General features: G+C 36.8%; 34 protein-coding genes and 3 tRNA genes. 19 read left to right on the top strand and 18 right to left on the bottom strand.

Going from position 1 to position 51,068, the window contains the following annotated elements; genetic code table 11:
* Positions 1–428, top strand: a 428-nt coding sequence (locus tag ELS83_RS18390) for a tetratricopeptide repeat protein (protein WP_216616681.1), incomplete at its 5' end; no start/stop codon positions are given.
* Positions 429–580: 152 nt separating this feature from the next.
* Here the strand turns inward: ELS83_RS18390 and ELS83_RS18385 are convergent.
* Both ELS83_RS18385 and ELS83_RS18380 read right to left on the bottom strand, forming a co-directional pair.
* A complete protein-coding gene (locus ELS83_RS18385) occupies positions 581–1,840 on the bottom strand; it encodes a phage integrase SAM-like domain-containing protein (RefSeq protein ID WP_171597004.1) in 1,260 nt (419 codons plus the stop codon).
* Between the two features lie 262 nt (positions 1,841–2,102).
* A tRNA-Leu gene (locus ELS83_RS18380) sits at positions 2,103–2,186 on the bottom strand.
* 142 nt (positions 2,187–2,328) lie between these two features.
* On the opposite strand from ELS83_RS18380, the gene ELS83_RS18375 reads away from it, so the two are divergent.
* On the top strand, positions 2,329–2,877 hold the full coding sequence (locus ELS83_RS18375) for a hypothetical protein (protein ID WP_171597003.1): 549 nt from the start codon (positions 2,329–2,331) through the stop codon (positions 2,875–2,877).
* A gap of 142 nt (positions 2,878–3,019) precedes the next feature.
* Here the strand turns inward: ELS83_RS18375 and ELS83_RS18370 are convergent.
* The 3 genes from ELS83_RS18370 to ELS83_RS18360 all read right to left on the bottom strand — a co-directional run bounded on the left by ELS83_RS18370 (position 3,020) and on the right by ELS83_RS18360 (position 5,614).
* Positions 3,020–3,092: transfer RNA gene (locus ELS83_RS18370), tRNA-Gly, on the bottom strand.
* Between the two features lie 41 nt (positions 3,093–3,133).
* Positions 3,134–3,206, bottom strand: a tRNA-Gly gene (locus ELS83_RS18365).
* 194 nt (positions 3,207–3,400) lie between these two features.
* Positions 3,401–5,614 (bottom strand): S9 family peptidase, encoded by a 2,214-nt coding sequence (locus ELS83_RS18360; protein WP_171597002.1) that lies wholly within the window; start codon positions 5,612–5,614, stop codon positions 3,401–3,403.
* 381 nt (positions 5,615–5,995) lie between these two features.
* Between ELS83_RS18360 and thrS the strand changes: the two genes are divergently transcribed.
* From thrS to ELS83_RS18325, 7 genes are all read left to right on the top strand, one after another.
* Positions 5,996–7,948, top strand: coding sequence for a threonine--tRNA ligase (gene thrS / locus ELS83_RS18355; RefSeq protein ID WP_171597001.1), 1,953 nt, complete (start codon positions 5,996–5,998; stop codon positions 7,946–7,948).
* Positions 7,949–7,969: 21 nt separating this feature from the next.
* Complete coding sequence (gene infC / locus ELS83_RS18350; protein WP_171597008.1) at positions 7,970–8,521, top strand: translation initiation factor IF-3; 552 nt, start codon at positions 7,970–7,972, stop codon at positions 8,519–8,521.
* Positions 8,522–8,558: 37 nt separating this feature from the next.
* Complete coding sequence (gene rpmI / locus ELS83_RS18345; protein ID WP_054722596.1) at positions 8,559–8,756, top strand: 50S ribosomal protein L35; 198 nt, start codon at positions 8,559–8,561, stop codon at positions 8,754–8,756.
* Between the two features lie 90 nt (positions 8,757–8,846).
* Positions 8,847–9,200 carry a 50S ribosomal protein L20 gene (gene rplT / locus ELS83_RS18340; protein ID WP_171597000.1) on the top strand — a complete coding sequence of 118 codons (354 nt, stop codon included), beginning with the start codon at positions 8,847–8,849 and terminating at the stop codon, positions 9,198–9,200.
* Between the two features lie 222 nt (positions 9,201–9,422).
* A complete protein-coding gene (gene dapB / locus ELS83_RS18335; protein WP_171596999.1) occupies positions 9,423–10,136 on the top strand; it encodes a 4-hydroxy-tetrahydrodipicolinate reductase in 714 nt (237 codons plus the stop codon).
* A gap of 33 nt (positions 10,137–10,169) precedes the next feature.
* Entirely contained in the window at positions 10,170–11,558 is a 1,389-nt protein-coding gene (gene lepB, locus ELS83_RS18330; RefSeq protein WP_171596998.1) for a signal peptidase I, read from the top strand.
* Between the two features lie 91 nt (positions 11,559–11,649).
* A complete protein-coding gene (locus ELS83_RS18325) occupies positions 11,650–12,291 on the top strand; it encodes a WbqC family protein (RefSeq protein ID WP_171596997.1) in 642 nt (213 codons plus the stop codon).
* Here ELS83_RS18325 and ELS83_RS18320 read toward each other — a convergent pair.
* Together ELS83_RS18320 and ELS83_RS18315 are read right to left on the bottom strand one after the other, a co-directional pair.
* Positions 12,283–12,720 carry an NUDIX domain-containing protein gene (locus ELS83_RS18320; RefSeq protein ID WP_171596996.1) on the bottom strand — a complete coding sequence of 146 codons (438 nt, stop codon included), beginning with the start codon at positions 12,718–12,720 and terminating at the stop codon, positions 12,283–12,285. The two genes, ELS83_RS18325 and ELS83_RS18320, sit on opposite strands and share 9 nt — an antisense overlap.
* A gap of 68 nt (positions 12,721–12,788) precedes the next feature.
* Positions 12,789–13,586 carry a C40 family peptidase gene (locus tag ELS83_RS18315; RefSeq protein WP_171596995.1) on the bottom strand — a complete coding sequence of 266 codons (798 nt, stop codon included), beginning with the start codon at positions 13,584–13,586 and terminating at the stop codon, positions 12,789–12,791.
* Positions 13,587–13,776: 190 nt separating this feature from the next.
* Here ELS83_RS18315 and ELS83_RS18310 point away from each other — a divergent pair, with 190 nt between their 5' ends.
* The 4 genes from ELS83_RS18310 to ELS83_RS18295 all read left to right on the top strand — a co-directional run bounded on the left by ELS83_RS18310 (position 13,777) and on the right by ELS83_RS18295 (position 21,077).
* Positions 13,777–15,909 (top strand): HD family phosphohydrolase, encoded by a 2,133-nt coding sequence (locus ELS83_RS18310; protein ID WP_171596994.1) that lies wholly within the window; start codon positions 13,777–13,779, stop codon positions 15,907–15,909.
* A gap of 187 nt (positions 15,910–16,096) precedes the next feature.
* Positions 16,097–17,746, top strand: coding sequence for a Zn-dependent hydrolase (locus ELS83_RS18305; RefSeq protein WP_171596993.1), 1,650 nt, complete (start codon positions 16,097–16,099; stop codon positions 17,744–17,746).
* Between the two features lie 108 nt (positions 17,747–17,854).
* A complete protein-coding gene (locus tag ELS83_RS18300; protein WP_171596992.1) occupies positions 17,855–20,245 on the top strand; it encodes a TonB-dependent receptor plug domain-containing protein in 2,391 nt (796 codons plus the stop codon).
* A gap of 109 nt (positions 20,246–20,354) precedes the next feature.
* Entirely contained in the window at positions 20,355–21,077 is a 723-nt protein-coding gene (locus tag ELS83_RS18295; protein WP_171596991.1) for a hypothetical protein, read from the top strand.
* A 228-nt stretch (positions 21,078–21,305) separates the two neighbouring features.
* Here ELS83_RS18295 and ELS83_RS18290 read toward each other — a convergent pair whose 3' ends face one another.
* From ELS83_RS18290 to ELS83_RS18275, 4 genes are all read right to left on the bottom strand, one after another.
* Positions 21,306–22,760, bottom strand: a complete 1,455-nt coding sequence (locus ELS83_RS18290) for a SusD/RagB family nutrient-binding outer membrane lipoprotein (RefSeq protein ID WP_171596990.1) — start codon at positions 22,758–22,760, stop codon at positions 21,306–21,308.
* A gap of 19 nt (positions 22,761–22,779) precedes the next feature.
* Complete coding sequence (locus tag ELS83_RS18285; protein WP_171596989.1) at positions 22,780–26,025, bottom strand: SusC/RagA family TonB-linked outer membrane protein; 3,246 nt, start codon at positions 26,023–26,025, stop codon at positions 22,780–22,782.
* Between the two features lie 524 nt (positions 26,026–26,549).
* Positions 26,550–27,926, bottom strand: a complete 1,377-nt coding sequence (locus ELS83_RS18280; RefSeq protein ID WP_171596988.1) for a RagB/SusD family nutrient uptake outer membrane protein — start codon at positions 27,924–27,926, stop codon at positions 26,550–26,552.
* A 6-nt stretch (positions 27,927–27,932) separates the two neighbouring features.
* Positions 27,933–30,986 (bottom strand): SusC/RagA family TonB-linked outer membrane protein, encoded by a 3,054-nt coding sequence (locus ELS83_RS18275; RefSeq protein WP_216616680.1) that lies wholly within the window; start codon positions 30,984–30,986, stop codon positions 27,933–27,935.
* 387 nt (positions 30,987–31,373) lie between these two features.
* Between ELS83_RS18275 and ELS83_RS18270 the strand changes: the two genes are divergently transcribed.
* The 3 genes from ELS83_RS18270 (at position 31,374) to ELS83_RS18260 (ending at position 34,213) form a co-directional block, all read left to right on the top strand.
* Entirely contained in the window at positions 31,374–32,837 is a 1,464-nt protein-coding gene (locus ELS83_RS18270) for an aminoacyl-histidine dipeptidase (protein WP_171596987.1), read from the top strand.
* Between the two features lie 259 nt (positions 32,838–33,096).
* A complete protein-coding gene (locus ELS83_RS18265; RefSeq protein ID WP_171596986.1) occupies positions 33,097–33,876 on the top strand; it encodes an HD domain-containing protein in 780 nt (259 codons plus the stop codon).
* 115 nt (positions 33,877–33,991) lie between these two features.
* The gene (locus tag ELS83_RS18260) at positions 33,992–34,213 is read left to right on the top strand and encodes a (2Fe-2S)-binding protein (RefSeq protein ID WP_171596985.1); all 222 of its coding nucleotides are present in this window, start codon (positions 33,992–33,994) and stop codon (positions 34,211–34,213) included.
* Positions 34,214–34,245: 32 nt separating this feature from the next.
* Here the strand turns inward: ELS83_RS18260 and citF are convergent, their stop codons facing one another.
* From citF to mce, 7 genes are all read right to left on the bottom strand, one after another.
* Positions 34,246–35,805 carry a citrate lyase subunit alpha gene (citF, locus tag ELS83_RS18255; RefSeq protein WP_216616677.1) on the bottom strand — a complete coding sequence of 520 codons (1,560 nt, stop codon included), beginning with the start codon at positions 35,803–35,805 and terminating at the stop codon, positions 34,246–34,248.
* The gene (locus ELS83_RS18250) at positions 35,795–37,021 is read right to left on the bottom strand and encodes an aldolase/citrate lyase family protein (protein ID WP_171596984.1); all 1,227 of its coding nucleotides are present in this window, start codon (positions 37,019–37,021) and stop codon (positions 35,795–35,797) included. Before ELS83_RS18250 ends, citF begins: the two co-directional genes overlap by 11 nt.
* Positions 37,022–37,238: 217 nt before the next feature.
* Entirely contained in the window at positions 37,239–38,873 is a 1,635-nt protein-coding gene (locus ELS83_RS18245) for a sodium ion-translocating decarboxylase subunit beta (protein WP_249414501.1), read from the bottom strand.
* 134 nt (positions 38,874–39,007) lie between these two features.
* Positions 39,008–39,430 carry a biotin/lipoyl-containing protein gene (locus ELS83_RS18240; RefSeq protein WP_171596983.1) on the bottom strand — a complete coding sequence of 141 codons (423 nt, stop codon included), beginning with the start codon at positions 39,428–39,430 and terminating at the stop codon, positions 39,008–39,010.
* A 5-nt stretch (positions 39,431–39,435) separates the two neighbouring features.
* Entirely contained in the window at positions 39,436–39,786 is a 351-nt protein-coding gene (locus tag ELS83_RS18235) for an OadG family protein (protein ID WP_171596982.1), read from the bottom strand.
* An 11-nt stretch (positions 39,787–39,797) separates the two neighbouring features.
* Positions 39,798–41,354: an acyl-CoA carboxylase subunit beta gene (locus ELS83_RS18230; RefSeq protein ID WP_171596981.1), complete on the bottom strand. Its 1,557-nt coding sequence runs from the start codon at positions 41,352–41,354 to the stop codon at positions 39,798–39,800.
* A 72-nt stretch (positions 41,355–41,426) separates the two neighbouring features.
* Entirely contained in the window at positions 41,427–41,831 is a 405-nt protein-coding gene (gene mce / locus ELS83_RS18225) for a methylmalonyl-CoA epimerase (RefSeq protein ID WP_171596980.1), read from the bottom strand.
* Between the two features lie 780 nt (positions 41,832–42,611).
* Here mce and purL point away from each other — a divergent pair.
* From purL to ELS83_RS18210, 3 genes are all read left to right on the top strand, one after another.
* The gene (gene purL, locus ELS83_RS18220; RefSeq protein WP_171596979.1) at positions 42,612–46,301 is read left to right on the top strand and encodes a phosphoribosylformylglycinamidine synthase; all 3,690 of its coding nucleotides are present in this window, start codon (positions 42,612–42,614) and stop codon (positions 46,299–46,301) included.
* Positions 46,302–46,426: 125 nt separating this feature from the next.
* The gene (locus ELS83_RS18215; RefSeq protein ID WP_171596978.1) at positions 46,427–46,819 is read left to right on the top strand and encodes a hypothetical protein; all 393 of its coding nucleotides are present in this window, start codon (positions 46,427–46,429) and stop codon (positions 46,817–46,819) included.
* A gap of 137 nt (positions 46,820–46,956) precedes the next feature.
* Positions 46,957–50,910, top strand: coding sequence for a PKD domain-containing protein (locus tag ELS83_RS18210; protein WP_171596977.1), 3,954 nt, complete (start codon positions 46,957–46,959; stop codon positions 50,908–50,910).
* Positions 50,911–51,068: the final 158 nt, after the last annotated feature.

Here is a 51,068-nt window from a genome sequence, read left to right as displayed (position 1 = left end):
TGGCTCTTTTGTACAACAACAAAGGAGAATACAAAAAGGCAGAGATTTTATTGAAGGATTACCTGAAACATGTTCCTGAAGATGGTGCAACAACATTTACCTATGCACTGTTCTTATCGGAACGCCAACGCTACGATGAATCGATGGAGTACCTACTAAAAGCTGCTAAATTATCTCCTGATAATCATCGCATATTCTACAATGTGGCCATGATGTATGATTTTAGAAATGATAAAAAGCAAGCCGTGAATTATTTGAACTCTGCCATCAAGATCGATCCTGAAAATTCGGATTACTTCCTTGCACTTTTGAACCTGCATGTGAAATATCAGCAAATAAACGAGTCCAAAACTCTTGCTAAAGAAATTCTTTCAAAATTTCCCGATATTCGACAGAAAGAAGACATACAAGCAATTCTAAACAAGTAATTTTTAGTTTTTAAATTTTCATTTTGCTTAAACTAACTTTAAATATTTTGTGGATCCTTAATGAAATAACTTTTTTACACCTTCAAATCTATTGCGATAATATACTCCAAATAATTAGATATTTACCTTCATAAAAATAAATATAATATCTGTCACCCCCAATTGGACTTTCTTTTCTGTTCCAACTTCAATTTCAAATCACCCATATCATCAGATATCTTCTTATCTAAAATCCTAGCATAAATTTGAGTGGTTTTCAAAGAGGTATGTCCTAAAATCTTTGATACAGTTTCAATAGGAACTCCATTAGATAAGGTAACTGAAGTTGCAAAAGTGTGACGAGCCATATGCATTGATAAATTCTTACTTATTTTACAAGTATCTGCAATTTCTTTTAGATAACTATTCAATCTTTGGTTTGATAAAACAGGAACCAACCTCCCCGTTCCAGAAATGGATGGATAATGTTTAAACAATTCTAAAATCTCTTTTGCTTTGGGCAACAATGGAATTCTACACCTGTTATTTGTCTTGGTTCTATCAATGATAAGCCATTCATTTCCATCATCTCCCAAAGCCAAATGTCTTTGATGCAATTTGGAAATATCAGAGTATGACAATCCTGTATAACATGCAAAAACAAATATATTTTTTACCAAATCGAGTCTTTCAAGAGTAAACTCCTTATCTTCTATCCTACCAAGCTCATCTATAGTTAGAAACTCCCTATTTGTTGGATCTAATCGCACCTTATACTTGCCATATGGATTCTTTTCAATATACTCTAATGATATGGCCAAATTTAAAATTCGTCTTAAATGTTTGTGATAATTCCAAGCTGTATTTTGATGAACCTTATACTTAGATTTTAAATAGCGATCGAACTTATCCAGAAAATTGTAATCAATCTTTCCTACTGGAAAATCATTAATTTTGTATTGTGATTTGATAAAATCTTCAACCCTACCTTTCGATGATTTATAGTGCTTATAAGTTTCCATGGAAAAGCTTTTATGCAGCTTGTCTTTCATACTATCCAGGTAATAATCAAATATACTTACAACACCTATGTATTTTCCTTCATCAACCTTAAGCATTCTATTTTTAATGTCCATAACATCAAAATCCTCTTCAAAAGCAGATAACTGATTATAAATATCATACAAATCCGTTTTTACTTTTAGAATTTTATTATTTAAAACCTGAGCTTCTCGGCTTCTTCCAATACATTTTTGTTGTTTTGGATCCCATTTTGACATATCGACACTTACACCAGTTGATAACTGAACTCTTCGCTCATTCATAGTAAAACGTACATAAACAGGTGCTATTCCTTCTTTTTTCCCTCTGTTTTTTCTCAAAATAAAACTCACAAACATTCTCATAATCAATGATAAATTTAAATTTAACACTTAGTTATATGCAAATTTGCATATAAAAATTACGCAATATGTTTCATTTAGAGAATATCAAACGAGACCAATTCACATCAATTAACACTAGCATTCAATTAGTTAAATAGGAGGGACCAAAAATGTGAAATTTTGGTGTGGTCCCTTTATGGTCCCTCCTAATTTTGCATTTTAATGCTTTTAAATGACATTTTCAAAAACCAAAAATGCGCTTATTTCGTTGAAAATAAGCGCATTTAGTTTCTATTAAACTTAATAAAAGTGCCCAAGGCGGGAGTCGAACCCGCACGCCCAATCGGACACATGGCCCTCAACCATGCCTGTCTACCAATTCCAGCACTTGGGCAAGGCAAGCAAAATTAACAAAAAAGTAATAATTGCAAAAGATTTTTAAGCCGATCAATCTTTTGGCATCAAATAAATCTTATAATGTGTGTATTGGAGAATGCTGGCATGTTTATATCTTTGCGCAAAATTAAGATTTGAATATGACTGATCAGAAAAAGAACTATTCCTATTTGGATAAAATTGCCTTGGAATCCGATAAGTGGGAAGAATTGGACAAGAATGAATTGCAGGTGATGACTTTTAGAACTTGCTTTTTGTATGGTGAAACCAGGAACAAAAATATAATTCCCGTTCTTTTTCGAATGTATGAGTACTTGATTTCAAATTCATCAAGCGAAGAAAGAACCAAGTTGCTTGCTGCCCTGAGTTCTGTTGTTCGTAAGAATAATCCTAAAGCGATTATGGCTTTATTTCCTTTTATACAGGTAGAAACCGATGGAGAAATCGTACGTGCCGCAAGTCAGTTTTTTGTGAATCTTTCCGTTTTATCCAATAAAGAGTTTCACTCTGGATCGAACATTCTTTTAGAGTTAATTAAAGATGCTCCCGAGGATAGAAATTCTGCCTACATCATTCTTGGATTAATGGATATTGAAAATGAGAAGATAAATCAGATGCTGAGAACGGTAAAACCACAATTGGGACTAGAAGTGATCAGTATCCTTCACAACAATGGCGTGCAACTGTAAAAAAGATATCAGATCAATATAGAAGACTTTCGAAAGAAGGTCTTTTTTTATGCATAAAAAAAGCTGCTCCAGAATTGAAGCAGCTTTAGTAATGCTAGTTTGTACAGTAAAACATCCTCACAAGAGGAAATTTCTTCAAAAGAGCGAGAAACGAGACTCGAACTCGCGACCCTAACCTTGGCAAGGTTATGCTCTACCAACTGAGCTATTCTCGCATTTTCTTTTTTATTTGAACGGAAAAGAAAAAACCGTTTTGAGCGAGAAACGAGACTCGAACTCGCGACCCTAACCTTGGCAAGGTTATGCTCTACCAACTGAGCTATTCTCGCATAATTGTAAGATGCTTTGTTCTTACTTTTGCGATGCAAATATAGATAATCCCTAGGTTCTGACAAGTTTTTTTTTCAAAAAAGTTTCAAAAAAATAAGTCAAACACCTCTAAAATTCTGAATATTTGAGCAAAAGAAAAGAGGAAAAATTTTAAAATTCTTCCTCTTTATATCATTATCGAAACAATTTAGGCCTATAAATTATCTCTTAAAAATTTATTGAATCGCTTGTACAAATGCAATCTTGTTTTCCCACCATATATACTATGGTTTCTGTTTGTATAAATCTGCATTTCGAATTGTTTGTCTGCCTGAACCAGGCGCTCTGCAAATTCATATACATTTTGTACGTGAACATTATCATCAGCCGTTCCATGGCACAATAATAAACTTCCCTGCAATTTATCAACATGATTAATTGGTGAGTTATCATCGTAACCTTTCGGGTTTTCCTGTGGCGTTCTCATGAATCGCTCTGTGTAAACCGTATCGTAATATCTCCAGTTGGTAACAGGCGCAATCGCAATGGCTGCAGCAAATACATCCGGAGCTTTTTCCAAACAAAGCGAGGACATAAATCCACCAAAACTCCATCCCCAGATAGCCATTCTTTTTTCATCGGTAAACGACTCTTCTGCCAATGATCTTGCAGCTGCAATCATATCGTCCGATTCCAGTCTTCCCAATTGCATGTAGGTACATTTGCGGAATTCCTGACCTCTGGCTCCCGTTCCTCTTGGGTCGATACAAACCACAACATATCCTTCCTGTGCCAAATACTGATACCAGTCAAAGCTCCATCTGTTCTGAACACTCTGAGAGTTTGGTCCGCTATACTGAGTAATTAAAACAGGATATTTTTTCGATGGATCGAAATTGAATGGTTTGATCATCCAGGCATTCAACATGGTCATTCCATCGGCTGCCGGCAACATGGTAAATTCTTTCGGGTTGTACTGATAGTTTTTCAACTTTTCAACCAAAGCTTTGTTGTCTTCCAAAACACGAATCAACTTGCCTTTGTAATTGTACAAACTAACGGTATTAGGTTGAGTAACACTTGAAAAATAATTGATATAATATTTAAAACCATTACTAAAAACCGTTCTGTTGGTTCCTTTGGCAGGAGTAATCAATTTTTTACCCGTTCCGTTCAATTTTACAGAATAAGTGTTTCTATCCATAGGCGAAACCTCTGCCGACTCATAATAGCACACCTTTTTCGTTTCATCAAAACCCAAAAAGTCGGTCATATCCCAATCGCCCGAAGTAATTTGATTCACCGCTTTTCCGGTAATCATATCAAACAAATACAAATGGTTAAAGCCATCCTTTTCATCCGGATAAATAAACTGTGTACCATTATCAAGGAAGGTTAGAAAATCGAAATTGCGTTCTTCTACGTAGTATTTATTTTCCTGGGTGTACATGATATCAGACTCACCAGTTTTAGCATTGGCAAGCAAAAATTCCAACTTATTCTGATGACGATTCAGTCGATAAATAGTCAATTTCTTAGGATCTTTTGTCCATTTTAATCTCGGAATGTATTGATCCTTCTCCTCGCCCACATTCATTTTCTTGGTAATGCGGTCATCAACATTATACACCCAAACACTCACTTCAGAGTTCTTCTCTCCTGCTTTCGGATATTTGTAGGTATAGTTTTCAGGGTATAATGCATTTTCTTTTACCTGCGGATACAAGCCTTCGAACTTGTTCATGTTGAACATTCTTACCTGACTCTCATCAAATTTCATATAAGCCAGGAACTTGCTGTCTGGCGACCATGTGAATGCTTTATTGAATTCAAATTCCTCTTCGTAAACCCAATCAGGCGTACCATTCTGGATTTTATTGAATTCACCATCTTTGGTGATTCTAATTTCCGATCCGAAAAGAACATTGTGAATAAAAAGATTGTTGTCTCTTACAAAAGCAATTCTGTTTCCGTTTGGCGAGAAAGTTGCCAAACGCTGCTTCCCATTTTTCGAAAGAGGCACCAACTCCTTATTCTTGAATGAAAACACATAGTAATCGGCAGTAAAAGATCTTCTGTAAATTCTCTCTTGATTGGTCGTGAAAAGAATTCTGTTTTCATCATTGCTAAATTTATATTCACTGATATACTTTAGCTCAGTATCTTTCATTTTGCTCAGATCGAAAAGTGTTTCAACCACTTTCCCCGTTGCAAAACTGTATTTTACAATTTTAGTACCGTTTCCTTCCAATGTGGTGTAATGTACTCCATCGTTCATCGAACGCACGCCATACACCGACTTTTGACCAAAAGTACGATTCAGCATCAAATCTTCCATGCTAATTTTCTTCACCTCTTGCTGAGCAAGAATGGTAAACGACAAGCATAGCATGATTGCAGATGTTAAAATCAATCTTATTTTCTTCATGTTTGTTGAATTATTTACAATTTGTATAGGTTGTTTTTCCAAAATTCAAAGATTCCACTTTTTTTGGAGAAAAGAAAAAAATTTAGTCCTGATAAAAATCAGAAATAACAGAGTTTACAGGCATTTCTGTGTTCCAACAGCTTTTTCGAATCAACAAATCTCGAAATCACTCATTTTAAGAAATCGCTAAATCTATTGAAATGCTAAATATTGCTTGCGATTTAAAGTTTTAATTGATCAGAAAGTTATATCTTTGTGGATTGAATTTCGAGGAGGCTCATTTTGAGACATAAATAGCCTGTTATTGGCGAAATTTGTATTTTCTATTTAAGTATATCATGCTGGTTTGTAGCGGTGTGAATAAAAATTAAAAACAATAGGATGATTAAAATTACATTTCCTGATGGAACAGTAAAAGAATTTGAAGCTGGCGTCTCTGGTATTGAGATCGCTAAAAGCATTTCAAGTCGATTGGCAAAAGAAGTTTTGTCGATTAGCGTAAATGATCAGTTGTATGATCTTACACGCTCGATTAACGAAGATGCAAGCATTAAGCTTCATACATGGAATGATGAAGAAGGAAAACATGCTTTTTGGCACTCTTCGGCTCACTTAATGGCTGAAGCACTGGAAGTATTGTATCCAGGTGTAAAATTTGGTATTGGCCCGGCAATCGAAATGGGTTTTTACTACGATGTAGATTTAGGAAATGGCACGGTACTTACCGATAAAGACCTTCCTAAAATTGAACAAAAAATGCTTGAACTTGCTCGCAGCAAGAACGAATATAAGAGAAGCGATGTAACAAAAGAGGAAGCTCTTGCTTTCTTTAATGAAAGAAAGGAAGAGTACAAAGTTGAGCTGATTAACGAGTTGGAAGATGGTACAATTAGTTTCTATCAGCAAGGTGGTTTTACCGATTTGTGTAGAGGACCACACTTGCCTAACACTAGTTACATTAAAGCGATTAAATTAAACTCGGTAGCTGGTGCTTACTGGAGAGGCGATGAAAAACGTCCACAGCTTACTCGTGTATATGGTATTACTTTCCCAAAGAAAAAATACCTTGATGAGTATGAAGTGATGATGGAAGAGGCAAAAAAACGCGACCACAGAAAATTGGGTAAGGAAATGGAATTGTTCACTTTCTCTCAAAATGTGGGTCAGGGAATGCCAATTTGGTTGCCAAAAGGTGCACAATTGCGCGAAAGCTTGGAGAACTTCCTGAAAAGAGTTCAGAAGAAATTCGGATACGAGCAAATTATCACGCCGCATATTGGTAACATTAACCTTTACAAAACTTCTGGCCATTACGATAAATATGGTGAAGATTCATTCCAGGCAATTCAAACTCCACAAGAAGGAGAAGAGTATTTGCTAAAACCAATGAACTGTCCTCACCATTGCGAAGCATACAAATTTAAGCCTCGTTCGTACAAAGATCTTCCAGTTCGTTTTGCTGAATTTGGTACTGTTTACCGTTACGAGCAAAGTGGTGAGCTACACGGATTAACACGTGTACGTAGCTTTACCCAGGATGATGCTCACTTGTTCTGTACTCCAGATCAGTTGAAAGAAGAGTTCAAGAAGGTAATCGATATCATTTTTATCATTTTCAAGGCGCTTAATTTTGATGAGTATGTAGCTCAGGTTTCTCTTCGCGATAAGGAAAACCATTCGAAATATATTGGTGCCGAAGAGAATTGGGACAAAGCAGAACAGGCAATTATCGAAGCTGCAGAAGAAAAAGGTTTGGCAACTGTTGTAGAGTATGGCGAAGCAGCATTCTACGGTCCAAAACTTGACTTTATGATTAAAGATGCAATTGGACGTAAATGGCAGCTGGGAACCATTCAGGTAGATTACAACTTACCAGAGCGCTTCGAATTGGAATATGTAGGTAGTGATAACCAAAAACATAGACCAATTATGATTCATCGTGCACCATTTGGATCGATGGAACGATTTGTTGCTGTATTGCTTGAACATACTGGTGGTAAGTTCCCATTGTGGTTAACACCTGAACAAGCTGTTATCATGCCGATTAGCGAAAAATATAACGATTATGCAAAAAAAGTTTTAAATTCGTTAAATAATTCCGATATTCGCGCCGTATTAGATGATCGCAACGAGAAAATCGGAAGAAAAATCCGTGATAACGAGTTGAAAAAGACCCCATACCTAATTATTGTTGGCGAGAAAGAAGCAACAGAAAATACTGTTTCGGTTCGTAAACAAGGAGAGGGTGACATGGGATCTATGACTATTACAGAATTTTCAGAATTTATTAATAAAGAAGTAGAAGCACAATTGTCTTCTATCGAGAATTACTAACTAAAGTAGGAGGACCTAGCCATAGCTGGATTTCATCAAAGAAACAGAGGTCAAAGAAGACCTCAAGAGGCTCAACACAAGATTAACCAAGCAATTAGAGCCCGCAGTGTTCGCGTTGTTGGAGATAACGTAGAACCAGGAGTTTATTCAATTTCAGAAGCATTAAAAATTGCTGATGATCAAGAATTGGATTTAGTTGAAATTTCACCAAAAGCCGATCCACCAGTTTGTAAGATCATCGATTACAAAAAGTTTCTTTATCAGCAGAAAAAGAAACAAAAGGAAATGAAGGCTAAAGCTGTTAAAGTTGTTGTGAAAGAAATTCGTTTCGGACCAAATACCGACGAACATGATTACAACTTTAAGTTAAAGCATGCTGAAAAATTTCTTAACGAAGGAGCAAAAGTTAAGGCGTACGTATTCTTTAAGGGGCGTTCAATCCTGTTTAAAGACAAAGGCGAAATTTTATTGTTAAAATTTGCTCAGGATCTTGAAGAAATTGGGAAAGTTGAACAGATGCCAAGATTGGAAGGAAAACGTATGACAATGTTCATTACTCCAAAGAAAAAGTAGAATAATTTATATATACATTAATTTTTAAATTTGTACAATGCCTAAGATGAAAACAAATTGCAGTGCAAAGAAAAGATTTACTTTGACTGCATCTGGAAAAATCAAAAGAAAGCACGCTTTTAAAAGTCACATTTTGACTAAAAAGAGCACTAAAAGGAAGAGAAATCTTACCTACTTCGGTACTGTAAATAAAGCAGACCAGAAAAACGTTAAGTTAATGCTTAACATGTTGTAAGAATCAGTTATTGATTTTTTTAGTTATTAACCGAGTGGTTAGCCCCAAAGAGTCCTTAAGTGGAACGCTAACATTCAAAAATTAGGAATTATGCCAAGATCAGTAAATTCTGTAGCTTCAAGAGCTAAAAGAAAAAGAATTTTAAAAGAAACCAGAGGTAACTTTGGTGCAAGAGCTAATGTTTGGACAGTAGCCAAAAATACGTTCGAAAAAGGTTTGCAGTATGCATACCGCGATAGAAAGAAAAAGAAATCAAACTTCAGAGCATTGTGGATTCAGCGTATTAACGCAGCGGCAAGACTTGAAGGTCTTTCGTATTCACAGCTAATTGGTTTGATGCACAAAGCTAATATCGAAATTAACCGTAAGGTTTTAGCAGATTTAGCTGTAAATCATCCAGAAGCATTTAAAGCTGTAGTGGGTAAAGCACAAGCAGCTAAATAGTACTATAAATTATTTACTTTAAAAAGGGGTTGTGATTCACAATCCCTTTTTTACGTTTCAACTTTGAATAAGCAATGCTTATTGCTTACAATGAGCACAATATCGAAAAAGCCTAATAATAGCCAATCAGCTTACCACTATTATGCTTTGGATTTACTATTTTTGAAATCATTACAATTGGGAAACTATTAACCAAACAAATTTCCCCTAAACAAACCACAAATGAGAATTGCATTAATAGGCTACGGAAAAATGGGTAAAGAGATAGAACAAATTGCTCTTGAACGTGGCCATGAAATTGGATTAATTATTGATCAGCACAATCCGAAAGATTTGTGTGCAGATCAATTACAAAATATTGATGTTGCCATCGAATTTACGAATCCCGATTCGGCCTATGGTAACTATTTACAATGCTTTGAAGCAAATATACCGGTAGTTTCGGGAACTACAGGATGGTTGGAAAAATTGCATGAAATCGAGAATCAATGCAAGGCAGGAAAAGGATTCTTTTATGCTTCGAACTTTAGTTTAGGAGTGAACCTGTTTTTCGAGCTGAATAAAAAGCTTGCAAAACTAATGGCACCATTTAAAGAATACAATGTAGATATGGAGGAAATTCACCATATCCACAAATTGGATTCGCCAAGCGGAACTGCCTTAACTCTGGCCGATGGAATACTTGAAAACCACCCTAAAAAAGACAAGTGGATAGAAGCTACCAGCATGAAAGAAGATGAACTTAGCATTTTGGCCAAACGCCATGGAGCGGTTCCTGGCACACACTCAGTTACATGGCATTCGGAGGTAGATGAAATCATGATTCAACATCAGGCGTATAGCCGCAAAGGATTTGCTTTGGGAGCAGTTTTGGCAGCCGAATTTATGCCAAAGAAAGAAGGTTTTTATGGCATGAAGGATCTGCTACAATTATAAGAGAAAATAAAGTAATCATTTAAATAATATTGAATGGCAAACATACTAAGAAACAAATGGTTTAAGTTTTCAGTTGCACTAATCGTTGCTTTGTTAATGATTATCTGGATTGGAAATTATTGGCTTTTATTTGGATTACCAATCCTTTTTGATGTATACATCAGTAAAAAGGTACATTGGGCTTTTTGGAAAAAAAGAGGCGTTAAAAAACAGAGTACTGCAGTTGAATGGATTGATGCCATCATTTTTGCAGTGGTTGCTGCAACCATTATTCGAATGTTTTTTATCGAAGCCTATACGATTCCGACCAGCTCGATGGAAAAATCATTGCTTGTAGGGGATTATTTGTTTGTGAGTAAGGTTGCATACGGACCAAAGGTTCCAAATACACCTCTGTCCTTCCCTTTTGCACACCATACCATGCCCGGAACCACCAAAACAAAATCTTACCTTGAGTGGATCAATTGGCCATACAAACGTCTTGCCGGATTGAACGAAATCAAACGTAACGATGTTGTAGTATTTAATTTTCCTGCAGGAGATACCATTGTAGTAGGAAGGGAAAACCCAGATTATTACTCTCAGTTAAGATCGGCTACGGCCACCTTAAAGGAAAATGATATGAGAAAAGGCAGAACAATTCAGCCTGATAAAGCCTATGAACGTGTTGCCAGAAAATACTTTGCCCAAAACCTGGAGATCGATTCACGCCCTGTTGATAAGCGCGAGAACTATATCAAAAGATGTGTGGCAATGCCGGGCGATACCATTTCCAGTATTGATGGCCAACTATACATTAATGGCAAGGCACAGGAAAAGGTAGGAGAAGTACAGTTTAATTACGAAGTTCGAACCAATGGTACCTTAATCAATCCTCGAAAATTGGAGGACATGAATATTTCCAGAGATGAAATCAGCCATAGTGGATCGGTGTATCACATGCCACTATCAAAAGAAAAGGCCGATAAAATTGGCAAACTTGGAAATGTATCCTCTATGGTAAAAATGGTGCATGGAGTAGGCACTTCGGAAGATGTTTTCCCGTTTAGCGATCATTACAACTGGAACAGAGATAATTTTGGTCCGCTTGTAATTCCACAAAAAGGAATGACTGTTGATTTGACCTTGGAAACGCTTCCTCTTTATGAAAGAGCAATTAATGCGTTTGAAGGAAACGATCTTGCTGTGAAAGATTCTACCATTTATATCAATGGAGAACCAGCGGTTTCGTATACCTTCGAGATGGATTACTATTGGATGATGGGTGACAATCGTCACCGTTCGGCCGATTCTCGTTACTGGGGATATGTTCCTGAAGATCATGTCGTAGGTAAGGCATCTTTCATCTGGCTTTCATTAGACAAAGATCAGTCTGGATTTAGCAAAATAAGATGGAACCGAATTTTCAAGTGGATTCACTAAACAGAATGTAAATATAAAAGAGAGGCACCCATTAAGGTGCCTTTTTCTTTTTCTGCATTTTTTGTAGTTTCGCACTCTTAATCGTAGAGAAATGGAAAATAGCAGCGCCTTACTATCAACAGCATATTTTGCTCCTATACAATACTATTGCAAACTGGTTCAACATCAGAATGTTCTGATTGAGCAGTGGGAGAATTATTCGAAGCAATCGTATCGAAACAGGTGTAATATTTATGGTGCAAATGGCGCTTTAGCAATATCTGTTCCAGTAGTAAAAGCAACCAACAAGAAAGTTTTAACCAAGGATGTAAAAGTCTCTTATGATACCAACTGGCAAAAGTTGCATTGGAAAGGGATTGAATCGGCTTATAAATCGTCGCCATTCTACGAGTATTACATCGACGATTTGGAACGATTTTTTACGCAAAAATGGGATTACCTTTTGGATTTTAACCTTGAAATTCAAGCTGAGATTTGCGAGATTCTGGAAATTGAAAATAAAAATGCCCTAAGTGATGATTTTATTCCAATGCAAACGCCCGACTTTATCGACTATAGGAATATGATCCATCCAAAAGCTTCGAAAGGATTAGCTGATGCTAATTTCAATCCACAGGCATACACCCAGGTATTTGGCGATAAGCATGGCTTTATCCCAAACTTGAGTATCTTGGATTTGATCTTTAACATGGGACCAGACAGCTCACACTATCTTGAAACCTGCTTAGGCTAAACCAAGCTTCTTTTTCAGATCTTTCATGATATCATCATGATCGAAAGCCAGTTCAGGTAAGTTTTCAACATCAAGCCATTGGGCTTTTAAGGCGTCGTCGTCTCCTTTCACCAGTGGCAATTCATTCGATTCAATTTGTCCAAGGTAAACAACCGAAACAGTTCTGCCCCTAGGGTCTCTGTGAACTGCACCATAGGTTTTAAACTGGGATAAAGTAACATTCTCGAAACCTGTTTCTTCTTTTAGCTCACGATATGCTGCAGGTTCGATATCCTCATCCATATCCACAAAGCCACCCGGGAAAGCCCATTTGTTTTTAAATGGTTCGTTGGCACGCTCTATCAACAACACAAAAGTTTTACTCTTAGATGTACAAAAAATGGCACAATCAACAGTTAAAGCCGGACGTGGATATTCGTATGTATACATGATTAAATTTGGTGATTATGGCTCCCAACATTCGTCGGGAGAATGAGAAATTGCAATTAAACCTGCACTTATTCTTCAGTAATGATTCGTTTTATAACTCTTAGTTTGTGCGTATAGCGTTTGGTATCAACATTAAATATACCTTGGTGATCCACATTATCAATTCTCACCTTGCCCGAAGCATGAATAATTTTGTGTCGGTCCCAAATGATACCAACATGGGTAATTTTTCCTTCGTTGTTATCGAAAAAGGCCAAATCGCCCGGCAATGCTTCCTCTACAAAAGTTAAAGGTTCGCCAACCATTACCTGCTGACTTGCATCACGCGGTAAACTAATACTATTTAGTTTGTAAACAATTTGAGTTAAGCCGGAACAATCAATACCATAAGGCGTTCTTCCACCCCATAAGTAAGGAGCATTAAAATATTTTAGTGCAGCTTCGATAATCGAATCCCTGATGTGATCATCCGATCCATTTCCGGTTACCTTGCCCTGGTAAAAATACTTCTTCTCTCCTATTCTAAAAGATTTCTCTTCCCGATCGCAAAAAGGAAAAGAGCTTCCCGGAACAATCAGTTTATTCGAATAATCTTTTTCCTGAAATACCAGGTTAAAAGTATCATTGGCAACTGCGGACAGCTGCTTAGAAAGCAAATGATAGAATTCCTCATCAATCGGGCTAATCATTTTAGTGTCGACCCAGCCCTCGTAATTATCGTAGGCCAAACGTACTTTACTCCAGTTTTCAACTTGCTCTATAAGCTCAAAATGTTCTCCAAATAAAATTTGCGTAACCATTTCGCTTTTTTCAGCTGGTTCTCTTCGAACAGGAATAATACTTAAATCGGAAATTCCGTAATTCATCTATTGGTTGCTTAATAATTGTATTCAATCAAATATAAAAAATATAATTATGTTTTTACATTTGCATTGATATATTTACGCCAGATATCATGGGTAAAAGAAAGGAATAAATATTTTTTACCAAAGAATATTCAATTAATTTTATAAAAAGAATTTCAACAGTTCTGTAACCACATTAACCCCCAACAGAATGAATAAATACTTTAGGTTCATTAGACAAAACTTAAGCAACATTTATCGGTTCTCAATTACGTCGATAACCATTGTGTTGATAATGCTCTTGTTCCCAAACACCGGGAATTTTAAGTACGAATACCAGAAAGGCAAACCTTGGATGCATGAAACCCTTCTTGCACCTTTCGAGTTTCCAATTCTAAAAACAGAAAAAGAACTGAACCAGGATCGGGATAGTATTCTGAATCGCTTTAGTCCGTATTTTAAGGTCGACACATCTGTATATCCTTCGGCGATTGCACGTTTCGAAAAGAATTTTGAAAAAAAATGGAATCAATTCGAAAAATCGAAGGCCTTTCAAAAGCTGAATTTTTCGCAAAAAAGGATTGAAGCAGAAAAGTTACTTTGCTACAACTACCTAAAAACCAATCTAAAAAACTACTATGAAATTGGCATTGCCGATTTTCAAAATGAGAAAATACAATTCAATTATACCCTGCCCGAAACCATTAATAAATCGGTAAACAACATTAACGAACAGGTTGCCACAAATAAGGTTTTTTCGGCAAGAACAGCTTATGAGAATATCAATGGCAATGTAAAATCCGATTTTAAGAACCCAGTTTTTCAGGCTTTTATCCAGGGGTTGAACCTTGACTCTTATTTGGCTCAAAACCTGTTTTACGACAAAACCATGTCGGACCAGGTAAGGAACAGCATGCTGGAAAATATTTCATTAACCAAAGGTAAGGTTGAAAGAGGAAAAAGGATTGTTTTGGTTGGTGATATCATTAACGATGAAACATTCTTAATTCTTGAATCATTAAAAAAAGAGCATGAAAACCTGATTGGTTCATCTCAAAGCCATTATTTAATTGTTGGTGGGCAAACACTCCTAATCATATCTTGTATTGTTCTGTTGTTTTTATACTTGCGAAATTTTAGAAGACAAATTTTACACGACAACAAAAAGATACTCTTCATTTTTTTACTGGTATTGATTTTTGTAGCCCTAACCAGTTTGATTCAGCAATTTCCGAAAATTCACATCTACCTTCTGCCATTTGCCTTAATTACAATTGTGGTGAGAACTTTGATGGATAGCAGAACAGCTTTATTTGTTTTTATTATTACAGTTCTGATTACCGGATTTTTGGCTCCTAATGCATTTGAGTTTGTCTTTTTGCAATTGGCAGCAGGAATTATGGCAATTTACAGTTTGCCTAGGCTTGAAAGGCGCGGTCAACTTGTATTAACAGGTATCATTACTTTTTTTACTTACAGTGTAATCTATTTCGCTTTCGCGATTACCCAGGAAGGTAGTATTGAAGAAATTAAGTGGTTCAATTTTATGTGGTTTGCCATTAATGGCCTACTCCTTACCTTTTCTTATTCTTTGATTTACATCTTTGAAAAGCTATTCGGATTCTTATCTGATGTTACATTAATCGAGCTTTCAAATCAGAATCATCCTTTGCTGAGACAGTTAATTCAGCACTCGCCAGGAACCTTTCAGCATAGTTTGCAGGTAGCCAATCTTGCCGAAGCTGCCATTAACAAAATTGGCGGAAATCCTTTACTGGTAAGAACCGGTGCTCTATATCACGATATTGGTAAAATGAAACACCCAGTATACTTTATCGAAAACCAGATGACCAATAAAAACCCGCACGATGATCTTGATTTTGATAAGAGTGCACAGATTATTACAGATCATGTGAAGTATGGAGTAAAAATTGCCAAGAAGCATAAGCTTCCACAGCAAATTATCGACTTTATTGAAACCCATCATGGAGCCGGGAAAGTAATGTACTTTTATACATCGTTCAAAAACAAATATCCCGACAGGGAAGTTGATGAAGAAAAATTTAAATACCCGGGACCAGATCCATTCACTAAAGAAACCGCCGTTCTTATGATGGCCGATGGTATTGAGGCAGCTTCGAGAAGTTTAAAAGAAAAAACGCCCGAAACCATTCGAGAATTAATCGATAAAATGATTGACAAGCAGGTGAATGAAAATCGATTTGCCAATGCCGATATCACCTTTAAAAACATTAATGAGATTAAAGAGATTTTCACGAACAACCTGGTAAATGCATATCATGCCAGGATAGAATATCCGAAAGAAAATAAGTCGGAATCATAAATTGATAATATTAATAATTATTGGAGAAAATGGGATTTGCAAGTGGCGGATTCCATTTTTTTTGAGCAAGTATTTTTCGTAACTTATAGAGTGTGACCCACTTCCTTAACAGGATTTAGATTTCGACAGATATTGATACGATATAAAACCATCTGATTACATCATCTTCATCTAAAACCCTACTATTATGATACGAAATAGCATATTTTTAATTGGATTGTTAATATCAATTGTATTTGTAGTTTCTTGCCAACCAGAAAAGAAGGCCGTTGAAAAGAAAGCTTCGGATACAGTGATACAAAGAAAATTAGCCAACTATGCCGAAGTAAAATTATCGGCAGATCTTACCTCTCTCTCAGCCGATCAGATTAAACTATTTTCCCACTTGATTAAAGCTGCTGATGCCATCGATGAACTGTACTGGCTGCAGGCATACGGTAATAAAAATGCACTTCTGGAAAGCATTACTGATCCTGACATGAAACAGTATGCTAAAATTAATTACGGTCCGTGGGATCGTTTGGATGGCTTTAAACCATTTACCGAAGACTTCCCTCCTCGACCATTGGGCATTGGTTTCTTTCCTGCAGATATCAACCAGGAAGAGTTCTTTCAGTTAAATAATGATGACAAGTACAGTCCGTTTACTAAAATTGAAAGAGATGCCAGTGGCAAATTACAAGTTATTCCTTTTAGCAAAGCCTATCAAAGCCAGTTGCAGATTGCTGCAAATCATTTAAAGCAAGCTGCGGCAATGGCCGAAAAAGAAGATTTTAAAGCCTACCTGGAACAGCGGGCTGCCGATTTAGTTTCGGATAATTTTGTGGAGAGCGACAAGCTTTGGCTGAACCTTACCGATAATGAGCTTGATTTTATTGCCGGACCTATTGTGAATACAGAAGACAATTTAATTTGGACCAAGTATTCCTATGGTGCATTTATCCTATTAAGAGATAATGACTGCACCAAGAATGTATCGAAATATGCTGCATTAATGCCATTCCTGCAGCAAAACCTGCCTTTAACCGAAAAATACAAGGCCGAAACTTCGAGCAGTGAAGCCAATTTATCCATTTATAATGTGTTGTACAATTCGGGACATTGCAATGCCGGTAATAAACTCATAGGTTTAAACCTTCCGGTTGGTAATAATGGCTCCGATGTAAAGAGAGTATACTTTAAGAATGTAATGCAGGCAAAATTCGATAAAATATTGAACCCAATCAGCGAATTGGTAATCGATGAAAAACAACGTAAGAATGTAAACTTCGAGTCGTTCTTCTTAAATACAATCTTTTTTGAGCTTACTGGTGGAATTGATATGACCAGTACCATAAATGGCAATGGCGATGTTAAAGATGCATTAAAGGAACATCACAATGTAATTAATGAATTGAAAAATGATGTGCTACGAATGTACTTGTTAAATCAGGTGCATGACATGAGACAAATTGAAGGAATTGAAATGCTCGACAACTATGTTACCTATATGGCTGATGTATTTAGATCGATTCGATTTGGAGTGACCGACGCACAAGGTGTAGCAAACATGATTCGATTCTATTACTTTGAAGAACAAGAGGCTTTCAAGTACAATCCGAAAACGGGAACTTATAAAATTAATGATTACAAAATGAAAAAAGCCACCGAGTCGTTGGCCAAAATGGTTCTCGAAATACAAGCCACTGGCGATTATGCCGCTGCCGATAAATTAATCAAAGACAAAGGATATATTCGAAATGAATTGCTACAAGATTTATATCGAATTCAACGAGCTAAAATTCCTAAAGATTTAATTTACGATCAGGGTGAAAAAGTAATCATCGCAGAAAAATAAAAACGCTTCAATAAAAGTTCAATTGAAAGGCATCTTAGAGATGCCTTTTTTCGTTCCTGAAGTAAAATATTAATCATATATTTGAACTTTCTCTTTAAGCAACAATACATGATTCGCCTTCTGACCTTATCAACTCTACTAATATTGGCAAATTTCTGCTTCGCTCAACAATTAAAAATTGTTGATTCAGAAACCAATAAACCCATTGAAAATGTGTACATCTTCGATTCGCACAATTCGATTCTATCAGATAAATCAGGGACTGCTGATATTGCATCCTTCACACATAATGGAGTGATTTATTTTCAACATCCATCCTATGAAAACTTGGAGCTAAATTATTCTGTCATTCAACAACTTAACTTCATCATAAAATTAAAATCTAATATTTTCCCCATACAGGAAGTTGTTGTTTCGGCAAACAAATGGGAGCAAAACATTAAGGAAGTACCTTTAAAAGTACACCGAATTGAAAAAAATGAAATCGTACACTCCACATCTCAAACATCTGCTGATCTGTTAAAATCCTGCAACCAGGTGTACATACAGAAAAGTCAATTGGGAGGAGGAAGTCCAATGATTAGAGGATTTGCTGCAAACAGGGTACTATTGGTGCTGGACGGTGTACGCTTAAACAATGCAATATACCGAAGTGGAAATTTGCAGAATGTAATTAATATTGATGCAAACAGCCTTGAGTCTGCCGAGGTAATATTAGGACCTGGCTCCATAATTTATGGTAGCGATGCCATTGGTGGTGTTATGGATTTTCATACGATTAAACCACTTTTCTCTACCTCTGGCAAGTCGAACATTAGCTTTAGGTATAAAAACCGTTATTCGTCGGCCAATAACGAAATTATGAACCATATTTCATACAATTATGGCAAAGAAAAATTAAGTCTGGCCGGAAGCATCACCTATAGCGATTTCGACGATCAGAAAATGGGAAGTCATGGTCCGGATGATTACCTGAGAAAACAATATGTGATTAGAGAGAATGGTGAAGATAAGATCATTGACAACTCAGATCCAGAAATCCAAAAACAAACTGGATACAACCAGTTTAACCTTGTGCAAAAACTTCGTTATAAAGCTTCGGAAAATACAGAATTACAATATGGATTTCATTACACTACCAGTTCTGATATTCCGAGATATGACAGACTGATTCAGTACAGTGGTGACAATTTAAAATATGCTGAATGGTATTACGGTCCGCAAGAACTGCAGATGCATAGTTTTCAGCTTGCATTGAAAAAATCCACTTCCATTTACGATACTTTTAAAGTTAATACTGCATATCAAAATTATAAGGAAAGCAGACACGATCGCAAGTTTGAATCTGCAACCCAAAGAAACCGTAGTGAAAAATTGCATATCTACTCTGTAAATGCTGATGCTGAAAAGAAACTTTCAAATGCTACTCACCTTTTCTGGGGTTCTGAAATTACACACAACAGGTTACGATCGAAGGGTTTTAGCGAAAATATAGAAACAGGAGAAAAAGAAGAAATTGCAAGTAGGTATCCCGACAAATCGCAACATACAAGTGCAGCCTTTTATGCAAATTTAAAGCACAAGTTGAATTCCAAATGGGTTTTAAATGGCGGTCTCCGATATTCTCACATTTGGATTAACTCAAAACTTGATAACACTTTTTACGATTTTCCTTTTTCTGACCTTGATTTATCAACAGGAGCATTAAACGGAGGCATTGGACTTGCATACAACTCCGATTCGGGATGGAACCTAAAAGTAAATGCAAGTTCTGGCTTTAGAGCTCCTAATATCGATGACATTGGAAAGGTATTTGATTCGGAACCAGGAAAAGTTGTGGTTCCTAATAATGACTTGAAGCCAGAGTACATTTATAGTTTTGATTTCAACATCAGTAGAAACTTTAACCAGCTATTTTTTATTGACTTCAACACCTTTTATTCATTTCTGGATAATGCTATGATACGTGGTGATTATAGTTTTGGTGGAGAGAACACCATTATTTACGATGGAGTTGAAAGTGAAGTACAAGCCATTGTGAATGCTGACAATGCTAAGGTTTGGGGTGCCAACATACAGCTTATCGCAAAAATAAGTCAACACCTTTCGGCCACAGCCAATTGGAATTACAGCAATGGAGAATATAAAGATGGAAGTTCTGTTCGCCATATTCCACCCATGTTTGGATCATTTAAACTGGATTATAAGGCCAATCATTTCAATTCGGGTATAGAGCTTGAGTACAATGGAGAAATATCCTATAAAGAGCTCGCAGAGGTTGAAAAGGACAAAGCATATCTTTATGCCAAAGATCAGGATGGAAATCCTTACTCCCCGGATTGGTTTATTGTAAATTGGAGGAACTCCTATCAACTTTCAAAAACCTTTCATCTGAATTTTTCAATTGAAAATGTATTTGATAAACGATATCGCCCTTACTCATCGGGTATAGCAGGAGTCGGACGAAATTTCATTATTGGACTTAGCAGTTCATTCTAAGCAAGCAATCTATCCATATCAATTGACTTATAACTCATTACAAAAACAAATTACCTGTTTATTGACATATTTTGTTTAAATTTACTACTACTAACAAAAGCATGTCAATATGAAAAAGTATTTTATTTTAATAAGCCTAAGCTTATGCATTATGGCTAGCAGTGCTCAAGCTCAACGTAGTTCGATACGGCTTTACGACAACCTTAACCTTTACGCACCATCTTTAGTAAAATTGTACAATCAAGTCAAAACTTCTAAAGTGATGGATGTGAATGAATACGAAACCATTAAGGGAAGTCCGTATATTCATAAATATTTTGAGAAAGGTTTTGTGATCAGTAAAGACAGCTTGCTTTATTCAGGCTTAATGCTTCGATATAACAATTATAAAGATATTATCGAATTTAAAAAGGACGATTTAGCCTATGAACTTTCCAATCAGTTTCCTTTATTGTATGTAAAGATTAAGGACAAGATATATGAAAGGCTTGTATTTAAAACAAAGGAAGGAGAAAAATTGGGCTATTTTCAGATTCAATCAGATGGTAAAGTAACACTGTACAGCAAGGCTTCGGTTCTTTATGTGAAGGCAAAACCAGCAAGCGGCTATGTTGAGTACAAACCTCCAAAATTCAAACAGGAACCCATCTCCTTTTACTTAAAACAAGAAGGCAGCACAAATGCGATATTGATTGATAACAAGAAAGATTTGATCAATGTATTATATGATAAAAAAGAAGAAGTTTTAGCATTTATGAATGTCAACAAGTTAAAAGCTTCTAAACTGGAAGATATCACCAGAATTATTAATTATTACAACGAGTTAAATTGATCATTCTAATCTCATAACAAAGGCTGATTTTAACATCAGCCTTTTTTTTATTCTTGTTACGACTCTCGCAAGGCTCATATCAAGCTAACAATTTTGTTTTTACCCTCCTGTCTGTGATTGATTGCACTAATGTTTGAGCCTCTTGCAAACTATTTAAACTTAGATCGTAACCCAAAAAAAGAGGCCACTTTACAGCAGCCTCTTTGTATTATACAGTTTATTCAGTTACTAGTTTACATCCCAGAACAACTTGGTTGATTTCAAATCACCACCAATTGCCGAAGCTGCAGCGTCATACTGAGCTCCATTCAAGGTAGCTTCTTCGATAGGATAAATAAATCTAACTGGAATATCACCTAATGTTAAGCCTTCTGGTGCCTGGAAAATTCCTGTAAAATCAAGCAATCTCCAAGTTGTCCAACCTTCGAAAGGAAGATTATACATGGCTAACCATTTCTGAGTACCAATTTTTTGCTTCCAATCGCCTGCTGCAGTAGCATAAGCAACATCAGCTTCCAACAAATATGCATCAGCATCAACTGTACTAATTCCATATTCGTCCATTGAAGCTCTAATACCAGCCTCATAATGTGATTCAACAGTACCACCAACACTATAACCACGTGCTGCAGCTTCTGCCAATAAGAATTCTACCTCTGCATATGATAACAAAGTTCCTGGTAAATCAGGCTCTTTGAAAAAGTCCCCAATCTGAGAGAATCCAGATGCAGCATTTGCCGATCCATAAATTCCACCTGAGTAAGCACCTTCAAACAAGGTAAAATATACCGCTCTACGAGGGTCATTGATTCCGTTCATTACATCAACCAAAACATTTGATGGAACAAAGTCGTTACGACCACTCTGAACCAAATCAACCCATAATGGATGTGTATTTGGAGAAGAGTTGGTATAGGCAATTGTAAAGTTTTCACTATTTGCACTAATTACGTTAGCAGCAGCTTGCTCGGCCATTGTTTGAGCTGTTGATGCATTCACATCTGCCAATCTCAAAGCCATGCGAAGTTTTAGTGAGTTAGCCATTTTATACCACATCGCCATATCACCATCGTAAATTGGATCCTGATCTGCAAAACCAGCTTCTGCTTGATTGATTGCTGTAATAGCGGCATCCAAATTGCTCATAATGGTTGAATAAATAGTAGCTGCATCATCGTAAGATGGAGATGGATTAGAAACATCCAAAGCATCTGTAAATGGTACATTACCAAAAATATCAACTAAAGTAGCGTAAGCAAATGTCTCAACAATAGTAATAACAGCTAGTTTGTTATTCTTAACAGCCTCTTCTGAAGCAGTAACTGTCTCTTGTTGAGAAATTATTTCTCGCGCACCAGTAATATCCTTTAAGGTATTTCGATACAAAATTCTCCACATGTTATCAGGAATATTTCTGGTAACCTGGTTGTACTGACTTTCGTCTGGATAAGTGGTTTGAGCCCAGTACTGAGAATAAAGTCTGAATACATTTCTATTCACATTGGTCTCTAGTAGTAAATCAAACATATCTCTAGCACCATTAGTAAACAATGGTTCACCTGGCACCTCAGAAGGATTCTTCTTGTCGATGTTTATTTCTTCCAGCTCGTCGTCAAGGTTTGAACAACCAACCATTGCAACGGCAAGAAACAGAATACTTAATTTATATATATATTTTTTCATTTCTTTCTACAATTATCAATTAAAAATCAACCTTTACATTAAATCCATAGCTTCTTACCGTTGGATAAGATCCAGACAGGTAACCTTGTGCCAAACCAGAAGATAATCCTGATTCAGGATCAGCGTAAGGTACATTCTTATGAATAATCCACAAGTTTCTTCCAACTAGAGAAAGAGAAACATTTTGAGCAAAACCGCTTACTAATTTCTTCGGTAAAGTATAAGTTAAAGCAAGCTCTCTCAACTTAACAAAGGATGCATCGTATACAGTTAAAGCACCTGGGTTTCTTGAAGAGTTACCCCAATAGTAAGCTCCACCATAATAATCAGCTCTAGCTCTTGTAGTATTTACCGAACCATCTTCGGTTACACCTGGGTTAAGAATACCACCGCCGTCGGCAACTGGATCTCTCTTAGGGTTACCCAGTTCATTTAGTCCTGCAGTATGCTTCAAAACACCAGTACCTTGACCGTAGTGCATATCTAGTGAGTAAACATCACCACCTTGCTGAATATCAATCAGGAAGTTTAATGTTACACCTTTATAGCTTAAAGTATTAGAAATACCACCAGTCCAGTTAGGATTCTGATCACCAATAATTTGATCTGATTGAGAAATATAGTAACCTGAAGAGTTAACAACTTTGTTTCCATTGTCGTCGAACAAGAATCCAGTACCACGGATTGTTCCTAAAGGTTGTCCTTTAGTGGCATTAATAGAGATACCACCCTGGTATGAGTTGATCACAATATTTTCAACGTCATTATAAAGGTCTAATACCTTATTACGGTTTCTTGCCCAGTTCACATTAATGTCCCAGGTAAACTCATTCGTTTTTACAGGAGAACCATATAATGCAACCTCGATACCTTTATTCTCAACTGTTGCAGCGTTCACCCAGTTAAACGAATAACCTGTAGCTTTCGAAACCTCAACCGGAATCAACATATCTTCAGTTTCCTTAGTATAGTACGAAACGTCAACACCAACACGGTTGTTAAACATCTTCGTCTCAAGACCTACCTCAAATTCTTTGGTATATTCAGGCTTAAGATCAATGTTATTCTTTGTATTTGGATAAGAGAATAATGTATACTTACCAAAGTTATCGTTCTTCACATAAGTATCGAACACATTTAATGGACTTGTATCATTACCTACTGTTGCGTAACTCATTCTAACCTTACCGTGATTCAACCATGGTAAATCGGTATGAGTTGAGAACAAGTAACTACCTGCAAATGAATAGTAGTGATATGTATTTTCATCTTTTGGTAATGAAGATGATTTATCAACACGATTCGTGATATCCAAATATAGAATATCCTTATAAGCTAAAATCGCCTGAGCATAAACACCATAAACACGCTTCTCTTCAAGAGTTTCAATTGGAGCAGAAGGTGTGTTTACTGAGTTACTTAATGAGTATAAGTTTGGAACAACTAAACCACCCAATGTAGAAGCTTGATATCTATCGGTAGATTCATCGCGAATATTCATACCAACAACACCTGATAAAGAAAGATCTTCGTTAATATCAGTATTGTAATTGGCCATTAAATCGTAATTCACCTCGGTAAAACCAATTTCGTATCTTTGGTAACCCGATTGCTCATCAGTTCTTAGTACACCAAATGGAGCAGCAACAGAACCTACAGCACGACGCTCTTCACGAAGGGAAGTATAATGGTCTAAAGAAACACGACCTGTGATATCTAACCAATCTAAAGCATCAAAAATAAAGAATGCATTACCATAAACACGATCACGCGAGTCTGTCTGGTAATTTTCATATCTTGTCCAGTAAGGGTTATCCCAATACAAACCAGTTAATACATCACCGCCTACAGATGCAAGGTGGTTCCATGTATAGTTCTTTCTTGTTTGCTTGTAAATATCTTCCTGAGCTTTAACATCAACGTTAACCTGCCACCACTGACGCATTTGCGACATCAAGTTATCGGAATAACCTGTTGAGTTACGACCCTTTGTATCTTGAAGTGAAACATTTGCCGATACACCAACCTTTAATTTAGGATTCACATTGTAATCACCATTAAAGGATACAGTATTACGGTTCAACTTCGAGTTAGGAAGAATACCGTTGGTATGGAAGTTTGTATAACTTAAACGGAAAGTACCATCTTCGTTACCACCCGTAAGTTCAACGTTATTTGTATAACCAACTTCTGTTTCGAAAAAGTCAACAGGAGAATTAGCAGCAGCTTTATATTCATAAGCTCTACCAAAATTTGCCGACTCAGGTACAAACGAATCCCAATGATAAACCTGCTGTCCACTAAATCTAGCTCCATAGGAAGCATCGTCGTAGGTAGGAACAACTAAATCATCATTACCGTCTCCGTTAACATCAAGATCTTCGAAATATCCTGTAGAGCCATAATATGGACCATAACCAGCACCATACTCAGTTTGATATTCAGCAAAGGTTTCTTTATCGATTTTACCAATCGTAATACCAGAATTAACACTGATACCTAAACCTTTTTTCTTTTTACCTTTTTTGGTCGTGATCATTACAACACCATTGGCACCACGAGAACCATAAATAGCAGTCGCAGCAGCACCTTTAAGTACACTCATATTTGCGATATCGTCGGGATTGATATCGGAAAGAGCGTTACCATAGTCGTAACCAGTGCTACCACCTCTTTGTGCCGCAGAGTTAAAAGTAGAACCTGAAATAGGTACACCATCAACTACGAATAAAGGTTGGTTACCACCGAAAATCGACGAGTTACCACGGATTACCATGTTGGTAGATCCACCAAAGTTGTTTGATTGTCTGATTTGAACTCCAGCCACCTTACCAGATAGGGAATTGACAAGGTTTTGCTGCTTTACCTTAGTTACCTCATCTCCGCCAAGATCGGTAACCGAATAACCTAGGGCTTTTTTCTCTCTTGTAATACCAAGGGCGGTTACAACCACTTCATCCATACCAATGGATTCAGTTTCTAAAACTACATCAATTACAGTTTTGTCTCCTACTGTAATTTCCTGGGTAATCATACCTACGAAGCTAAACATTAAAATGTTTTCAGGGGATGCTTCTATAGTATACTTACCGTCAATGTCGGTACTGGCACCTACTGTTGTGCCTTTGATAACAACAGATACTCCAGGCATGCCCAGACCATCCTCAGCATTAGTTACCGTACCGGTAATCTGTTTGCTTTGCGCAAATACTACCTGTAATCCCATAAAAATGAGGAATACAGATAGTCCAATCATTTTTTTCATAAAAAAACTTTTTAGTTAGTAATTAAGTAAAGATGCAAAATGGTTAATGGTAATTCTTAGTTTATAAAAATAGCACTTTAAATGGTTTTAACAAATTTTAACAACCTCACAACAGCTCGTGACTCAATCGTTTACGTAAACAATTGCCTGTTTTTATGTTTACACCACTCCTTAATTTTGCTTACATATTCCTATGTAAATTCCTCAATACTATTCAATATAAATGATTGATTAATTGCGTATAAGAAGTATCCAAAACCTGACAAATATCATGCATTTCAAAAAACGAATCGGAACATAATTCACTTTTTCACTTTTTGTTATTTTTTTTACATTTTTTATAAAATTAGCCGAAATTAAGACAGATTATAAACAAATTTACAGCACACCCCTTGTAAAGAATTGGTTGGTATACATTTAGTAACTTTTAATTCAATCACACCCCTTTTTTGTTAATATAAGGGCAAAAAAAAAGGCTGCCTCAAAGAGACAGCCTTTCATATTATAATCTATTACTTAATTTTCTAGTAACCAGTATTTTGTACTATATTAGAGTTAGCATCGATTTCAGCTTGAGTAATAGGATAAGCTATTCTGTAATCTCCATAAGGAATTGTCTCAGAAAAGTTTTGCTGTAAATATTCCTTTGTAATATTCTTACCAAATCTTACTAAATCTTCGAAACGTTTACCTTCAAAGATGAACTCTTTTCTTCTTTCTAATAAGAAATCATCCGCAGTTAAAGGAGAAGAATAAGCAGATGCACCACGATTTGAAGTAATTGAGTTAATTTGAATTAATGCATTTGCTTCATCACCAGTTCTAAATAATGCCTCAGCATAATTCAATACTACTTCTTCGTATCTGATTACACCTACATTGTCATAACCTTGGTTATCCGGGAATTTACCAATATTTCTAAGCATAATACCTTCGTATCCAAGAATATCAGCACGCACATCACCTACTTCGTAAAGGTTAATCACATCATCAATTACCTGAACATCACCATAGCTACCGCCACCTGTTGTTCTGTAAATGTATGCCAAACCATTAATACCTCGGTTATCTGTCGAGCTAAATGCCAATTCGAAAATTGAGTTAGAAGCCACATCAGAAGCAAATGACGAAACAAATCCACCTGCAGGTATAATATCATAGTCAGTATTATTCATTACAGCCTCTGCAGCAGCTATTGCAGCAGCCCAATCACCAAAATAAACAGCTACACTTGATTCAATTGCTTTAGCAGCATACTTAGTAATAAACTCGTTTGATGGATCTTGAGATGTACTCATCAAACCAAATCCAGTTGCAAGATCTTGCATGATGAAATTTTCACATTCCGCAACAGTATTTCTAGCTGGATACAAATTATCACCCTTATATTCTGTAACATAAGGAACTCCTAATGTACCACCAGCATGCTGTTGACCATACTGTTTAACAAGATCAAAATGTACCAACGCTCTCATAACATAAGCCTGACCTTGCATGTGTTTGATGTAATCTTGACTACCCGTAAGATCTTCAGCATTTACACCTATTACAATATTTGCACTAGCAATTACTTCATAAGCCTCATCCCAAAAATAACCAGTATTAGCAGAATAGTTGAAACCTGCCTGAGTTGTGAAACGACCTGAATTACCATTAGAGAAACAGTTATCCGAACGAACCTCATTATTAATAATATAATCTCTTCCGTAGTAACCAGACTCTGTCATACGGCTATAAGCGCCCTTTAAAACGCCATAAAGGTTTTCTGAAGAAGCAATACCACCTTCAACCGCTTTGTTTTGTTCTGTAGAAGGCTCTAAATCGTCTGTTGTACATGCGTTCATTGCAACAACGAACACAAACAACATTGCAATCTTAGATAATATATTTATTTTTTTCATACTTTCTTAAAATTTCACATTAACACCAAAAATAAATGACTTAGCAGCAGGAGTTTCCATACCTGTAAAACCATCAGTATCAACTTCTGGATCATACTTCAAGTTATCATCCTTAACCCAAGTTAATAAATTTGTACCACGTACGAATACTCTTAAACCACCGATACCAATAGCATCTGTAATATTTTTTTGGAAATCATAACCAACAGAAAGGTCTCTCAAACGAATGAAGTCACCATCATAAAGGAATTTAGAGTGTCTTTGCCATGGTCTACCTGTGTATTCAAATTTACCAAATCTTGTTCCAGTATCACCTGGCTTTTGCCATCTGTCCATCAATGTGTTTACACCTTGGTAATACAATGTAGAGAATACATCAGTACCATTGGTATATCTGTGCCATTGTTCGTAAATTTTGTGACCACCTGCATAGAATGCACTTGCATCAAGGAAGAATCCTTTGTAGTCAACGTGAAGGTTCAAACCTGCAGTTAATTCAGGAATTGCACTACCACCTTGCCATACTTGGTTAGCATCATTAAAGTTATCAGTAGTTTCACTACCAACACCATCAACATACCACAGTTCACTACCAGTATCAGGATCAACACCAGCCCATGTTGGCATATACCATCCATATACAGGATGTCCTGTTTCTACTCTTGTTGTAGTTGAAGTAATATTTCTTTCATCACCATTGGTATCAAGAGCCAGCTCTAAAATCTCATTCTTATTGGTAGCAACATTACCACTAACAGATACATTGAAGTCATTTGAACGAACAACGTCTACATTGAATTCGAACTCCCAACCTTTGTTCTCCATTCTACCAATATTCTCATTTCTATTAGGGTGTCCCTGTGTAAGTGATAATGGTACTCTAAGTAACATGTCCTGAGTTTCTCTGCTATAGTAACCAATCGAACCAGAGAATCTATTGTTAAATAAACCAAAATCAAGACCAAGATCTAATGAATAAGAAGTTTCCCAAGCTAGACCGTTATTACCAAAAGTTCCAGGATAAGAAGCACCTTCGCCACCATAGTTAGAATCATAAAAAAGCAATGCTTGATATTGATTAATATCAATATTGTTATTACCAGACTTACCATATGACGCTCTAAACTTCAACATATCAATAAAGTCGTAGTTTGCCATAAAATCTTCGCGGTTGATATTCCAAGCACCACCAATTGCCCAGAAATTACCCCATCTGTGGTCTGGGTGGAATTTAGAACTACCTTCACGACGGTAAGTAACATCAGCTACATATTTACCTTGGTATGCATAGTGAATTAAACCTAAGTAAGAAGCTTGAACCTCGTCTGTATAATCTGCAGTTGCATCAGTTGGATTACCTGCAGAATTAAGGTTAGTTAAACCTACATCTGAAAAGTTATCACCGGCTGCATACATGAAATATCTTCTTCTCTCTTCGTACTCCTGAATTGCCTTAAAGTCAAATTCATGACCACCATCTAAAGACAATTGATAGTTCACGATATTTTGGAACACGTAGTTTGCTCTGTTTCTGTTCGCAACTTCACCACGACCAGCTGTTTCACCATCACCATCACCTCTTAATGGGTTATCGTAAGTTTTCATATTGAAAACCTGGTAGTCGATAGACATTTTAGTAGTGAAAGTCAAATTCTCGATAGGAGTTTGCCAAGTCAAACTATTATTAGTAATAATTCTTGTAAATCTCTGCTGATCGATATCGTTCTGGGCAATGAACAATGGATTAGGAAGAGAAGTAGTCTCGTAATTTAAAGTACCATCTGCGTTATACGCCTGATCGATTGAAGGCATAAAGAACTTACTAGCTCTAGGAGATGAGAAGTATGCACTACCTTCCAATAGACCATCCTGGAACATATGAGATGCAGAGTTCTTAGTAGAGAACTTCAATTTTGGTGAGATATCAAAATCTAAGTTTACAGAACCTGTAAATCTCTCTAGTTCAGAACCAATAACAGTAGCCTCTTGTTTCAAATAACCACCAGAAACATAATATTTAATACCATCTTTACCACCAGTTGCAGATAAGTTATACTCCTGCATAATAGCATTATCATTTGTAATAAGGTCAGCCCAATCAGTTTCAGGTCTACCAGCAGCATTCCAGCTTACATAGTCAGTTCCAAATGAACTTGGATTTGCTTCATAAAATGATCTTGCTTCAGCTTGAGAAGATAGATCAAATGAATTCATTAACGATTCATAAAACAATTCTTCTCTTTGAGCACCTGTTAACATAGTAGGACCATCAACCGCATCGTTAGAGATACCATAAGTAGCAGAGAAATTAATATTAGCTTTACCTGACTTACCAGATTTAGTAGTAATTACAATTACACCATTCGCACCACGAGCACCATAAGCTGCAGTTGCAGTTGCATCTTTCAATACAGTAATTGTTTCGATATCGTTACTGTTCAATGCAGCCATAGCTGATAAAGAAGAAGTAGCTGTACTACTAGATACACTACCACTAATTACAGGAACACCATCAATCACATACAAAGGCTCATTACCAGCGGTAATCGAGCTACGACCTCTAATTCGAATTTTTTGCTCCGAACCAGGAGTACCAGAAGCAGCAGAGATATTAACACCTGCAATACGACCTTGAAGTGCCTGCTCTACATTAGGTACTGGCATGTCAGCAAGAGTTTCACCGTCTACCTGAACAGCAGAACCAGTAACCTCACTCTTTCTATGAGAAGTATAACCAGTTACAATAACTTCGTCAACACCAATTGACTCTGATTCTAACACAACGTTAATTACAGATTGATCTCCTACTGTAATTTCTTGTGTAATCATCCCAACAAAACTAAACATCAAAACGTCCGATGCTTGAGCTTCTAATGAATATTTTCCATCAATATCAGTACTAGCACCAATCGTGGTACCTTTAATAACAACAGATACACCAGGCATACCCAGCCCATCCTCAGCACTTGTTACAGTACCAGAAATCTGTTTGCTTTGCGCATTTACTATTTGCATACCTATCAGGAATAGACATACAAATAGTCCAATCATTTTTTTCATAAAAAAACTTTTTTAGTTAGTAATTAAGTAAAGATTCTAATATGGTTAATGGTAATTTTCGATCATAAATATAGTAGAATTATCTCTTTTAACAAATTTTAACAAGTTCCAAGCGCCCTTTATCCGTATGACTTTTATCATGTTTCCATCCCTGTCTTGTTAAACAAATCTTAAAGCATAAATTTTTCCATCATATAATCTATTCATAATCAAGTATCACTTAGCTCATGAATTGCTACAATTAATTGTTATCAGTTTAAATTAAATAAAACCCAAAAAAAATGAGCAATCCCTTAAAAAAATAAGATTTGAATGTAAAATTTTAGCATATTTTCACAAATACAATCCAAATTCTTATTCTTACATTTGAGAAAAATTTAAACAACAATGGAAAATATACTAGACCAATTACAACCCAAATCAGTTTGGGCACATTTTGAAGATATCTGTCAGGTACCACGCCCTTCGAAAAAAGAAGAAAAAATCATTGAATTTTTACTTGACTTTGGAAAAAAGCACAATTTAGAAACTAAGAGAGACGAAATTGGTAATGTTTTAATTAAGAAACCAGCCACTCCTGGTAAGGAAGATTTAAAAACTGTTGTTTTGCAATCGCATATGGATATGGTATGTGAGAAAAACAACGAAACCGAGCACAATTTCGATACAGACCCAATTGTACCGTGGATTGATAATGGTTGGGTAAAGGCCAAAGGAACCACATTAGGTGCCGATGATGGTATTGGAATGGCTGCTGAAATGGCATTATTGACTGCCACTGACATTGAGCATGGACCGATTGAATGTTTATTTACAGTTGATGAAGAAACTGGTTTATCAGGGGCGTTTGCCTTGCAACCAGGCTTTTTCGATGGTAAAATTTTATTAAACCTGGATTCGGAAGACGAAGGCGAAATTTTTATTGGCTGTGCCGGTGGTATCGATACAATTGCCAATATGGAATACAAAAAAGAAGAAGTACCTACAGGACATTTTGCATTAAGAATTGATGTGAAAGGATTACTGGGTGGTCATTCTGGAGATGAAATCAACAAGGGAAGAGGGAATTCAAATAAAATTCTAAACCGATTTCTTTGGCAAATCAATAAGAAATATAACATCAGGCTTCATGATTTTAATGGTGGTAATTTAAGAAATGCTATTCCAAGAGAAGCCTTCGCCATTATTACCATTCCTTCTGAATTTAAAGAGAATGTTCGTGCCGATTTAAATATTTATGCGGCAGAAATGGAACACGTTTGGGAAATTTATGAGCCAAAATTAAAAATAACTCTGGAATCGGTTGAAACACCAGAATTTGTGATTGACCGTGAAATCAGTAACAATTTGTTCGATGCAATTTATGCATGTCCGCACGGTGTATTCTCAATGAGTTCAAGAATGCCTGGCATGGTTGAAACTTCAACCAATCTTGCATCTGTTAAGTTCGTAGATGGTAACAAAATCTTAATCACCACTTCGCAACGAAGTGATGTTGACAGCGAAAAGTATAACATTGCACAAATGGTTGGAAGTGCTTTAACTTTGGCAGGTGCAAATATCGAGCATACCGATGGTTATCCGGGTTGGGCGCCAAATCCAAATTCAGAAATTTTAACTGTTGCTGTTGATTCTTACAAGCGTTTATTCGATAAGGAGCCTGTGGTAAGATCAATTCATGCCGGGTTGGAGTGTGGTTTATTCCTTGAAAAATATCCAGACATGGATATGATTTCCTTCGGTCCTACTTTAAGGGATGTTCATTCTCCTGACGAGAGAATCAATATTGAAACTGTTGAAAAATTCTGGTTGCATCTGATTGATATTATTCAAAACGTACCAAAGAACTAAGTTCAATCTATACCTTATATATATAAAGCGATCATTTAATATGATCGCTTTTTCTTTTTCCAATTTCGAGATTGAAGAATTCTGTTAATTTGGCATAAACGAATTACATCTTCTGATTATCTTCAACATACGCATCTTCTCATGCAGATGTAGTATATATGCGAAACCATCTTAGAATATATCCGTTCGATAATCAGGTTTTTACTTTCCCTTTTTGAAGAAAAAATGTAGCTTTGCGAGCTATTTTAATACATACACTTTGAATCAAGAAATTTACGAAAATATTAGATCCTGGTTTGATACCTACTCAAATAGCTTAACCAGCGAAAATGATGAAATCCAGTTCAATATCGAACTAAAAAGGAATCATTCATTTAATACCGTTGAGTTGTTATCAGACTTGATGCAAGAGGCCAGTGTAAGCGAAACTGAGACTCTTATTGCCAGGATATCTGCATTGGTACATGATGTTGGCCGATTTGAGCAGTTGATGAATTATGAGACATTTTCGGATACCGATCATGTAAATCATATCGATTTAGGTATTTCTTTACTTCAATCGGAGAATGTTTTAAGCGAATTGGATGATGACAAAAAAGAGATCGTTTTTGAATGCATCAGGTACCATGGTGTTGATGTACTTCCAAAGTCGATAAACGAAAATGCATTGACAATAGCAAAATTATTGCGTGATGCCGATAGAATTGATGCTTTGAACATTGTTTCGAAATATTATTCAGAATATAAATCGGGCACCAATAAAAGACTTGAAATGGAACTGGCTGATCAGCCTGAAATTTCAAAAAAAGTGTACAAAGCCATTGTTGATGAAAAGGTAGTAAGCAATAAAGATGTTCTTACTTTAAACGAGCTGAAACTGCATCAAATGTCATGGATTTATGATTTGAACTTTAAGAAGAGTTTTAAAATTGTAAGTGAGAAGAACTACCTTAAAAAAATGTATGAGACTTTACCCAAAAAGGATGAAGTGATAGACATGTACCGTCAGATGAAAATATTCCTGGAAAATCAGCTTTAGAATATTGAATTCTACATCTTATTTAGATTAAATTAAAACTAAATGCTTTATTTCTCTGTTTTATATCTAAGAATGTATATATTTACAACAGAATAAAATCAAAATCAGAATAAGAATGAGAGACATAGTTTGCAACTGTCAGATGGTTGATAGAAAAACAATAGATAGTGCTATTCACGATAAGAATGCTACAACGATAGAGGAAATAAGACGATACACCGGAGCCAATACCGGATGTGGAAAGTGTATGTCCTATATCAATAGCATTTTAGATGTCGAGGTACCTAAGATTGTTAAAAAGGAAGAAAGTTCGCAAAGTAGATTTAAACTTTGGTAAGATATAAAGCTTCGATTACTCGAAGCTTTTTTTTACATCTCTTTTACTTTATACACAACGTCAATTACGGTTCCATCAACCCATTTTATTGCCGCAACAATCTCATCAGATAATTCAACTGGTTCAGGAACACCACAAATCTCCTCTGCTTCTTGCTTTAAATCTCCCAGGCTTTTAATAGGAAGATCCGAATCTTGTAGTTTCTCTATCAAATCCTGCCTTAAAGGATTAATGGCAATCCCTCTTTCGGTTACAATTACATCGATCAACTCACCGGGTCCGCAAAGAGTGGTAACCCGATCGCGAATAATCGGTATTCGGTTTCTAAAGAGTGGAATGGGCAGGATCACTGTTTTTCCAAATAGGCAATTCTGCCATCCCCCTATTCCATGCAATAAATAACCATCACTATGTGTTACCACATTTGCATTAAAATTTAAATCTACTTCGGTGGCCCCAAGTATCACCACATCCAACATGCTTGCAAAATTTCCTTTACCATGATAATTATAGCTGGTAAATGGACTTGTCCATACATGATTTTCATTCTTCCTCATCGATTCTACGCCTGACAGATCAAAAGTTTGACCATCCAGTACATAATCAATCAATCCCTCTTCGAGCATATTTATAAGGTATTGATTACTTCCGCCTCTTGCAAATCTTGCCTTAATGCCTTTTCTTCTCATGATTTGGGCAAAAAAATCACCAATAGCCAAAGCAGTGCCGCCTGCTCCAGCCTGAAATGAAAAACCTTCCTTTATAATTCCGGCCTCATCACAAAATTTTGCGGTCAATTCCGCAATTAGCAATCGATCGGGACTCTTGGTGATTTGAGTTGTACCAGACACAATTTTCTCAGGAATCCCAATTTTATCTAACACCACTGTAAAATCCACGTAGTTTCCTTGTATTTGCCATGGAACACAAGGAAAGGGAACCAAATGATCTGTTACCACAATCACTTTATCGGCATATTGCGAATCGGCCAATGCAAATCCAAGTAAACCAGATGCAGATGGACCATTTAAACCATTGGCATTTCCAAATGCATCGGCACTGGCAGCTCCAATCACTGCAATATCAATTGTAAGCTCTCCATCCTGAATGGCCTGATACCTTCCTCCATGGGATCTGAGAACAGCAGTTCTTTTCATTTTCCCCTCGGAACAAAACTTTCCCAAAGGCCCGTTCATACTACCTTCGATACCTGCTATGGTACCATCTTCCAAATAAGGAATTAAATGTTCGTGGCAAGGAAAAGATGCTGATGGAAACCAAATTAAATCTTTTATTCCAAGATCTTTTGCCACATCAAACAGCTGGTTAGCCAGTAAATCTCCATTTCGAAAATGGTGATGTGTAGAAATTGTCATCCCATCTTTTATACCAGCCCTGAGCAGAGCTGATTTTAGGTCTGAAACCTGTTTATTTCCATCCGATGGGTAGTTTGCAGCCACAGAAATTCTGGCATTATATTTATTCCCCAGAGGATGGTATTTTCCTACTCCCTGGTAGGGAATAACAGCTTCTCCATTAATCTTATCAGGAACTTTTCTTCCTGCAGCATTGGTAATCATATCAGCTTTCATCTGTTTCCCTCCAATTTTCCGATACTAAGCCCAACTCTTTTGCCAGTTCAAGCGTTTTAAGTTGCCTCTTCACTACAGGAGCATCTATCATTTTACTTCCAAGAGAAACAACACCCAAACCTTTCTCCTTTGCGAGATAATAGGCATTCACAATTTTCTTTGCCTTTTCGATTTCCTGCAAATCGGGTGCATAGTTTTCGTGTATGACCTTTATTTGACGAGGATGAATACATCCCATTCCCTGGAATCCAAGGGCTTTTGAAGCTTTTACATTCTCCTGTAAAGCTTTTACATTCGCAACATCAGAAAAGACAGAATCAATGGCCTGAATTCTTGCCGCATGACAGGCATTAACAACTTTCATCCGCGCATAAAGAGACTCTTTGCCACCCTCACTTCTTTTTACACCAATATCAGCCGTATAATCTTCCAGACCAATCGCCATGGCAACAATATTTTTGGATGCACTTGTAATTTCAAAGGCATTCTCAATTCCTAAAGCACTCTCAATAATTGGCATTAACAGTATTTCCGACTGAATCTTATGTGCTTTTCTGATCCTACTAATCTCCTCCTCTACCCTTATTATCACCCTCTTATCTTCAACTTTTGGAATTAGTATCAGCTGAACATGATGCGGCACTACAAAATGCAAATCCTGAATCCCCATATCACCCTGATTAATCCTTACCATTCGTTCAGATCCATAGAAGTTTTGAGACCGCAAGGCATTTCTGACAATATAACGTGCTTCGTGTTTCTTAGCTGGTGCCACCGAATCTTCCAAATCCAATATAATCCCGTTGGCCTGATGAAGCCCGGCATTAATCATCATATAGGGCGTATTGCCAGGCAGGTACAACCGGGAGAACCTGTTTCTGTTGCGAACAGCCCGATCACAATTTGATTTTATTTGCGGAAGCAGATATTCCCTATTCGAATCTATTAGCTGAGAAATAGCAGCTTCCATTCTTGCTGCAATTACATAATGCAAGGCTCCTAAATCCTGAATTTGTATTTTGGCATTTTTGATGGCATAAAAATGCAACATATCCTGTACCAATTGGCAAATAGAATTTTGAAAGAATGCTTTAACCTTTGAATTTAAATCAATACAAATCCCCCCAGACTTTGTGAGTTCAATCTGGATTTTACAATCGCCTCTTAGTTTGGAATCAAAATTTCCGGCAATACCGATTTTAACTTTCTCTTCCATAGGTCCAGACTTGTATAAGATGCAAAACAGGAGAAACGGAAAATGAAATTATTCTCGCGCCTCTCCCATTAAAACCATTTTTACATCTGATATAATTAGTTACTATAAATATAAGGCAAGATTGTTCATAAAACAATGATTTATTGCAATATAATGGAAATTAAAAAGGGGTGTTCGTTACGAACACCCCTTGAAAATATGATTTTTTGATGTTTTCTTACATCAAGAAACTCAATAGAATACCTGCACCCACTGCAGAACCAATAACACCTGATACGTTAGGAGCCATTGCATGCATTAGAAGGTGATTCGAAGGATCATTTTGTAATCCCAGGTTTTGAACCACACGTGCACTATCTGGTACAGCCGATACACCAGCAGCACCAATCATTGGGTTAATTGGACGATCTTTAGGCGACAACCAGTTCATCACTTTCGCGAAGATTACACCACCAGCAGTTGCTACAATAAATGAAGCAGCTCCAAGGCCGAAAATCATGATTGAATCCTTAGTTAAAAATACATCAGCCTGAGTTGAAGCACCCACAGTAACACCCAACAAAATAGTAATAGTGTTAATCAATGCATTACTTGCTGTATCTGCCAATCTGTTTGTTACAGTCGATTCTTTTAACAAGTTACCGAAGAACAACATACCTAATAGTGGTAATGCAGTTGGCGAAATATAGGCTGTCAACAACAATCCTACAATTGGGAAAATAATTTTCTCAAGACGAGTAACCGCACGTGGTGGTTTCATCTTAATGGTTCTTTCCTTCTTGGTAGTAAACAAGTTGATAATTGGAGGTTGAATTACCGGAACCAATGCCATATATGAATATGCTGCAATCGCGATAGGACCAATTAAGTTCTTCACGGTTTCCCCATTGGCCATTACGTTCATACCATTTGCCAATTTCGATGAAAGGAAAATAGCTGTTGGACCATCGGCACCACCAATAATACCAATTGCACCTGCTTCTGGTGGAGCAAATCCTAACCAAAGTGCACCAAGGAAAGTAGCGAAAATACCAACCTGAGCTGCCGCTCCCAAAACCATCAATCTAGGGTTAGAGATTAGGGACGAGAAGTCGGTCATCGCACCAATACCAAGGAAAATCAATGGAGGATACCATCCGTTAACAACCCCGGAATATAGAATATTCATAACTGATCCTGGCTCATAGATACCTAACTTCAAGTTAAAGTCAACCGCCTGGAACATCGGAATGTTACCAATGATGATACCTGTACCAATCGGAATCAATAGCAATGGTTCATAGTCATATTTAATGGCTAAGAAAATGAATACTAAACCGATCAAAATCATCAGAAGGTGACCGCCGGTAACGTTTGCAAAGCCAGTAAACTCATAAAAGTTTTTCAAGCCAACAACCGCACCCGAGTTGTGTTCACAATCAAGCATTGGGTTTCCAAAGTTAAGCTGATCACCTTCGATTTTCGCAACGCGATCTTTCAACTTTAAGATTTCAGAAGTGGTAACATATGCATTTGAACCTGAGTTTGGATCAGTGTTTTTGTGCAAATGAGTTACCTCTTTCGGATTAAAAGTCATTGTCAAGCTTGTTCCTTCCAAAGTCCAATGACCAGTAAATCTCTGCTTAATCGAGTCCATTGTAAAAGTCTTATCTTTCTTGAACTCAATTGTTTTATAACGTTTTACGGTTTTTTTGGATTCACCAATGGGATTCGGAATATAACCATCTGTATGGTTAATCCATTTCCCGCTTGTTAGTTTTGCTGCTGCATCTTCCTGATTTTGAGCAAAGGCACTAAAAGCAAGTCCCATCACTAAAATCATCGAAAATACAATTTGATAAAGTTTTCTCATTATGTCTTTTAATGTTTAATGATTAATGATTAGTGCTTAATGGAAAATCTACAATTGGTTGTAAATAACACGCAAAATCTTTACAACTTATTGGTAAAATTTGAATTAAACATTGATCATCAAACATTCATCATTTATGAAATTTCTACTAACACATCATCTTGAAGTACACTCTCACCAACTGCAACTTTAACAGCTTTAACAGTACCTCCTTTTTCAGCCATGACATTATTTTCCATTTTCATTGCTTCCATCACCAATAGAGTATCTCCTGGGTTAATGGTATCACCAACAGCAATGTTAATTTTAATAATGCTACCTGGAAGTGGAGCTTTAACAACAGTTGAGCCAGCACCACCTTTTTGGATTTTTCCTTCACCTGGTTTGTTAATAACAGGCTTACGAACTAGTTTAGGAGTTTTAGATGCCTTTTCTTCAATATTAACATCTACATCATAGCTGGTTCCGTTCACTTCAATTTTGGCATTCGATCCTTGAAAATCCTTGATTTCAACATCGTATTCCTGGCCACGTATAGTAAATTTGAACTTCTTCATTTTGTTTATCTTGGTTGATTCATTACCCCATAAATCTTAGAGCTCCATGGAGAATAATTCTTTGTAACTTTTTTAATTGTGATGATATTACTCTCTTCATCGTGAAGCTGATTAAAGTGCATGTGCAATGCCATAGCGATAGCCGCATTTACATTTCCTTCTATATTCAAGTCTTCAACTTCAGCGCAAGGCTTACCTTCTTTAACAAGCTTCTTTCTCAAGTTTAGCTGTAAAAGTTTAGGCAAATTCATGAAAACAATAACAAGACATACCAACGCAAGAAATACGATTGAGTACCCAACAATTGCTACTGTCCATCCACCTTGACTTCCTATAGATAAAATATTCATTAACATAGAACTATTTTTTACAATGGAATATTAGAATGTTTTTTAGGTGGGTTCGATTGCTTTTTAGTCTGTAGAGACTGGAATGCACGAATCACTCTAAAACGAGTATTTCTTGGCTCGATAACATCATCGATATAACCGTATGAAGCTGCGTTGTACGGATTTGCAAATGCCTCGTTGTATTCAGTTTCTTTTTCCTCGATAAACTTCGCTTTTTCTTCGTCGTTTAGTTCGGCAAGTTTTCTACCATGAAGTACTTCGATCGCACCTTTAGCACCCATTACTGCAATTTCGGCAGTTGGCCAAGCATAGTTCATATCACCACGTAGTTGCTTAGATGACATTACATCGTGAGCACCACCGTATGATTTTCTAAGTGTAATTGTTACTTTTGGAACAGTAGCTTCACCGTAAGCGAACATTAATTTCGCACCGTGAGTAATGATACCGCCAAATTCTTGTCCCGATCCAGGAAGGAATCCAGGAACATCAACCAATGTTAAGATTGGAATATTGAAACAGTCGCAGAAACGGATAAATCGAGCCGCTTTTCTTGAAGATTCAATATCAAGTACACCAGCAAGGAAGTTTGGTTGGTTTGCAACCACACCTACCGACATACCGCCCATACGAGTAAAACCAACTACGATATTTTTAGCATAGTGACGGTGAACTTCAAGGAATTCAGCATCGTCAGCAATAGCATAAATTACATCCTTCACATCGTAAGGCATATTTGGGTTGTCAGGAATAATTTCATTAAGAACATCTTCCATTCTATCAATAGGGTCGTTACACTCTAAGATAGGAGCTTCTTCAAGGTTGTTTGAAGGCATGTAAGATAACAACTTACGGATAATCATGATACCTTCTTCCTCATCTTCAAGCATAAAGTGAGAAACACCTGATTTGGAAGCATGCATTTTCGCACCACCTAAATCCTCAACAGTGATATCTTCTCCTGTTACAGTTTTTACAACCTTAGGACCGGTAACGAACATGTATGATTTCTCTTCAGTCATCATGATAAAGTCAGTTAATGCCGGAGAATAAACAGCACCACCTGCACAAGGACCGAAAATTGCAGAAATCTGAGGAATAACACCTGAAGCAAGAATATTTCTTTCGAAAATTTCAGCATAACCTGCCAAAGCGGTAACACCTTCCTGAATACGAGCTCCACCTGAATCGTTCAATCCGATTACCGGTGCACCCATTGTCATTGCCATATCCATAATTTTGCAAATCTTCTGTGCAAATGTTTCTGACAACGAACCTCCGAAAACAGTAAAGTCCTGAGAGAATACGAATACCAATCGTCCGTCGATTGTACCTTGTCCTGTAACAACACCATCGCCTAAGAATTTGGTTTTTTCCATACCAAAATTAGTACAACGGTGAGATACGAACATATCGAACTCTTCAAAACTTCCTTCATCAAGAAGCATGTCGATTCTTTCGCGGGCTGTATACTTTCCTTTCTTGTGCTGAGATGCAATTCTTTTTTCACCTCCACCAAGCTTAGCCTCTGCTCTTAAATCAATTAATTTTTTAATCTTATCCTGACTAGCCATAACTATTATTGAGTTATTATATAATTGAGTTATTATATAATTATTGAGTTTTTATCTAATTTTTGAGTTTTCTTATTTTTCGCCACAAAGCTCTGTCAACACTCTCATTGTTGATTTTGGGTGTAAGAATCCAATTTTTAATCCTTCAGCACCACCACGAGGAGCTTTATCGATTACCTGGCAACCAGCTTCCTGAACATCGTTCAATGCTTCCTGAACATCTTCAACAGCGAAAGCAAGGTGATGCATTCCACCGCCAGTCTTAGCAACAAACTTACCAATTGGTCCTTCAGGATCAGTTGATTCTAACAACTCGATTTTTGTATCTCCAACCTTGAAAAAAGCAGTCTTCACCTTCTGATCAACAACTTCCTCAATTGCGTAACACTCCAATCCCAATACTTTTTCATAAAATGGAATTGCTTCTTCTAAGCTTTTTACAGCGATACCGATATGTTCAATATGCGATGGTTTCATACTAGTTAATTTTTAAAAATTTATTTTGGACAAAAATATCTATTCAAAAAATTTTGGTCAATGATCTTTAGCATTATTAAAGTTGTTCTTCAACATGTTCTCAAATCATCGCCCCAAAGACACTAAAGGCTGAATTTCAGCCAAATAATGCAAACTGCCAAATTTTACGGTAACGATTTCAATTATTTTTTTCGAAAACCTTTGCACCAACAGTCGTCATTTTGAATTACAGTTCAAAGGAATATGATTTTTTCAAAATAATTGAAAAAAATTTTACTATTACAAAACATATCTCCACAGCATGTTTTTGCATCAAATTCTATTTGATATTTTTAATTAATCCGAGTAAATCGAAGTCTTTGGCAGAGGTTGAATTTATACCATTATATATAGAGTAAAATAATATTGATTATTCGCCTAAATCAGCACATAAATAAAAGTAACAACCTGAACTCGATTAAAAATATCAATCACAGAAAATTAGATTTATTCGGGATTTACACTAAATAATAGAAGAATACTTGGGTATTTTTGAGGATTACTTTTAAATGCGAAGATGACATTTTATTGGGTTTGCCTGCTTTTGGTATAAATTTTCTCAAACTCTTTCGAAATATCCCGATATTACATCAAAATTTTGAGAAAATTTCTACTCAAAACCAAATCAAACTGTGAAGGTATTTTTAATCGAACTCAGGTTAATAATGCAAGTCTTTTATTTATATTTGCACTTTGAAACAACATTCAACCAATTTTATAAATTTATAAGTTGACTTTAAGATGATTTTATTCTTCAAAAAAGACGAAGTACACTTTGTTGTTCAGGCAACAAACCAATTGAATGGATTTGATCTTGACAAGCTTTCGTGGCTTTTTGGTAATGCCGAAAAATTAGATCAGGAAAAACTTGATGGAATTTTTGTCGGACCAAGAAAAGAAATGATTACTCCATGGAGTACCAACGCTGTCGAAATTACCCAAAACATGGGTCTGACTGGATTGTTGAGAATCGAGCAATACATTTTGGTCGAATCAGAAAATACAGAGTTCGATCCTATGTTGCAATCTATGTATAAAGGTTTAGATCAGGAGGTTTACACCATTGACAAGCAACCCGACCCAATCCTTTATATCGATAATATTGAAGAATACAATCAGCAGGAAGGATTAGCCTTAAGCGCTGACGAGATTTCTTACCTGAATGATGTCTCGGAGAAAATTGGAAGAAAACTTACTGATTCAGAAGTTTTTGGTTTTTCTCAAGTAAATTCTGAACACTGTCGCCATAAAATCTTTAATGGCACCTTTATAATTGATGGTGAAGAGAAAGAATCTTCACTGTTCCAACTCATTAAAAAAACATCTAAGGAAAACCACAATAGAATTGTATCGGCATACAAAGACAATTGTGCTTTTCTTGGAGGACCAAAAGCTGAACAGTTTGCGCCTTATTCGCACGACAAAGCTGACTTTTTCTATACAAAAGATATTGAAACAGTTATCTCGCTTAAAGCGGAAACTCATAACTTCCCTACAACTGTAGAGCCTTTTAATGGTGCTGCAACTGGTACAGGTGGCGAAATTCGCGATAGAATTGCCGGTGGTAAAGCTGCTATTCCAATGGCAGGTACTGCTGTTTATATGACTTCTTACCCAAGATTAGAAGCATCACGCAAGTGGGAAAGTGCAACAGAAGCCAGAGAATGGTTGTACCAAACTCCTGAAGAAATCTTAATTAAAGCATCGAATGGAGCTTCTGATTTTGGTAACAAATTTGGACAGCCCTTAATCGTTGGTTCTGTTCTTACATTCGAACATTTCGAAAACAACAAGAAGTATGGTTACGATAAGGTAATTATGCAAGCTGGTGGTATTGGATATGGAAGATTGGAGCAAGCACAAAAAGATGTTCCTGAACAAGGCGATAAAGTAGTACTGCTTGGTGGTGACAACTACCGAATTGGAATGGGTGGTGGTGCTGTATCGTCGGTTGCAACTGGTGAGTACGACAATGCAATTGAGATAAATGCCGTTCAGCGTTCGAACCCTGAAATGCAAAAGCGTGTATGCAATGCAATTCGTGCAATGGCTGAAGCCGATGAAAATCCAATCATCTCAATCCACGACCACGGTGCAGGTGGACACTTGAACTGTCTTTCGGAGTTGGTTGAAGAAACCGGAGGTAAGATCGATTTAAATGCTCTTCCTGTTGGTGATCCTACCCTATCTGCTAAAGAGATTGTAGGTAACGAATCTCAGGAGAGAATGGGGTTGGTAATGAAGGAAAAAGATGTTGAACTTTTAACCAAAATTGCCGAAAGAGAACGTGCTCCAATTTACCAAATTGGTGAAACTACCGGAGACATGAGATTTACATTTGAAGACAAAAAAACAGGTAAAAACCCTATTGACCTTGGACTTTCAGAAATGTTTGGTAAACCGCCAAAAACAATCATGAAAGACAATTCGGTTCAAGAAGGTTTCGAAGCTGTTTCATATGATATTAACAAATTCGAAGAATATTTAGAAGATGTTCTTCAGTTAGAGGCCGTAGCTTGTAAAGATTGGTTAACAAACAAAGTAGACCGTTCGGTAACAGGTAAAATTGCGATGCAGCAATGTGCTGGACCTCTGCAATTGCCATTGAATAACCTGGGAGCAGTAGCTATCGATTTCCAGGGCGAAAAAGGAATTGCTACTTCTATTGGACATACTCCTGTTGCTGCCCTTGTAGATTCTAAAAATGGTAGCCGTTTATCGGTTGCTGAATCGTTAACCAATATGGTATGGGCACCAATCGAGAAAGGTTTGAAAGGAATTTCTCTTTCTGCTAACTGGATGTGGCCTTGTAAAAACGAAGGCGAAGATGCTCGTTTGTATAATGCAGTTCAATCAATCAGTGATTTTGCCATTAAGCTGGGCATCAACATTCCTACAGGTAAGGATTCTCTTTCCATGACACAGAAATATGGAAAAGATGATGTTGTTTACTCTCCGGGAACAGTGATCATTTCAACCGTTGGTGAAATTATTGATATCAATAAGATGATCTCCCCAGTGATGAAAAACGATCAGGATTCTCATTTGGTTTATCTTGACTTCTCAAATGACAACTTCCAATTAGGCGGTAGTAGTTTTGCACAAATCGTTAACAAGCTAGGAAAACAAACCCCAGATGTTACAGATGCCGATTACTTTGTTAAGGCATTTGAATCTTTACAGCAATTGATTCTTGACGGCAAGGTATTGGCTGGTCACGACATTTCTGCAGGTGGTATGATTACCGCATTGCTTGAAATGTGTTTTGCGGATAACAAGCTTGGCGCTAAAATTGATTTAAACTCAATTGAAGAGAAAGACTTGATTAAGGTATTATTTAGTGAGAATCCGGGAGTTATTTTCCAGGTGAAGGACAAAGAGGCAGTTGGCAAAACTCTTGCTGAGAATGGTCTTCGTTTCCACTTTATCGGTTCTCCAGCTAAAGCAGGATTACTGGAAGTATCTAAAAATGAACAATCATTTAGCCTTGATATTCCAAGTCTGCGTGACCTTTGGTACAAAACTTCTTACCTATTGGATCGCAACCAATCTGGCAAAGAACTGGCTTTGGAAAGATTTGAAAGTTATAAGACGAATGAACTAACTTATCAATTCCCTGAAAACTTTACTGGTAAATTTGCTCAGTACGGTATCGATCCTAAGAGAAAAAACAAGTCAGGCGTTAAAGCTGCCATTATCCGCGAAAAGGGTGTAAATGGTGATAGAGAAATGGCCTGGATCATGCACCTTGCAGGAATGGATGTAAAAGATGTTCATATGACCGATTTGATTTCGGGTCGTGAAGATTTAAGTGATGTGAATATGATCGTATTTGTGGGTGGATTCTCAAATTCGGATGTATTAGGTTCGGCAAAAGGTTGGGCCGGAGCATTCCTTTATAACGAAAAAGCAAAGGCGGCATTAGATAATTTCTATAACAGACCAGATACTTTAAGTTTAGGAGTATGTAACGGTTGCCAGTTGGTTTCCGAACTTGGATTAATCTATCCAGAACATGAAAAACATCCAAAATTGTTACACAACGATTCTCATAAATTCGAATCTGGATTCGTGAGTGTTGAAGTTCCTGAAAACAATTCTGTAATGTTATCCACTCTTGCAGGAAGCAAAATGGGTATTTGGGTTGCTCATGGTGAAGGTAAATTCGAACTGCCATATGCAGTTGAAGAGTACAATATTCCAATGAAATATGCCTACGATCAGTATCCGGCTAATCCTAATGGATCTCCATTTGCAACTGCGGCAATATCTTCAAAAGATGGTCGTCATTTGGCAATGATGCCTCACTTGGAGCGTGCCACTTACCCTTGGAACTGGGCGCATTACGATGAAAACCGAATGGAAGATGAATTAACTCCATGGGTAGAAGCATTTGTTAATGCTAAGAACTGGATTATTGAAACTAAATAATCTCATATATATTATGATTTTTAATGCCTCTGCGTATGCAGAGGCATTTTTTTTTGTGTTCCGTTGAAGATGTGTGTATTAATTTTTATACCTTGTACCCTGCTAACTAATAAATCACAAAAAGTATGAAGAAAATTTTACCTATTCTGGCATTGCTGTTGTTTTGCCTGGGGTGTGCTCCCCCCAAAAAAATGAGCGATAATAGTTCCAATTCCCCTTCCCCCCCTCAAGAACAAAAAGTTGATCAAAATCAACAAATTGCCCCAGGTACTTGTTATTTATCTCTAAAGGATTGTGAAATCATTTCCGATCAGAAAATGATTAAAGGAAAAGTTTCTCAATTGCATGGATATGGTGCAGGTTTTACTGAGGTCATTCAATTGAATCAGGAAATTGTTATCAAGATTGATAAACAGGATGTACAAAAGTTAAACAAGCGAAGTGAATTCTCCTGTGTGATCTCCCAAGTGGAAAAAATGGGTAACAAGACATACCTGAAGTTAATTGAAGTAAAATAAATCTAATCCATTTGTCGTGGTAATAAATTTAGTTCCCCTTTAAACTAAATATCCCCCTTATGCCAACGACTTTTTTAATTACATGAAAAACAAATTGTACCTTTTTTATCTGGGTACAGAATTTAAGACAGATTAAAATGAAGAATTTATTAACCATTCTGACTATCATTCTTTTCAGTTGTTCTTTGTATGCACAAAACAAGGGGTTAACCGCGAAAGAGCAAAAAAACACAGGTGTTAAAGATATTGTTATCACCGAAAAGACCTATAAGGACATTACCGAAAGAACCTTAAACAAAAGAAAATTATCTAAAATTGCTGATAGAAATTCAGGCAAACCAAAAGTAGCCGATAATCCTTTAGCACGTAGATTATTTGAAATTGAGAAGCTTAAAAATCCTTTAACTGGTGAAGTTCCAGCCAATATTAAAGAGTTGGAAAGAGCATATGCACTTTCAGCCAGATCAGGATTAATGAGCAAAACAAAATCAGTTGGATTAAACTATACCAATAGTGGTCCTCGTAATGTTGGTGGTAGAACCAGAGCTCTTGCTGTGGATATCGCCGATGCAACTGGGAATACGATCATAGCTGGTGGTGTAAGTGGAGGAATGTGGAAATCAACCGACAGAGGCCAAAGCTGGACACGTACTACCGGACTAGATCAGCACCCTAGTGTAACAGCTATTGCACAGGACCCTAGAGCTGGTAACACATCAACATGGTATTATACAACTGGTGAGTACGTAGGAAATTCGGCAAGTGCTTCAGGTGCTTTTTATACAGGTAATGGTGTATTTAAATCGACTGATAACGGCGATACTTGGACGAAACTTGATGCAACAGCTACGAACACCTTTTCTTCTTTCGACAATTTATTCGATATCTGCTGGAACGTATGTGTTGACCCTAATAATGGCGATGTATATGTTGCAACTTATGGTGGAATCTATGTTTCGAAAGATGGCGGAGATTCATGGAGTCTTGATATCCAAACCATTGACGCAACCCTTTTAGCTGATGACAGAGATTATTCCGCTCTTACAGATGTTATTTGTACTCCTGCAGGTGTAAAGTATGCTACTTTAAGCTCAGGTGGAAACAAAAATGTAGGTGTTTGGAGAAAAGGAACTGCTGTAGATGCTATCTGGGAAGATATTACACCTACAAGTGGATTTCCTACCAGCTACCGAAGAATGGTAATTGCGCATGCTCCAAGTAATACCAGCCAGGACATTATCTATCTTTTAGCCCAAACTTCAGGTGCAGGTTTACAAGGCCATAGCTTTTGGAAACTTACTTATAACGGTACTGCAAGTTGGGAAGATCGTTCTCAAAATCTTCCTGAAGGAGGATCAGGCGATAGAGATGTAAATGGATACAACTCGCAAGGATCATATAACATGGTGGTAAAAGTTGCTCCTGATGATGAAAATATGGTTTTCATTGGAGGTACCAACCTATTTAGATCGGATGATGCATTTGCAACAAAAGCAAGCCCATTAAGTAATGGGGTTACAAATAACTCGAACACATACTGGATTGGTGGTTATGCAACAGAAAATAACGTTAGTCAGTACGACAATCATCACCCTGATATACATTCTTTAGTATTTATTGACAATACAACATTGCTTTGTGGACACGATGGTGGTATTAGTTTAACCAACAACGCCAAACAAACAGATGACTCTAACACTGGAGATGATAGCAAGCCTGTTGACTGGGTATTCCTAAATAACAGTTACCTAACAACTCAGCCATACACAATTGCCATCGATCACGATATTACCAGCAATAAGTTCTTATTGGCCGGATTTCAGGACAATGGTACCTGGCTTGGAAGAGATGCATTGGCTACTTCCGACTGGGTTTATTGGGGATCAGGAGATGGTAGTTATGCAAGTATCTTAGACCAGGGAAGACACTTTCTTTCTTCTTCTCAGAACGGAGTAGTTTACCTTGAAAATGATCCAAACGGACCAGGAGACTCATTCTGGACACGTGTTGATCCAGCTGGAGCTGAAGGTCAATTGTTTATTAATCCATTTATTGTTGATGCGAACAATAGTGAAGTAATGTACTATGCTGCGGGACAATATGTTTGGAGAAATAGCAATATTTTTGACATCCCTCAATTTAGTTCACAGTCGCCAACAACCAACTGGGAGAAGTTAGAAATATCTAAAGCTTCCGGAACGGTATCAGCATTAGAATCATCTACTTATCCTGCTCATGTTCTTTATTATGGTACTTCGGCAGGGAAAGTTTACAAAATTGAAAGCTCTCATAACTCAATGGCTAAAGTGACCGATATTACAGGTTCAAACATGCCAGGTGCATACGTAAGCTCTATTGATGCAAACCCATTAAATGCAGACGAAGTTATTGTCAGCTTCTCAAACTATAAAGTGGAGAGTGTATTCTATACCAATGATGGTGGTGCAAACTGGCAAGCAATCTCAGGAAACCTTGAAGATGGTACTGATTCAGGCAATGGTCCTTCGGTAAGTGCTGTAGCAATCATGGTTTCTCCAACCGACACTACTTACTTTGCAGGAACAAGTACTGGTTTGTACAGTACATCTAGCTTAAATGGTAGCTCTACGGTATGGACACACGATGCTGCTGATAAAATTGGTACTACCGTTGTTGACATGATCAAAGCAAGAAGAGATGGTTTCATCGCTGCTGCTACACATGGTAATGGTGTATTTACTGCTGATGCAGATTATAGCTCTGTTGCTCCTGTTGCATTAATCGGTATGACTGCCGATACGATTCAAGCAGGAGAATCAGTAAAATTCATGGACAGAAGTATTGGAGATGGCATTACAACTTATGCATGGACTTTTGCAGGTGCTGAAACAACTAGTTCAAATGATCAATTTCCAGAAGGTATCGTTTACAATACACCTGGTATTTACGATGTTAGCTTGACTGTAACCAACGCAACAGGAAGTCACACTCAAACCATTACTGGTGGTATTGTTATTAAGTCTGTGGAAGCTAAATTCTCAACAAATAACACTACAATTGACGTAGGAACTACTGTTCAGTTCAACAACTTGTCAGGATCAACTCCAACCAGTTATACCTGGAGTTTCCCTGGAGGAACCCCTGAAACTTCAACAGAAAGAAGTCCTTCGGTAACATACAATTCGGTAGGTACTTTTGATGTAAGCTTAACTGTAAGCGATGGTACTTTTACCGATACAGAAGTGAAGACAGGCTATATTACAGTTCAGGATCCTAACGATTTTGAAGATGACCTTCTTTACAACATTTTACCGGAAAACGAAAGTGAGTTAACTCAATTCATATTTACAGGTAGTAATGATGGTTATGTAACAGGACACACGAATCTTTTAATCGATCAGTATGCTGAGAAGTTTGAAATTACAAACTCAAACTTAAACTCTGTAAAACAGGTTCATATTTACCCATCTGTAATGCAGTCAAACTCGGCAGATCCAAGTGTTACTATCAAAATTTGGAATGGCACAACTGAGCCTACACAAGAAGTATACTCGCAAGTAGTTCCTTACTCAGAATTAACAGAAGATGAGTTTAACATTATCGATCTTGACTTTTCTGTAGCAGTAGAAGACAATTTCTTTGTTGGATACGAAATTAACTACACCACTCCTATCGATAGTTTTGCTGTAGCTCACCTTCCTTTAGAATCCGATAAGGGTTGGGACAATACAGCTTATATGCATTACAATGATTCATGGAGCGCTTATAGCGATATCTTCTCTGGAAATCCTAACACATCATTAGCGATTAAAGCTTTGGTTGGATACGATGCAGGTGCAACTGGTATCGATGATAACTTAGGCAATAGAAAAGTTGAAAAACTTTTGATTTATCCTAATCCAATGAGGGACAAAACTAAGGTTGAATTCCCTAACGATAGGAACCAGAAATACAGGTTAATTGTTGTGGATGCGAATGGTAGAGTTGTTCGAATTATTGAAAACATTACCGATAATAATGTAACCATTAATCGAGAACAGTTGAAACCAGGAGTTCATATCATCAATCTTACTGGTGAAAAAATCTATAAAGGTAAATTACTTGTGAAGTAAGAATACCATACTGAGTCGTCCTAAAATAGGTTGACACATTTATAAATTAATTATATGATCCAGTGAGGCTAGCCTCACTGGATTTTTGATGTATAAAATTAGGTGTTTTATAATTCAAACTCAAATGAGGTCTCTTGTTATTATAGATCCAAACAGAT

The sequence above is a fragment of the Marinifilum caeruleilacunae genome, from assembly GCF_013141825.1.
GTDB classification, from domain to species: Bacteria; Bacteroidota; Bacteroidia; order Bacteroidales; family Marinifilaceae; genus Marinifilum; species Marinifilum caeruleilacunae.
Note: the sequence above shows the minus strand (reverse complement) of the source record. Positions and strands in the feature narration are given on the sequence as shown.

Bases quoted from the DNA above. Each gene is read 5' to 3' on its own strand.
- ELS83_RS18375 (WP_171597003.1), top strand. From the start codon at position 2,329: ATGACTGATCAGAAAAAGAACTATTCCTATTTGGATAAAATTGCCTTG.
- ELS83_RS18360 (WP_171597002.1), bottom strand. From the start codon at position 5,614: ATGAAGAAAATAAGATTGATTTTAACATCTGCAATCATGCTATGCTTG.
- thrS (WP_171597001.1), top strand. From the start codon at position 5,996: ATGATTAAAATTACATTTCCTGATGGAACAGTAAAAGAATTTGAAGCT.
- rpmI (WP_054722596.1), top strand. From the start codon at position 8,559: ATGCCTAAGATGAAAACAAATTGCAGTGCAAAGAAAAGATTTACTTTG.
- rplT (WP_171597000.1), top strand. From the start codon at position 8,847: ATGCCAAGATCAGTAAATTCTGTAGCTTCAAGAGCTAAAAGAAAAAGA.
- dapB (WP_171596999.1), top strand. From the start codon at position 9,423: ATGAGAATTGCATTAATAGGCTACGGAAAAATGGGTAAAGAGATAGAA.
- lepB (WP_171596998.1), top strand. From the start codon at position 10,170: ATGGCAAACATACTAAGAAACAAATGGTTTAAGTTTTCAGTTGCACTA.
- ELS83_RS18325 (WP_171596997.1), top strand. From the start codon at position 11,650: ATGGAAAATAGCAGCGCCTTACTATCAACAGCATATTTTGCTCCTATA.
- ELS83_RS18320 (WP_171596996.1), bottom strand. From the start codon at position 12,720: ATGTATACATACGAATATCCACGTCCGGCTTTAACTGTTGATTGTGCC.
- ELS83_RS18315 (WP_171596995.1), bottom strand. From the start codon at position 13,586: ATGAATTACGGAATTTCCGATTTAAGTATTATTCCTGTTCGAAGAGAA.
- ELS83_RS18310 (WP_171596994.1), top strand. From the start codon at position 13,777: ATGAATAAATACTTTAGGTTCATTAGACAAAACTTAAGCAACATTTAT.
- ELS83_RS18305 (WP_171596993.1), top strand. From the start codon at position 16,097: ATGATACGAAATAGCATATTTTTAATTGGATTGTTAATATCAATTGTA.
- ELS83_RS18300 (WP_171596992.1), top strand. From the start codon at position 17,855: ATGATTCGCCTTCTGACCTTATCAACTCTACTAATATTGGCAAATTTC.
- ELS83_RS18295 (WP_171596991.1), top strand. From the start codon at position 20,355: ATGAAAAAGTATTTTATTTTAATAAGCCTAAGCTTATGCATTATGGCT.
- ELS83_RS18290 (WP_171596990.1), bottom strand. From the start codon at position 22,760: ATGAAAAAATATATATATAAATTAAGTATTCTGTTTCTTGCCGTTGCA.
- ELS83_RS18285 (WP_171596989.1), bottom strand. From the start codon at position 26,025: ATGAAAAAAATGATTGGACTATCTGTATTCCTCATTTTTATGGGATTA.
- ELS83_RS18280 (WP_171596988.1), bottom strand. From the start codon at position 27,926: ATGAAAAAAATAAATATATTATCTAAGATTGCAATGTTGTTTGTGTTC.
- ELS83_RS18275 (WP_216616680.1), bottom strand. From the start codon at position 30,986: ATGAAAAAAATGATTGGACTATTTGTATGTCTATTCCTGATAGGTATG.
- ELS83_RS18270 (WP_171596987.1), top strand. From the start codon at position 31,374: ATGGAAAATATACTAGACCAATTACAACCCAAATCAGTTTGGGCACAT.
- ELS83_RS18260 (WP_171596985.1), top strand. From the start codon at position 33,992: ATGAGAGACATAGTTTGCAACTGTCAGATGGTTGATAGAAAAACAATA.
- citF (WP_216616677.1), bottom strand. From the start codon at position 35,805: ATGAAAGCTGATATGATTACCAATGCTGCAGGAAGAAAAGTTCCTGAT.
- ELS83_RS18250 (WP_171596984.1), bottom strand. From the start codon at position 37,021: ATGGAAGAGAAAGTTAAAATCGGTATTGCCGGAAATTTTGATTCCAAA.
- ELS83_RS18245 (WP_249414501.1), bottom strand. From the start codon at position 38,873: ATGAGAAAACTTTATCAAATTGTATTTTCGATGATTTTAGTGATGGGA.
- ELS83_RS18240 (WP_171596983.1), bottom strand. From the start codon at position 39,430: ATGAAGAAGTTCAAATTTACTATACGTGGCCAGGAATACGATGTTGAA.
- ELS83_RS18235 (WP_171596982.1), bottom strand. From the start codon at position 39,786: ATGTTAATGAATATTTTATCTATAGGAAGTCAAGGTGGATGGACAGTA.
- ELS83_RS18230 (WP_171596981.1), bottom strand. From the start codon at position 41,354: ATGGCTAGTCAGGATAAGATTAAAAAATTAATTGATTTAAGAGCAGAG.
- mce (WP_171596980.1), bottom strand. From the start codon at position 41,831: ATGAAACCATCGCATATTGAACATATCGGTATCGCTGTAAAAAGCTTA.
- purL (WP_171596979.1), top strand. From the start codon at position 42,612: ATGATTTTATTCTTCAAAAAAGACGAAGTACACTTTGTTGTTCAGGCA.
- ELS83_RS18215 (WP_171596978.1), top strand. From the start codon at position 46,427: ATGAAGAAAATTTTACCTATTCTGGCATTGCTGTTGTTTTGCCTGGGG.
- ELS83_RS18210 (WP_171596977.1), top strand. From the start codon at position 46,957: ATGAAGAATTTATTAACCATTCTGACTATCATTCTTTTCAGTTGTTCT.